Raw genomic sequence first — 57,671 nt, 5'->3', positions numbered from 1 at the left:
TATTCGGCTCAAAGCCGGCGTCGTGGGCGGATCGTTGAAGTACCTCAACCACAGGGTGCGCCTCTGCACGGACTATCCACGACTCCTTTCGGAGGTCTTTCATGGACACTTCATCACGATCCGCCAAGGGGTGCCCCTTGGCCACAAGGACCACCGTGCTCTCCTGGAACACCTCCGTGATCCGAATGGATTCGTCGTTGAAGCGGTTCCAAGGGTAATCCCAGAGCAGGCACAGTCCAGTCACTCCGGACTCCAGGTCCGAAACCAGTTCATCGAAGCGGGCGCTGCGCACAGACAGGCCAATTGCCGGGTAGCGCTTCTTGAATGCGCGGATCACCAGCGGCAAAAATGAACCGGCCAACGTGGGAAACGTACCCACGGTCAACGAGCCCCGGCCCAACCCGGCAATCTGACCCAAGTCGGACCGGGCCGCACGCATCTGTCCTACGATCCTCCGTGCGTGTCCAGCCAGCACCTGACCGGCCTCCGTGGGAACCACCCCGCGGGATCGGCGATTGAGGAGGGGCTGCCCTACTTCCTGCTCCAACTTCCGCAACTGCTGGGAGACGGCAGACGGTGAGTACATCATGATGTCAGCCGCCGCCGTGATGGATCCTTGCTCAACCACCTCCACCAGGAGGGCGAGCCGCCGAATATCAAATAAATCCATGTTCTCATCGTTAAGCATTGCTTCAGCCTTCCCCGTATTTTGTTCATTCTACGCAGGACTGCGATTCCCGGTGCCTGCCGGAGGGTGATAATCCGGGACCAGGCAATTCTTCAGCTCCGCCTCGTCCTGCCGCAGCAATGAGTGAAGCATCCCTACACTCCCCTTCATATATCCAACATTGTCTTCATATGTGATTCGCATCATCCTCGTAACAGGCCGCAAAATTTGCAGGATGCCACGAGAGGCAGGGAAGCACAATGAAGATCGAAGCCGAATGGATGCGCGGAGGCACCAGCAAGTGCTGGGTCTTTGAAACCGAAGACCTGGACAGGGCCAACGCCAATCTGGACGATCTCCTGCCCCGACTCTTCGGAAGCCCGGATTCCCGGCAGATCGACGGCGTAGGCGGGGCCACTTCAACCACCAGCAAGGCAATGCTCCTAAGCCGCCCGGCGGACAAGGAAGTGGATGTCGAATTCACTTTCGCCCAAGTGGGCATCGAAGAAGCATCTGTTGACTGGGGCAGCAACTGCGGAAACTGCTCGGCGGTTGTGGGTCTTTATGCCATCGAGAAAGGGTGGGTAGTTCCTTCCGGCGACTCCACGCGGATCGTCACGCGGAACACCAACACGGGACAGATCATCATTCAGCGGGTTTCAACACCCGCCGGCGCCCTGCCGATCGTCCCGGACGCACAGATGCCCGGCGTTGTGTTTCCCGGCTACAGAGTGGGGCTCGGCTTCCAGAATCCGGCCGGCAAGACCACCGGACAACTGCTGCCCACGGGCTCGGCATCTGACACGATCGTTGCCGGCGGAACCCGCTGGACGGTTTCCATGGTGGACGCCGGCGCACCCGTAGTCATGGTGCGGGCTGAGGAACTTGGCCTGGATACTGCCCGCTACGACACATGGAAAGCCGAAGTTGAACTTCAACTCGACACACTGGACGTAATACGCCGCCAGGCTGCGGTCCGGATGGGAATGGCAGCAACTCCCGCCCAGGCCGCGCGGGCTGTTCCCAAACTTGCAATCGTCGGCCCGCCCGAAGGGCCTGACGCCGCAGGTGACGTAAACGTCATGATGCTCTCCATGGGGAAACCGCATCCCGCACTGGCGATCACCGGCAGCATCGCGCTGACGCTCGCTGCCCGTACGCCGGGCACCGTGCTGAACACCATCACCGGCAACACATCCATAGCAGTTCTGAAGCTCAGGACGCCCGCGGGCGTCATCGAAACCTGGAGCGAGGAACAAGACGGATCCCTGCTGGTCGGCGTCGACCGGACGGCGCGCACCATCGCCTCCAGCATCATCCACCTTCCGGAGACTCTCGGCAACGCCGTCGAAGCCTCACTAGCAACAGCCACTCGATGAGGAGAAAACACCATGGCTAAGACTATTTTCAAACCAGCTCCCGAGACTGAGAGCGACATCCGGGAAGAACGTTCCCAGCAGCCCAACAACCGCCGCCGTATCCTGCTGGTAACGGTTGCCGCTTCTGCCATTCTGGGCCTGGTCGCCATCCTGTTCGGGGGTGCCCTATTCAACCCGGCGGCCACCCCGGAATCGGAGCCGACCATGACCGCCACCCAGATCATCCCGCTGGTAATCCTCGTGGTGATGTTCGTTGTCGCCACCAAGTGGCCCTTGAACATCGGCGTCATGGGACTCGTGGCCTCCTTCGGCGTCGGCTACTTCATGCTCGGCATGACCGACAAGGAAATCCTTGCCGACTTCCCCGCCAATATCGTGATCACGATCATCGGAGTCACGTACTTCTTCAGCATGGCCCAGAGGAACGGGACCATCGACATCATCGTCCAGAACTGTGTGCGGCTGGTGCGGGGCAAGACAATGCTTCTGCCGTGGGTATTCTTCCTTCTGGCAGCATCGCTCACCGCGCTCGGAACCTTCTCCCCTGCCGCCGTCGCACTCCTGGCCCCCGCCGCCATCGGACTGGCCTACGAATCGCGCATCCACCCCGTGCTCATGGGCGCTTTCATCATCAACGGAGCTCACGCCGGCGGCTTCTCGCCGCTGTCCGTGGCAGGCGTCCTGGTCCATGACATTGCGGTGAAGAACGGCTTTCCGATCTCCCAAGGCGCGCTTTTCGGAGCGAGCTTTGCCCTGAATCTGATCCTGTCCGTGCTGACGGTAGTGGTGTTCGCCCTCCTGGGTAGGCTTCGCGACGGCGCTGCCGGCCAGCACGCCGACCTTGAGACCCGCACCACCCGGCCACGCGGCCAGCAAATCCTCACCTTGGGACTCATCGTGGCCATGCTCGTCTGCGCTTTGGGCTTCCACATGCCGATCGGCTTTGTCGCCCTCTCAGCAGGACTCCTGCTGGCACTGGTCAACATCAAGGAACACCAGACCTTCATCGGCGGAGTCTCCTGGTCAACTGTGCTGCTCGTCGCAGGGATGATCACCTACGTCTCCCTGCTCCAGCACGTCGGGGTCATCGATACCCTCGCCGAGCAGGCCCTGGCCCTTGGAGCACCGCTCCTCATCGCCCTCGTGCTCTGCTACGTCATCGGTGTCGGCTCAGCCTTCGCATCATCCACCGCACTGCTGACGGCCTTCATCCCCTTGGCTGGTCCCCTCCTGGCAACCAGCTCACTGAGCGCGTCGGGGACAGTGGCTGCCCTCGCCATCGCCGCGACTGTCGTGGATGTATCGCCCTTCTCCACCGACGGTGCCCTGGTGGTCGCCAACGCCCGCGAAGACGACCGCCAGCGCGTTTACAAGCAGCTGATGATGTACGCCGGCGGAGTAGTCCTGGTAGCACCCGCACTTGCCTGGGCCTTGCTGGTACCAACCGGCATCATGTAGGCCGCAAGGCCATGAAGACTGCCGGCATCAACGATCGGCCGGCGTGGGGATTGCGCCTTGCACACCATCGCAACAGGTAGCCCGAGAGACGGGCGCAAAAGCGCAAACCCCGTGCACCTGAGGCAGGGCCGCCACACCGGCGGGCCCTGCCTTAGGTTTTACAGTCCGGCCTTGTGCACTCCAGGCAGGAGCGGGCTACGGTGAGACCGCGATCTCACGGATGGTCAGGTCGCGGAACAGGGCCGCTCCTTCATGGGCGTACAGCCGGATACCGTCATCGCCTTCAAGGGGGAAGACCCGGTGCGAGTGCACCACGCGTCCATCTCCGACGAACATCTCCACGCTGGTGCGATCCACGAGGATACGAAGAGCGAGGCGGCCTGCGGAGGGGTCCACCGCGGTTTGGGTTTCGCCGGCAGTGGGGTTGATCGTGGGGCCGCGGTTGACGTACGTGAACGGGCCACGCAGGTAGGCGCCTGCGGCGACATGCCGGCCGCCACCCGGGGCGCGGCACACCTCAAGACCGAGATTGGCCGGTGGTGCGGCTGGGTCCCACACCACCTCGCACGACAGGTCATATGCCAGCGACCGGACCTTCAGATCCTTTGTACCCGTAACCGCCAGATCGCCCAGACGATGCGTGCGCTTCACGTGGTTACCCAGCGCAGACGTGGGCGCGGAGGTGAGGTAATAGGCACCGGTCCCACGCTTGAGCCGGACATCGCGCACGATCATGTCATCGCCGTTGTAACCGTCAGTTGCCAGGGTTGGCGTGTTGTGAGGGTAGTCCCAGAAGTTCGCCCATCCGATGGCCCGTCGGAGGCCAGGGTCTACAGCTCCCGATGCATCGTGATGTGGGTAGGTCACCGCGCCGTAGAAGTCGAAGCCGTAATCGAGCCATTCCGGTTCGGGATGGTCGGGCGTGAAGGAACTGCCGTCAAAAACCCCCGTCCAGTAGGCATACGTCGCGGGCAGTCCGCGGCCTTTGCCGTTCGCACTGGTGCCCAGGACCCAATGCGGGGTGCCGTCGTCGGCGGTCATCAGAAAGAGGTCAGGGCATTCCAGAAGCCCCAGGTCGCTCCGGACAAATTCGCCAACACGCTGCCAGGACCGCAGGTCAGGGGAGGCGTAGAAACCCAGCTTCTGCCCCTCCGCGTTGGCCATGAACCACCGCTGCCGGTCCTCATCCCAGATCACCTTGGGATCGCGGAAATCGTGCACACCAGGGTTGGGCAGCACCGGCTCCGTGCCGCCCGGCTGAAATGAGCGTCCCCGGTCCGTTGAGTACCAAAGATACTGGGCCTGGCGCCCTTCCGGCGCTTGGGTAACCAAGGCGATGACCGCACCCGCTCCGTATCCGGAGGTGTTTCGCTCATCCACCACCAGACATCCGGACCAGCAGTCGCCGTTGTTGTTGCTGAATTTCGGTATCGAGACACCGCGGTCCCGGAAGGCAACGTGATCGGTGGTGGTGGCACGGCGCCATGACGTGCCGCCGCCGCCAGTGATGTAGTCGGCGTTGTACAAGTAGTAGTAGTGGTACTCGCCATCCAGGTAGATGGGCCGTTGGGGATCGTTCTTCCAGTTGTCGGCCACGCTGAAGTGATAGACGGGGCGCATTCTGGATGGTCCTTTCGACGGGCTGCCTGCCGCGGACGCGGGATTGGACAGCGCGATGGACCCACCCAACGCAACCGCACCGGCGCCCGTCAGAAGTCCGCGGCGAGAGACTGAAGAGTTTTCCATGGGTTTCACTTCCGTTCCGGCAGGAGGCTACGGGTCTCCGTAAACACCTCAGCCATGGTCCAGGCGTCCAGGGAAAGGAGCCGCACCGAGCCTTCACTGGCGGCCAGTCTCACGCGCTCGCCGCCCAGGGTGGGATAGACACGGGCCGTGAGCGGCTTGCCGTTGGCGAAAATTTCGACGGCGGACCGGTCCACCAGGACGCGCAGGCGGACCCGACCGTCGGTCATCGGAATGGCGCCGGACTTTTCCACCAGATCGACGGCGGGGTCGAGGCTGCTGCGGGTACGGTCGAGATGCAGCATGCCGGTGGGGGTGCCGTCAGCGGACCGGCTAAGAACGATCACCGTCTCCTCAGCACCCTCCGCGGTTCCAAGCAGTCCGAGCCGCAGCTCTGCACCGGCAGCAAGCTGCACGTCCAGCTCAAGGTCCAGCTGGTTGCCCGACACACCGGTATCCATTGATGTCCCGGCCACCAGCACCTGGGCAGGCACACCGGCATGTTTCCGGCGCAGCTTCTCAATTTCGGGAACGGGTTCGAACTCGAGGGTTCCGTCGTTCGCCAACGTGGTGACCCTCGGCAGGCTCATGACCCCGGACCAGCCGGCTTCCACCATCGCTGCGTCACTGCGGCCTTCCTGCATCCAGCCAAACATGACACGCCGGCCGGACTCATCCTGGAAGGACTGCGGTGCATAGAAGAAGCGGCCTCCGTAGTCCAAACGGTGCAGCGAATCCGGTTCAAAGGCGTCGCCGGCATACCGCCCGGTCCAATACAGCGGGTGCCGGGTTTCGCCGTCATTCCACGCGGAGAAGACCAGCACATCTGGTGAGTCGTCGGCAGGTGCAGACCCCAGCGAGCCCTGCCCTGCACGGAACAGGTCAACGCATTCCCACATGGTTCCGGTCCAGTCAGAGTCCGCGGGATCTCCTTGGGAGGCATCCCCGATGAACAGGGGTCCGAGGTAGTCCCAGGACCGCAGGTCCGAAGATTCATACAGGAAGGCCGTGCCGCCGGCGTGCCGGATTCCTGAACCCACCAGCTGCCGCCATTTGCTTCCCTCTTGCCAGACGCAATGATCCCGAAACGCGGTGGTGTTTACGCCAGCGGGCGGGGCGCCAATGACCGGATTCCCGGGATCTTTGGTCCAGTCCAGCAGGTCAGGGGTTCCAACGGCGACGCAGGGCAACTCCTTGTCCGCGAACCGGCCGGAGTACACCAAGGTGGGAGTGCCGCCGTCGTTAACCAGCACCCCGGACCAACAGCCCTCGGCGTCCGGTCCTGCGGAAGGTTCCAAGGCGACGGGCTGGTCACTCCAGGTGACCAGGTCGGTGCTGGTGGCGTGACCCCATTGGATGCGGTGGTGGAAAGCGCCCTCGGGGTTGTACTGATAGAAGAGGTGGTAGGTGCCGTTCCATTGGCTGACCCCGTTGGGATCATTGAGCCAACCGGCCGGTGAGACAAAGTGGAAGCGCGGCCGCAGCGGATCGGCTTCCGCGCGGGCCACCAACTCATCCTGCGGAGTGGTGGCGAGCGGGTGGGTCAGTTCAGTCATGCGGAGGCCTCTTCTTGAGCGTTCGACGCCGGGTGGCCGGGTTGGATCGGTTCACTCGCCAGGGCATGGCCGCCGGCAGCAGCCCACGGGCGATAGAGGTGGCAGCGCACCCAGTGGCGGTTTTCGGGGTTGCCCACCCGGTGGCGGACTGGTTCTTCGGCCGAGCAGGCCTGGTTCGGGTCACCGTCGAACGCGCAGTGCGTCGAGGCCATAACAGCCTGCCGCAGTTCAGCCCGGCGGACGGGATCGTACGAGCCTGCCCGGGAGGGATCCGGCACGGCCGAAACAAGGAGCTGCGTGTACGGGTGCGCCGGGGTGGCCAGGAGGTCCAAAGACTCGCCTTCCTCAACCAGTTCACCGGCAAACATCACCGCTGTACGGTCCGCCAGGTACCGTGCGGATGCGAGGTCGTGGGTGATGTAGAGCATGGAGATACCTTGCTCATCGCGGAGCTTGCGCATCAGGTTCAGCACGCCGATCCGAACGGAAACGTCCAGCATGGACGTCGGCTCATCGGCCAGGATGACCTGCGGTTCAACGGCTAGTGCCCGGGCAATCGCAATGCGTTGGCGCTGGCCGCCGGAGAGCTCGTGCGGGTACGAGTTCAGCATGTCGGCATCCAGGCCAACAGTGGTCATAAGCCTTTCGAGCCGCTGCCGAGTCTCCTTCTCCGTACCGCCGGTCTTGCCGTGGATCGCCAAGGAACGCCGGAGGAAGTGCTCGACCCTGTGCGCCGGGTTCAATGAGCCGAAGGGGTCCTGGAAAACCATCTGCAGCTGGGACCGGAAGGCCCGGGATGCTTGGAAACGATCCCGCCTCAGCACATCGACGCCGTCAATGAGGATCTCCCCGGAGCTCGGCTTTTCGAGTCTGGCGACACAGCGGGCCAGGGTGCTTTTGCCGGAACCGGACTCCCCCACGAGGGCTACGATTTCGCCCCGGCCAATGGACAGATCGACGCCGTGCAAGGCGCGGACAGAATCGCGGGAGAAGAGCCCCCCAACGGCGAACGACTTGCCCAGGCCCCGGATTTCCAAGGCCGGACCGCCGGAAGTGGTTCCCGGCTGCCGGGTCGTGACGGAGTGGCTCATGGCGTGGCTCCTTCCAGGTTTGCGGACTCAATAACCGGAGCATCGGCACCGAACGGTGCCACGAAGTGGCCGGGTGACACCTCGCTGAGGTCCGGGATGTTGCGGAATTTCACGCCGTCGGGCAGGCCCGTCAGCGGAACCCGGGGACCGGTGAGGGGCGGAAAAGCGCCCATCAGCGCCTGGGTGTAGGGGTGTCGGGGGGTGGCGTAAACGTCCTGGGCCTTCGCGGTTTCCACGATCCGCCCGCCGTACATCACTGCCATGCGGTGCGAGAGTTCCACCATGAGGGACATGTCGTGCGTGATGAAGAGGACGGAGAAGCCGAGCTCGCGCTGGAGCTCCTTGATTTGCGCCATGATCTCCTGCTGCACCACCACGTCCAGCGCGGTGGTGGGTTCATCCAGGATCAACAGTGAGGGCTTGAGTGCCACTGCCATGGCAATCACGGCACGTTGACGCATACCGCCCGAGAGTTGGTGCGGATACGACCTGAGGCGTGCGGGGTCGATCCTGACGAGTTCCAGCAGTTCACCGGCACGCCGCAGCGATTCCTTGCGGGAGTAGGCGGCGTGGGTGGTGAAGATGTCCACGATCTGCTCGCCGATGGTCAGCACCGGATTGAGCGAGTTCATGGCTGACTGGAAGACCATCGCCACGTCCTGCCAGCGGAAGCGCCGCAACTCCTCAGGGCTCATGGCCAGGACATCCTTGCCGCCGAAGGAAATGCTGCCGCCTGCGATCTTCGCTGGATCCTTCAGGAGCCTCATGATCGAGTTGGCGATAGTGGACTTCCCACAGCCGGACTCTCCCGCGAGCCCGAACACCTCGCCGGTGCCGATGCTGAAGGAAACGCGGTCGACGGCGGTGGTGGAGCGGGTGTCGCCGACGTATTTGACGGTGAGGTCCTTGACGTCCAGGACGGGTTCGTGGGAGCCGAAGGAAACTTGGGAGATTGTCACTTGGCAGCGCTCCTTTCGGTATCTTTCGGAGTTTTGATCTTCCGGAGCCGCGGGTTGGTGACCTCGTCCACGGCGTAGTTGATGAGGGCAAGAGCAAAGGCAACCAGCGCGATGCACAGGCCTGAGGGGACGAAGACCCACCAACTGCCCGTCAGCAGTGCACCTTCGTTGCCGGCCCAGAACAGGTTGTTGCCCCAAGAGACGGTGCTGACATCGCCCAGGCCCAGGAACTCGAGGCCCGCTTGGGCGCCGATACCGTAAATCACACAGGCCAGCAGGGTGCCCATGACGATTGAGGCCATGTTGGGCAAGATCTCGCGGAACATGATCCGGCCGGCCCGTTCGCCGGAGACCACGGCAGCGGCGACAAAGTCCTTGGAGCGGATGGACAAGGCTTGTGAGCGCAGGACGCGTGCTGAGCCGGCCCACCCTGTGACCACCAGGACCAGGATCACGGTGCCCAGGCCAGGCGGAAGGAAGGCAGCCAGGATGACCAGCAGCGGCAATCCGGGCAGTAGCAGGAACACGTTGGTGACCAGGGACAGCGCTTCGTCAATGAACTTGCCGAAGTACGCCGAGGCAAGTCCCACCAGGATTCCGATGAAGGTGGACAGCAAGCCCACGGTCAGCCCCACGAACAACGAACTGCGTGAGCCGTGGACAGTCAGCGCGAGGACGTCCTGTCCTTTGGCCGTGGTGCCAAGCCAGTGCTCAGCCGATGGTTCCAGGGACGCCAATGCGGTGATCCTGGACGGGTCGCCCGGAAACAGCACCGGCGCCAGCAAGGCCAGGGCAATGAAGATGACCATCACGGCCATCCCCGTCAGCGCTTTTTTGTTGCTGGTGAGGCCGTGGATGAAGCTACGGTTTGGTTTGCGGGCAGCTGGTGTTGGCGTGGGCTGCTTCAGGAGTGCGGTTGTCATGATCGGTCCTCTAGTTGCTGCGCACGCGCGGGTCGAGGCGGACGTACAGGATGTCCACCAGGAAGTTGGCCAGCAGAACAGCGGCAGTGATGGTCAGGAACAGGCCCTGCATCAGTGGATAGTCGAGCCCTTGGACGGCGTTAAGGAGCTGGTAACCGACTCCGGGGTAGGCGAACACCACTTCAGTGAGCAGCGCACCACCCACAACGAATCCAAGGCCCATGCCGAAGCTCGTTACGGAGGGAAGCATGGCGTTGCGGGCGGCGTAGCGGAGCATGATGCGGCCCGGGCGGAGGCCCTTGGCTTCAGCCATGGTGATGTAATCCTCGGAGTTGGTGGCGATCATGGTGTTACGCATACCGAGCATCCAGCCGCCGATCGAGACCAAGACAATCGTCAGCGCAGGCAGCACCAGGTGCGCACCGACGTCGCCGATGAATTCCCAGGTGAAGGCAGGCTCCAGACCGTCCGTGAATGCATGCCGGATCGGGAACCAGTCCAACACCACGCCGAACAGGTACAGCGCACCCATCGCAAGCCAGAAGTATGGAAATGAGCCAATAAAAACCAGCAGCGGCGGGAGCGCGGAGTCGATCGTTCCGCCGCGCCGCCAGGCGGCCAGGATTCCCAGCAGGTTACCCACGACGGCGGCAATCACCAGCGCGGTTCCCCCCAGCAGGAGTGTCCAGCCAATTTGGGATGAGATGACCTCGGTGACCGGGGTGGGGAAACGGGAGATGGAAACACCCATCTGCCCGGTGAAAACGTTGTGCAGGTAGTCGATGTATTGCTCCCAGATGGGCCGATCGTCAACACCCAGCAACTTGCGCAGGGCCTCGATCTGTTCGGGCTGCATCCGGTCCTGGGAACGGGCGAACATGCGGGACACGGGGTCCCCCGGCATGAACCGCGGGAGCATAAAATTCAAGGTGATGGATGCCATGAAGGCGATCAGGTAGAAACCCAGGCGGCGCAGGATGAAGCGCACGGTTTCCCTCCATTCGGGAATTGCGTAAAGGTGGGGCACGCCCGGCAGTATGGGCCAGGATCAACGGGTGTTCTGCCGGGCGTGCGGTAAGGGGGCGGCGGTGGTTGGGCCCACGCCGCCCGGGTTCCCTGGCCGAAGCGCAGCGAGGTTAGGGCGGCGGTGGGGACTACTTGCGCGGTTCCAGGGTGGTCAGGACGAGCACCGTTGTAGGTGACCGGACGGAGAGGGTGGCGTACGGGTTGTCCTCGGTGGGCCATCCGGTGAATCGGGTGTCGTTGAAGGCGCCCCATTCCGGGCCTGAGAACAGCGGCACGAGCGGTGCGGCGTCGTTGTACTCTTCCTGGAGCTTGTTGGCGATGTCCTTTTGTTTGGCTTCGTCAGCTTCAGCTGCGAAGTCGGCCAACAGCGCATCGGCTTTCGTGTCGCCGAAGCGGTGGTAGTTATCAAACGTTTTGGTGCCTACCGGCTTGACCGTGGCGCTGCCCATGGAGGTGTTGAAGTACTTGTAGGGGCTGGGATCGTTGGCGCTCCAGACGATGCCGGAGTCGAAGTCGCCGGTCTCGTACCCGGCCACCACTGCAGCCCAGTCAGGGGACTCCACCTTGGCAGTGACGCCCACCTCGGCCAGGTTCTGCGCGATCACGTTGGCCACGGACAGCCAATCAGAGGACGTCGCACCCACTGAGATCTTGAATTCGAAGGGTTTGCCGTCCTTGAGCGTGCGCTTCCCGTCGGCACCCTTGGGGTAGCCTGCCTTGTCCAGCAGGTCGTTGGCTTTTTGCACCTCGTGGTTGGTCCACGTGCAGTTGTCCTTGACCTGGCTGTTCTTCCAGGTTTCATAGTTGCCGGAGAGGCCGGTGCAGTCCGCCGGCTTGGCGTAGCCGCTCATGCCGATTTTGGTGACCTGGTCGCGGTCCACGGCCATGCTCAGTGCCTTGCGGACGTCAACATCATTGAACGGTGCTTTGGTGGTGTTGAGCTGCCAGTTGATCATGGCGCCGGTGGCAGGGAACCAGTACTGGCGGTGCTCCTTGTCCTTGGAAACAAACGTCTTCTCAATGTTGGGGATGTACTGCGGAGCCCAGTCAACGTCCCCGTTGGCGGCGGCGAGGTTGGCGCCGTCGTTCCCTGCGAATGCGAGCATCTTGATGCCGGCGATCTTCTGCTTGCCAGGCTGCCAGTAGTTGGGGTTCTTCTTCAGGACGAAGGATTGGGCCTGGAACGTATCCACCTCGGTGTAGGGTCCGGTACCCACCGGCTTGGCGTTTGCGTCCTTTTCCGGGTCCGGCAAAGCAGACCAGATGTGCTTGGGCAGGATGATCAGTTGGCCAACGTCATGGAGGGCCGGCGACCAGGGCTTGTTGAAGTTGAACGTGACGTTATTCCCCTCGGCGGTCACGGTGTCCAGGTACTCAAAACCGCCCTTGATTTTTTTCTGAAGTTCGAAAGTGAACGCAACGTCGTCAGCCACGAGAGGCTGCCCGTCGGACCACTTGACCCCGTCACGAAGGGTGAACGTTACTGATTTGCCGTCCTCTGCTGCCTTCCACTCGGTGGCCAGCCACGGCACTGTTTCTCCCTTTGCCGGGTTGAAGATCAGGAGCGATTCGTAGATGGACTGCTGAACCATCGGGTTGACCGTGGGGGCGAACGGGTTGAAGTTCTGCACGAACGTACCCATGTCCTCGCGTGGAATGGTGAGGAACGCGCTGGCGTTCGCTTCGGCGTCGGAGGTGCCTGTTTTGCCAACGTTGGCGGTGCAGCCGGTGAGCAGCATCGCACCCATAGCAAGGCTTGCTGCCGTCATCCGGGCAGCCCGGAAGTATCGGGGTTGTGTCATGATGGTTGTCTCTTTCCTATCTTCATCAGCAAAGTGAAGGGGTGGGTAAGGGTTTGCTCTTCGACGTTGATTTCGCGGTCAGACCGAAGAGCGTTCTAGCAGCGGACAGCCGACCAATTGCTGGTTGGCAAGAATCGGCTGTCCGGCTGTAAGGGCAGCGAGCGTTTGGACGCCCAGGGCCCCCATTTTTTCGAAGGGCAACGCAACCGTGGTCAGTTTTGGCCGCAGGTAGGCCGAAATGAGTTCCTGGTTGTCGAAGCCGATCACGGCGATGTCGCCGGGGATGGTCAAGCCCCGTTCCTTGATGGCGTCGTAAGCACCCATCGCCATTCGGTCGTTGAGACAGAACAGTGCGGTGGGCCGGTCAGCCGGTGGGTACCGGTCCAGGATCCGGCACGCGGCTTCGTAGCCACCATCGGCCGTTGCGTATCCGGACACCACCAGTTCCGGGTCCAACTCCAGTCCGGCAAGTGCGAGTGCTTCGCGGGCACCCTCCAATCGCCCCACTGCGGCGGGAATGTCCGGGTCGAGGTTGATCACTCCAATCCGGGTGTGGCCGGCCTGGAGCAGGTGTTCGACGGCGACGCGGCCACCGGCACGCTCGTCGGGGACGATCGACGGCAACTTTCCGTCCGCGTCAAAGCAATTGATCAGGACGGTGGGTACTTCCTTGGCGCTTTCCGGGACGTGGACACCCCGGTGAAAGGTGGCTGCGTAGAGAAGTCCCTCCACTCGTTGTTCCAGCAGCTTTTCAGTTGCAGCATCTTCCAGTCCGTCGTTGGGTCCTACGGCATCGGCCTGGTCGGAGGGCGCGATGAGCAGGAACCTGCGGTCAAGCCAGGCCTGGTCCTGGGCGCCTTTAATGATGTCGACGGCGAAGGGTGCCGTGACGATCTCCGTCACGATTCCGTACCAGTCGCTGCGCCGTGCTGCCAGCGCACGGGCGCCGGCATTAGGGCGGTAGCCCAGTTCCTGCACGGCGTCGCTGATGCGGGCGCGGGTTTCTTCGGAAATACTGGCGTTTTCGCGGTTACTCAGGACAAATGAGACTGCAGTCCGGGAAACGCCGGCGTGGTTGGCGACGTCCTTCATGGTGACTCCCCGCTGCCGCACAGGAACGGACTCGTCGGGGGTGGTTTTCGCCATTGAATACTCCGGGTGCTCTTGGTTGATGCAGGGATGTTGCCAGCGCCTCATTGTCTGGCAGCCCGGAGGAAACGCTGTTGGTAACGCGCGTTACCTGCCGGGCATGTGACTTAGGTTACCCGCGTTACTTCCCGTCTGTCAACAGCTCGGAACGGGCCGCCCGTCACCTTGCGGGGACGCGCGGCAGCGGGCTGCCTCGCCGGGCCCCGGGGGACGCAACGGTGCCAGGACTCCCCCGCCGTTGGAAGCCGGCGTTGTGGTTCGAATGACCGTGGACGGTATCGGGAGCATTTGAAATGCCCGGGTCCACGCCACGAGGCTGTAACCCGGATCCCCGCCCGGAACAGGCCACGCAAGCATTCCGTCCCTAGGGAGATCCAGGCCTCGGACTGATCCAAGAGCCTGCCGGTAGGTTCTGCAGGCAAACGCTTCCGGCCGGAGCCTGCCAGCACGTAGACTTCACCAATCGCGAGCGTCCCAATCTTTGGAATGCTGCTGTAGAAAGGCCTGCCATGAAAGAAAACCTGCGGATCACTCCTGCCGACGTTTTTCCTGAGGACCTGGGAAAAATGAAAGACAAAAATTTGCAGGTTCTCGATAGCCAGGTTCAACGGCAACTGGACCATGAAATCGTCACTGATGGCGAAACAAACCCGGAAACCGACTCGCGCCACGAAGAGCTTGACCTGGAATTCGAACAGCGCGGCAACTAAGCCTGGCAGTGCCCAGGGCCTGCACTCACCGTGCAGGCCCTGGGCAGGCGGTTGAACTCCGCGGGCACTAGAGCAAAGGCCCCGCTCAGTCCTTAAACGCTCGGTAGGTGAAGTTCCGGAACCGCACTTCCCCTGTTCCGGCTGCAAACAGTGCCGGGCGCAGGCTGAGGAGTTCGTCAGCCGTATTTGTGTTGTAGCCCGCCACGTTGAAACGCAATCCATGTCTGGTCCAGTCGGTCCCGTTCAGGCTGTAGTACTGGGTGACTATGTGGTTGTCGTTGACAATGCGCAAATGCATTGTCCGGGCCGCAGGCGCAGCTTCACGCCAGTACGGGATGGCCCTGCCGGCGCGGTAGCTGGTCATGCGGTCGCCGTCGTGGCCCATGCCGCAGAACAAGCGGTCGCTGTAGTACAGCAGCAGCCCGCCTTGGGCACCGTCGCGGACCTCCATCTCCACGGTGATCTCATATCGCCGGTCGCCAACGATGCACGTCAACGGTGAGCTGTCCGACGGGCCCGATCCCCGGGCCTGCAGGACCAGCCCGGCGTCAAAGGACGCCCGAAGATACTCGTTTCGGGACGGGGCGTGGAACGACCATTGGGTTCCAAAGCGCTCAGTTGAAAAATGGTCTGACAACGGCAAGCCATGGACCTGATTGGCTGCCTGGGACGCAGCGGGCAGGGGTGCCGGCAGCGGCGCCGAAAGGTCCTGCCCGACTGCCCTTGGCCAGCCGTCCCCGTCCCATTCGATGGGTTCCAGGAGCGTTTGCCGGCCCAGCGTGGCGAACCCGTTTTCGTAGCCGTGATAGATGCTCCACCATTGGCCGTTGGGGCCCTCAAACAAGGTGGCATGGCCCTTGCTCCACCATGGTTCGTCCGCGTTCCATGTCCTGATGATGGGATTGCGGGGACAGTCCTCCCACGGTCCGTCAATGGAGCGGGACCGGGCGACAACGACCATGTGCCCGGTGGGCGGACCGGAGGTGCCGCCAACCGCCGTCGTGAGATAAAACCATTCGCCGCGGCGGGTGAGCTTGGGCCCCTCCAGTGCGTAGGCCTCAACCACCCAGTCATCGGGGTAGCGCCAGCCGTCGTAGACGTGCTCCACTGGTCCGTCCGTAGCCAGTCCGTCGTCGGTGAGCCGGACGCGGCTGACTCCGCTGAGGAACAGATAGCGGCTGCCGTCCTCTCCCACCGCGTGCCCTGGATCGATATGCCCTTCGATGCCCAGATTGATGGGCTCACTCCAAGGTCCCGCCATGTTCTCGGCATGGATGACATAGGTCAGCACAGGCGCAGTTGGGTCCGGTGAGATGGCGGTGGGGATGATCGGTATGTAAATAAAGTACCGGCCGTCCACTTTGCACATGTCGACGGCAAACACGCAGCCGATGGGCGTGGAGAGGGCGGGCCCGAGCGGTTGCCAGTTCAAAAGATCCCGTGAGTGCCAGATGATGAGTCCGGGCGTGGACTCAAACGACGAGAAGGTCAAGTAGTAATCATCCCCGTCACGTAGGATGGCCGGGTCCGGGTGGTCCCCCGCAAACACCGGGTTCAGGTATGTTCCATCGCCGAGGTCGGACCGTCGCTGGCCCTCCTGGTTCACAGCGGCGGGCGTCAGTTGGGTATTCATACATCCAGTCCTTTCAATGGTGGAGTAGACGGGCGGCGGTGGTGGACCAGGCTCAGTGGCCCCAGCAATCCTGCAGGCAGGATTTCGGCTGCGTCGGTGAAGACGCCCGTCATAGGTGGGTAGAGCGAGCCGGTGGTGCTGTGGGCTTCACCAATCAGCCGGTTGCGCCACGGATTGGTGACACTGACTTCGATCCGGTTCCGCCCTGGCCTCAATGCGCTGGTGGACACCCGGTAAGGCGCAGTCCAGAGGATTCCCGCCTCCACACCGTTGACGCTGATCCTTGCGACATCAGCAATATCGGCGAATTGTATTGCGTGAGGCAGCTCGGGGCCGTCGAGCTGGATCTCCGCCACGTAGGTCGCCGTTCCGGAGAAGTGCTCGGCCCCGATTTCCGGGTCGGTCCAATGGGTGGCGTGGGTTAGCTGTAGAGGATCGGCGCCCGGGATGGTGAGTGTCCATTCACCGGCAACTTCGGTTAACCACTCCTTGTCGGGAAGTCGATCCGCCTCGCCCCTGAGAATAAAGAGCGAACCGTAAGGGGGAAGTCGCACGTCCAAGCCGTCGCCACCCTCCGCGGGTACCAGGGCATGCCGTTGCAGTGTCACCGGGTCCCAGGCAACGAATCCGCCGTGCATGGTCGGCAGCGTCACGGTGGTGCGCAGCGTTTCGTTGACAGGGTTGGCGATAAAAAGCAGGGGCTGTTCGCCGTCCACCCACCGGGCGATCCGCCGGACCCGTGAGTCCCCCACGATGATTCGTGGTGGGAAATGTTCCCGAAGCACGGCTGCCAGGTCGGAGGTGGCGAAAACGGTGCCCGTTGGTCGATTGCCCCAGATCAAGTCGCAGAGACGTTGATGTTGCTGGTTGTCGTCAGCCTGTGAACGCCGAGCCGTTGGACGTTTGCCGACGACGGTTGCGCCCTGCTCCACCAATCGCAGAATGGCTTCGAGGGCTGCCGTGCTCATCCTCTGGCTGGCACCGCCCAGATAGAGCAGCCTGTATCGGGATGTGCCGGCCTGCAGCTCGCCGGCCTGAACGTTCAAGACGGTACCAAGTGCATCCGGGCCGATGTAGTCGTAGTCGTAGTCAGCGGGAACGTCGTCGTTGCATGCGTTGCCGAAAAGCGCGGTGACCGGCGCTTCCTCGCCGATGAAGTAGGCGATATCCACTGCTGGACGGCCAAGGGAAAGAAGATGAGAGCACCGGGCCAGATAGTCCACCCATGGCTTGGCAGTGGACGCCCAGGTCTCATTGCGGCTGAAGGATTGGCCGAGCGAGGGTGCCAGGGCCATTCCGGGCAGCGGAACCTGCGTGGGTTGGTGCGGGGAAGTATGGATGCAGAAACGCGTCACACCGAGTGCCAGCTGGAGGTCCGCGACGTGTTTCAGGGACTTCGGCGAATCAGACCAAGGGTTGCGCCCCGAAGTAAAGGCTTCAGAGCCGGTGTGGCTGCGCCCGTAGGCATGTGCCACGGACGAGGCACCTTTGAGGTCAGCGACGTAGGTGGGTGCGGGCCCCGCCCCAGGGCTGAACGTCCACATGGCCCCCATGGGGACGTCTGCATGCGAGCGCATGGCCAGATCGTCGCCAAGCTGCGGCCTGCGGTCCTCCAAGGCCTCCGCGTAGTAGGTCGCGCCGCGCTTATGTGCTTCTTCGGACAAGGTGCCGTAGTAGGACTCTGCGAAGACTTCAGCGAGCGTGCGCCGGAAATCGGCGAGGAAGAGGTCGCTGGAGGAAGCGTCCTCCACCAGGAAACCGGCTGTGGTGAGCATCCACGGGATCATGTCGTAACCCCGAAGACGGAAGAAGGCGTCGCTGAGGCGATCTGTGATGTTCTGCAGTCCGGCCTCAATGCTGTCGCTGAGCAGGCCGTCGATCGGTGCGTCACCGAACTGGGCCAGGTGGGTTGCAATGTAGCGGCGGACTCTTTCGCTATCGAGTTTGTCCACCTCGAGTCCTGTTGCTTCGGGGAGGGCCGGGCCGTTGGTCTGTCCGGTAAGTGAGGCCCCAAAGCGGACGACTCGCCATTTGCCGTCAGGAAGGGGACTGATCAGCCTTCCTTTCGACAGCTGACTGCTGATGTCAAGGATGCTGGTCAGCGGCACAGCCGCGAATGCTGCGCGCGGGTCTGTATCAAGCTGGTCGTAGTCGAGTGCGGTGGCGAAGCCGCTCTTGGCCTCCCTGTGCGCGGGCATGCCGGCTTCATAGAGGGCGAATCCACTGACGGCATATTCGCTGAGCGGCCGAAATACCGGCGGGGGCACCACTCCTTTCTCGAACGCCGCCAGGATGGACGATATCCCGTCGGCCTCCAGCCGTAACCTGAAGTGCGTGCCGCTGACCGGGGCAAAAGACATGCTCCGCGAAGGGCATTGTGTCGCCGGCAGGGAGCAGACGGTGACGTAATCGCCGTCGTCGCCTTGGACCTGCAGCGTAGCCGCAGCTGGCGGCGCCGCGCCGAAACCATGCGGGCCGGGCAGCTCGATGACGCAGGAACGCATGGTCACAGGACTGGCAAAGGACTGTTCAATCCAGGCCACCGAGTGGTTGTCCGGGTCACGGGTCAACCGGAAGTGTTCGACGGCGGCCGCACGGTTAACGGCCACCGCTTCAGTGGGCGAGTCGGAGGTGCGGACAAACGCCGGCTCCACAGCATCGTGGGTGTCGTGGAACGGGATGGCAAGGGCGAAGAGGTCTTTGGCATCACCTGAACCTTCACGCGCCCCGGCTCCCCACTTGGGGATGTCCTGATACGGTCCCGCCACGTCGGGAAGCTTGTCGAGTCTTGCCAGCACACCGCCTTCGACCACAGTCTGCGACCACACCAACTTGCGCATGGCATCAGCCTTTTGCACCCACGGAGCTCCCGATGCGCTCCACCCCGCAGAAGTGGCAACAGTGAAGTCCAAGCCGAGGCCGTGGGCCGTCTCCACGGCAACGGCAATGGCTTCCCGCCACGGCTCGTTCCCGGGGATCACAGCCTCTTCCACAACAAGCGGATTACCCAGCGCACCGTCGAAGGCCTGAACGCCCCGGACGCCCACTGAATGGAGCCAGCGAAGGTCAGCGCGGATGCCTTCGAGGTCCACATTTCCGTCCATCCAGTGCCACCAGGCACGTGGCCGCGCCGAATCCGGAGGACTAACGAACTCGTTCCAGAGAACTTCGCTCACTTGATGCGTTCCGGTGGTCCCCTTCACGTCAGCATCCCGGATTCGCTCCGGGAAGTTGAGGAAAGGCTGAGGCCGGCACCATAGGGGTAGAGCGGATCTTCGGTGTTGTTGGGGACGTCTGGATGGGAGGCTTCGACGGCGGGCATGGAGCGAGGCAGCTCGATTGGCAGCCGGCCCAGCGGAGGGATGGCACCAGTCAACGCATCGAACAGTGCAGCGTCAGATGCACCGAAATTCGCGGTGATCGCCGATGCGATGTCATCGAACGGGGTAAGGATTGCGGCCCGCTCAAGGTAGACGTCCAGGATCACGGGAAGTTCTGCAGCGATGGCCTGCACCCGTTCGATCTCCTCGTCCGGGAAGTCAAGGCTTCCCTGATGCGTCATGGCGTCGAGGAAGTACTCATTGCGTGGCTCGTAAGGGGTGGCCAGGCGCACCAGCGCTACATCGGCGTCCGCCGGATCCGCAACGAGGATCACCTTATCGCTAACACCGGCTGGATCCACACCTTCGACGTATACGCGGGTACCTGCCGCCAGTGGCAGCAACCCTTCGTTCTTGAGGACGGTGACGGATTCTGCCTGGGCGCGGTGTCCGGCTGTGCGGAACGGTTCCGATCCTACGACGTTGTTGACGGCGTCCGCGTCAACGTAGGGATTGTCGAAGAGTCCCAGCTCGAATTTAACCCGGAGGATTCTCAGCACTGATGCATCCACCCTCTTTTGGGACAACCTGCCGCTGGCCAGCAGCTCGAGCACCAAGTCCGTGCAGGATTCGCCCCCAAGCTGATCCACGCCGGCTTCGAAGAGCTTCTCCACCCGATCAAGTGGACTGAGGTGCTCCACACCCCATGCCTTGGCGGGGAAGGGCAGACCAAAGACCTCCAGGTCAGTCACAAGCTGCCAGTCCGTCAGGACAACACCCTCGAAGCCGAGCTGTTCGCGGAGAAGTGACGTGATCAGGTACTTGTTGTACGAAAAGCCCACTTCTTCCACTGCGACGCCATCAACAACGAGGTCTTTCGCAAGTGAGTAGTAGGGCATGATTGCGCTTGTGCCGGCCGCGATGGCCGCACGGAACGGTGCCAGGTGTTCGTCAAAGTTGCCGCCGGGATAGATCTGGGCTTTGCCTTTGGGGAAGTGGGGATCCTCTCCGTCCTCCTGTGCCCCGCCTCCGGGAAAATGCTTCGCGGTGCAGGCAACGCCCGTGGACGACAGCCTCCCGCCCTGCAGGCCTTCGATGAGGAGCGCGCCGTATTCTGCGGTGACCGCCGAGTCTGAACTGAAGCTCTGCAGTTGACGCGCCCAGCGTGGATCAGATGCCAGGTCAATCTGCGGGTGGAGTGCTGCGCGAAGCCCGACGGCGACATACTCCCGCCGGGTCGTCTCCGCGAAGTCGCTGACGACGGCAGGATCGCCGAGGGCGGCCAAGCCCATAGGTTCGGGCCACTGCGAAAACGAGCCGGTGGCAAAGGCCATGCCGTCATTTTGTGCAAAGCCGTGGCGGGGATCGGTGGCAAAGGTGATGGGGATCCCGTGTGGAGTGAGCTCCGCGAGTTCCTGCATGGCGTTCTGCCAACGGGCCATGTGCTCGGCCGACGGGAACCGGCCAATGTTGAAATGGTTGATGGACCTGCCCACCACAAAATCGCGAGGAGTCTCCGGTCCGAACGGACCCGAAGCATCGTGGTCACCCGGTTCACCCACAACCATCACCGTGTTGAACAGCAGCCCGGCTTTCTCGTCAATGCTCAAGCGCCCCAGAAGATCCGCGGCACGGGTGGCGGCATCCAGCCGTGGATCCTCATACGGATCCAACACTCCGTTTCCGTTCAAGTCGCGGTATTGGACACCGTCTTCAGTGGTCCTGACAGATCGCCGCATGCGGCCTCCTTGTGTGATGGGTTTCATAAAGTTTATCCGATTACCGGAAAAAGTTATAGACTGGGACCTGGTCAGCGCAAGCTAAAGTTGCGGACAGTGCCCCAGGGAGCGCCCCTACCGTCAGCCAGGCGGTAGCGTGATGGGGCCGTCGTCGCGGGTCGCATCAAGGTGCTGAAGGCGCTTGGAGGGAAAATTAATGGCCATAGAGCGGTACACCGGACTGGCATCAGTGCTGGAGACAATCCGTTGGCAGGACGGCATCACGCAGGCAAGCCTGACCGATCAGGTAGGGCTTGGGCGCAGTGTTGTTGCCGAGCGGGTTGCCGAACTGGAGCACATAGGACTCATTCACTCCCCCGGCCGCGCGCCCTCTACAGGAGGACGGACCGCCAAGCTGTTATCACTCAACGCCCAGGCCGGCTACGTCGTTGGTGTGGACATCGCCTCCAATGAGATGGTCGTCAGCGCTTCCGATCTTGCCGGCGCCCTGCTGGGCACCCGCCACCGGGAACTCTGTGACGTCGGCGAAGGGCCCGAACGGATTCTGGCCCAGGCCAACGCGATCATCAAAGAGGTAGTCAGGGAGCAAAGCAGCAACAACCTGCTCGGCATAGGCGTAGGACTCTCCGGTCCGGTCAATTTTGATACCGGCACTCCCGTAGGTGTGCCGGTCCTGCCCGGGTGGGGTGACTACCCGGTACGGGAGGAGTTCGCTGCGCGCTGGCCGGTTCCGGCCTGGGTGGACAATCGCGTCAACCTTCTGGCCCTTGCTGAAATAGAGGGCAATCCGCGGGCCGCAAAGGCCAAGCACCTGCTCTATTTCGGGGCCGGCGCCGGGGTGGGGGCCGCCCTCATCACCCACGGCAGGCTCTACCGGGGATCCCATGGATTGGCCGGCTCCATTGGGCACGTGGCCGTTCCAGAGGCGGGGGTGGTTGCCTGCAGGTGCGGGCGCACAGGCTGCCTTGAGGCAGTCACCAGCGGCTGGGCGATTGAGCGGGACGGCTTGATGCTGGCCGAAACGGGACGCAGCCCCTACCTCGCGCAAGTCCTCGCCGAGACCGGCCGGATCCGGGCCTATGACGTGACGCTGGCCGCTGAGCACGAGGATACGGCCGCGAGGGAGCTACTCAACCGGACAGCGGCACTCCTCGGCAGCAGCCTCGCAACGCTGGTGAGCTTCTTCGCTCCTCACATGCTGGTTGTTGGCGGTGGCATTGCCCGGGCAAAAGATATCGTCCTGAAGCCCATCCAGCAGGCCGTCCTGGAACGGTTGCCCTCAACGGGCGCGCCGGACCTGCTCGTGGAGCTGTCCACCATTGACGAACAGGTAGGTGGCGTCGTGGGAGCCGCGCAGCTCGTTCTTGGGGAGCTCTTTTCCAAGGACAACCTCCCCGGACTCCTCGAGCGCCTGAACCAACCCGGGAACCAGATCAACGAAGGGGCACTTGCCTAATTTTCCGAAGACCGGAAGAAGTTGTTGACTTATTCCGGTCACCGGATTATCTTGGTAACAGACGCCACAAAGCGCTCTACCCGCAAGATCAACCTCGACGGCGAGGGAGGCCACATGGAGCACACCCTCTGCATCCAGCGGCCCTGCGCCGGTAACGCATCCATCGAATCCGCGGACTTCCGGGTGAGGCCCTACGCCTCCCCAAGGCATTCCAGCCACCATTCACCGCCATACCTATCGATCTCCGTAGCGATGTCGCCGGAGAAAAGTCGGATCACTCGAAGCTGAGCTTTCGACACCTTGCCTAGGAGAAACATGCGCAAATTAGTCGGCATTGCCGCCGTCACAGCCGTCATGGCGCTTACTGCCTGCACCGGTTCTTCCCCCGGTGATTCAACCGCCCCCACTGAGTTGGACCTGGCAGCCATTGCACCACCTGAGTCCTTCTCGCCAGGAAACTTCGGCACTGGACCCACCACCATGTTCCTGCAGCCCGTCTACGACTCCCTCTTCCGGAACACCAATGAGGGAGAACCGGCCGAAAACATCGTGACCAAATGGTCTTACGATGACACCCGGACCACGCTGTCCCTTACCATCAGGGAAGGCGTTAGATTCACCGATGGCACGCCTCTGGATGCCGCCGCGGTCAAAGCCAACCTGGATTCTGCCCGCAAGGGTACGGGCGAAGCCGGCGGACAACTGCGCTTCATCCAGGAGGTCGCCGTCACCGACGCCACCAACCTCACGGTCACCCTCTCAGCCCCGGACCCCTCGCTCGTACCCAACTTGGGCGGCACCGCCGGTGTCCTTGCCAGCCCGAAGGCCTTGGGAACACCGGAACTGGACACCACTCCCATAGGTTCCGGCCCATACATCCTGGATGCCGCAAAGTCCCAGACCGGCATCAAGTACACCTACACCCGGAATCCGGACTACTGGAACGCCAAAGACTTCCCATTCGACACCCTCGAAGTCACCGTCTTCAACGACAACAACGCAATCCTCAACGCTCTGCGGGCCGGTGAAACAGACTTCGCAGTGGTGACCGACAAAGATTCGAACAGTCTCAAGTCCGCCGGCCTGAATATCCAGACAAGCCCTGCCTACACCACCAGCGGCCTCTACCTGTTCGACCGCAAGGGCTCCCTGGTTCCTGCGCTCGCCGAGCCGAAGGTCCGCCAGGCAATCAACATGGCCTTGGACCGCGACGCCATCCACGCGAAAGTCTTTGGCGGTAAGGGCAAGGCCACCAGCCAGGTCTTCAGCTCCACAAGTGACGCCTACCTCCCGGAGCTGGACAAGAAGTACCCCTTCGATGTTGCCGCCGCCAAGAAGCTTCTGGCCGACGCCGGTTACTCAAACGGCTTCACCTTGCCCATGCCGGATGTATCACCCGTCTATCCGGACCAGCAAGCAGCTGTGACTGAAGCGTTGACGGCCATCGGCGTCACACCGCAGTACCAGCCTGTGAACGGCCAGACCTTCATCTCGGATCTGTTGGCAGGAAAGTATCCCGCAGCGATTTTCGGGCTCAACAGCCCGCGTCCGTGGGATTTCGCCCAGATTGCGCTCACTCCCGAATCCCTCTGGAACCCGTTCCGCGTCTCCGATCCCACTGTGGTGGACCTGATCAACAAGGCCCAAGGCGAAACCGGTGACGCCCAAACCGAGACGTTCCGTCAACTGAACACCTACCTGGTGGACCAGGCCTGGTTTGCGCCGTACATCCAGTCTGACAACGTCTTCGCAAGCAACGCCGAAATCACTGTCACACCGCAGCGCTATTCCACTCTGCCGCCACTTTGGGGCTTCACTGCCTCGAAGAAGTAGCAGGTGGGCGGCCGGCCCATCCAGGGCCGGCCGCCCCTACCCATCCCTCATCTTCCCGAAGCCCAAGGAGCTGCCGTGCTGATGTTTATCCTTCGCCGCCTGGCCTCAGGACTGGTGCTCATGTTCGTTATTTCCACTGCGACGTTCTTCCTCCTGAACCTCACGGGGCAAGACCCTGTCCGTCAGGTCCTGGGGCCAGTGGCTTCGGCCGAACAAGTGGAGGCAAAGCGCCAGCAGCTAGGCCTCGATGAACCGCTGATCACCCAATACTTCCAGTGGCTCGGATCAGCCGTACGTGGAGATTTGGGCCGGTCATGGTTTACGAACCAGCCCGTAGGAGAACTGCTCTCCCAAACCCTCCCGCCCACGCTTTCCATGGTGATCGGGTCACTGATCCTTGCCGCCTGTTTCGGAACGTTGATAGGGGTTACTGCCGCTTTGCGGCGAGGACGACTCGATCGCGGTCTGCAGGTGGCGTCCACCCTGGTTCAGGCAATTCCCGGCTTCCTGGTGGCCCTGGTCCTCGCTTTGGTTTTCGCTGTCCAACTCCGCATGCTCCCGGCTACCGGGTTCACTGCTTTCACCGATTCTCCCAGTAAGTGGCTCGCCTCCATCACGCTCCCCGTCGTTGCGCTGGCGTTGGGTTCTTTGGCTTCCATTGCCCTCCAGGTCCGGGGGTCAATGATCGATGTGATGCAGCAGGACTTTGTTCGAACCCTGCGCAGCCGGGGCCTACCGGAGCGAAGCGTTGTGGTGAAGCATGCCTTGCGGAGCGCAGCGGGGCCGAGCCTCACCACGGTATCCCTGATGTTCATCGTGGCCATCTCCAGTTCGGTGATCATTGAAAAAGTTTTCAACATTCCCGGTATCGGCACCCAGGCCAACAACTCAGCCGGCCGTGGCGACTTGCCCGTTGTGCTCGGGATCGTCCTGGTCACCGTGGTGCTCGTCGTTGTCGTCAATCTCCTCGTCGATCTGGCGCAAGGCTGGATCAATCCGAAAGTTCGTGTCTCATGACCGATAACCTTGTCACCGGTACCCGCAAGTCACTTGAAGTGGTTGCCTCTGCGCCCCAGGGCAACAGGCTGATCAAGAAGTTCCTTCGCGAACCGGCCGCAGTGATTTCGCTGGCGTTCCTCGCCTTGCTCGTTGTGGTGGCGATCCTTGCACCCTTCATCTCCTCTTATGACCCCACCGCCACCCGTCTCGCCGATGTCCTGGCGCCGCCATTCACCCCTGAGCATCCACTGGGCGCTGACGGCGTGGGCCGCGACGTGCTGGCAAACCTCGTTTACGGCGCCCAGACCAGCCTTTCCAGTGCCGCGATCGTCATTGCTGTCAGTTTGCTGGTCGGCGTACCCACCGGTCTGCTGGCGGGTTACCGCCAGGGCTGGATCGACGGTGTCAGCATGTGGATCAGCGGCGCCCTGCTGTCGCTGCCGGCAATCGTTGTGCTCCTTGTAGTGCTGGCCCGGGTAGGACGCAGCACCTCACTTGCGCTGGTGGTGTTCGGCATCCTGATCGCCCCGTCGGTTTTCCTACTCATCCGCGGCTCGGTCCGGGCCGTGCGGGAAGAGCTGTACGTGGACGCAGCCCGGGTCTCCGGCTTGAGCGATATCCGCATCATGGCTCGCCATATCCTTCCGGTGGTAATTACCCCCACCATCATCCAGGCAGCACTCCTGGCAGGGGCCGGCATCGGAATCGAAGCAGGCATCGCCTTCCTTGGTCTTGGCTCGTCCGACAAGGCCAGCTGGGGCCTGATGCTCAACGACGCATCGCAAAACATCTTCAACGCACCCGGACTGCTCATCTGGCCAAGCGCGGCACTGGTCTTGACGGTCATGGCCTGCACCTTGGTTGGTAACGGCGTCCGGGACGCGCTGGCGAACTACGGATCAACTGCCGGCCCCGCCCGGAAAGTAAAAGCTGCAAAGCACGCCAGTACAACTCCTGAACCTGCACGGCCAATGCAGAAAGTGCTTGTGGATCCCAGCGACGCACTCCTGGTCATCGACGACCTCAGGGTTTCCTACCCCCGCCCCAACGGTGAGAAGTCCGACGTCGTCAAAGGCATTTCCCTGAAAGTGGAACGGGGGCAGATCCTTGGCCTGGTAGGGGAATCCGGTTCGGGCAAATCGCAAACCGCGTTCTCGGTGCTGGGCCTCCTGCCCGGGCAAGCCGAAATGACAGCCGGAGCCCTCAGTTTCGCGGGCGTGGATCTGCTCGGCATGAGTCCAAAGCAGCGCAATCGACTGCGTGGCGCCCGGATCGGCTACATCCCCCAGGAGCCCATGAGCAACCTCGATCCCGCGTTCCGCATCGGGTCCCAGCTCACCGAACCCATGCGGCACCATCTGGGAATCCCGGCGAAGGCTGCAAAGGATGAAGCCCTCAAGCTCCTCGCCCGTGTGGGCATCCCTGATCCTGAGAGAGTGTTCAATTCCTACCCGCACCAGGTCTCAGGCGGCATGGCGCAGCGCGTGCTGATTGCCGGGGCAGTCTCCTGTAACCCGGAGCTTCTTATCGCCGACGAACCCACCACCGCCCTGGACGTCACTGTTCAGGCCGACGTGCTGGACCTCATCCGCAGCCTCCAGGCCGAACGCGGCATGGGTGTCGTCCTGGTGACCCACAACTTCGGCGTCGTTGCCGATCTTTGCGACCAAGTGGCCGTGATGCGCGACGGAGAAATTGTGGAGGTAGCTGCCGTGAATGACCTGTTCACGAACCCCCGGGACGAATACACACGGCTCCTCCTGGACTCTGCGCTGGATTCAACCGCGAAAACACCGGCCAACCGCGTCGGCTCTGACATGGACACTGAGACAGAAGGTGCACAATGACTTCCGTCAACCAGACCCCCTCGCCCGAATCAGAGCCCCTGCTGCGGATCTCTGACCTGACGGTCGACTACCGGATCGGCGGCGGCTTGGGTCGTAAACGGTCGTTCCGGGCCTTGCAGGGTGTCAGCCTCGAGATCAAGGCTGGCGAAACCCTGGGACTCGTGGGCGAGTCCGGTTCTGGAAAATCAACCATCGGCCGTGCCGTGCTTGGTCTCGCCCCGGTGACCGGCGGCGATATCCGGTTCCATGGCAGGTCGATCACCAAGCTCAGCAAGAAGGAGCGCAGGGCGCTGAGCAGCGACCTTCAGGTGGTTTTTCAGGACCCTTACACTTCCTTGAATCCGTCCATGACCATCAGCGACATTTTGTCTGAGCCGATGCAGGTATCGGGCACATCCCGGTCTGATGCCCAACGCCGGGTCCGGGAGCTCCTCGATGTAGTCAAGCTGCCCGCCAACGCCAGCACCCGCTACCCTCGCGAGTTCTCCGGAGGCCAGCGGCAACGCATCGCCATTGCCCGTTCCCTCTGCAGGAATCCCAAGCTCATTGTGTGTGACGAGCCGGTCAGTGCCTTGGACTTGTCCACCCAGGCGCGGGTCCTCCAACTGTTCTCCGACATACAGGAGCAAACCGGCGTTTCGCTCCTGTTCGTCACCCACGATCTGGATGTGGTGCGGCACATCAGCCAGCGCGTGGCAGTCATGCGACGCGGAGAAATCGTGGAAACAGGCATCACGGAACAGGTTATTGCCAAGCCGCACCATGCCTACACCAAGGCGCTTCTCCTGGCCTCCCCTATCGCCAACCCGGCGCTGCAGGCCGAACGGCGCCGGGAACGACGACTTTTTCTTGACGCTCAACCCGCACTGTCCACAGCCGCCAGCTGAGCAAACCACCAGGGCATTAGGCCCTCCCTTCCACAGACTCCCGGAGAACAGCATGACCACCACAGCAGTACCTTCAGCGCGCCCTTATCCAGCTGCCGTTGACGTCGCCATCATCGGCAGCGGCCCCGCCGGCGCCACCTATGCACGGATACTTTCCGAACTCAGCCCCCAGGCGAACATTGCCATCTTCGAGGCCGGACCGACCATCAGTGATCCGCCCGGATCCCACGTGAAAAACATCGCTGGTGCGCAGGACCGCGAAGTTGCCCAGCGCCGTTCGGAGGGAAAAGTGAGCGCCCTGCCAACCGGCGGGAACCTCGCAGAGTACGCACGCGACGTCGCCCGCCCGGTCCGGCCCGGCACCTTCCTGCTCGATGACGGTTGGCAGCAGCCCGGCGAGGCTGGACTGCCAGGTCTTGCCTTCTCCAGCAATGTTGGGGGGATGGCGGCCCACTGGACCGGAGCCTGCCCGCGCCCAGGTGGCAGCGAGCGCATCGCGTTCCTTCCGGACATGGATGAGCTTCTGAGCGAGGCCGAACGCCTCCTCTCCGTCAGCGCGGAGGCCCTGGCTGACGCTCCCCTGGCCGACCTGGTCCGCTCACGCCTGGCGACGGCGCTCGACGGCGGCCGCGCACCTGACCGCCGTGTCCAGCCCATGCCGCTGGCAGTCCGCCGCACTGACGACGGCCGCTTCATTTGGTCCGGAGCTGACGTGGTGTTCGGTGACGAGACGCGGAACAACCCCCGGGCCCGCCTGTTCGACGAAAGCGTGGTGGTGCGGGTGCTGACCGACGGAGATCGGGTCAGCGGTGTGCGGGTGCGGGACGACAGGACCGGTGACGAGCACAAAATTGCGGCCCGGTACGTCGTCGTTGCCGCCGACGCCCTCCGCGGTCCGCAGCTGCTCTTCGCGTCCGGTATCCGCCCCGAAGCACTCGGCCGGTACCTGAACGACCAGCCTCAGATCGTCCACGCCGTCCGGTTGACCGGCGTCGCGGATGATGTTCCCGCTGCCTCGTCACACGACACCACCATCACCGCCCAAAGCGGTGTGAGCTGGGTGCCCTTCACCGACGAGCAGCCCTTTCATGGACAGGTCATGCAACTCGACGCGTCGCCGGTACCCATTTCAGGGGACGTCATCCCTGGCTCGATCGTGGGGCTGGGGTGGTTCTGCGCCAAGGACCTCCAAGCGTCGGACCGCGTTGTCTTCTCCGAAGACACCACGGATGCCTATGGGCTGCCGGCAATGAACATCCACTACACCTTCACCGAACGTGACGAGCAGACACTGTCCGCAGCGCGCCAATCAGTGGTTGCCGCTGCCCGGTCCTTGGGCGAGCCACTGGGCGATGAACCGCTCACCTTCCCTGCTGGCGCCTCACTGCACTACCAAGGCACCCTGCGGATGGGGACATCCAACGACGGCACCGCTGTGTGCGATCCCACCGGACAGGTGTGGGACGTCAGCGGGTTGTTCGTTGCCGGAAACGGTGTTATTCCCACCCCTACAGCCTGCAACCCCACGTTGACCGGGGTGGCCCTGGCCGTCGCCGGTGCACGCCACATCGCAGAATCAATCAACTCCACGTCCACAGAGAAGTGAGGAAAAAATGGTCCTCGAACGAGAACTGATCCAAAGCCGGGGCTTTCGCAACGTCCAGGAAGGAGCCGACACTGTCGGTTTCGAAATAGCCCTGCGCATGCCCAACTACCGAGGCGTCTGGGGAAGCCTCATCGATGGGGTGGCTGTCACCGTGGACGGTCAGGAATGGACCCGGGAAGTACCCCGCTGGACACTCCAGGGACGCACTTTCAGCATCCAGGAACTGCGCCAATCCACCAATGTTCGCTGGCAGCTCGATGAAGTGGCCACCGTCATGGTGCCGCTTGCCGGCGGCCTGGCCGCAGGTGTCCATGATGTCCGCGTTGATATTGCGCTGCACGCACCCTACATTCCGGCTGAATTCCAACCGTCCATTTTCACGTCCCAGCGAAAGGTCACGGTCCTCGCATGAGCAACCTCAAGTACGGCGTCTCCCTCTACAGCTACACCGGTGATATCAACACCGTCCTCACCCTCGAAGACGCCATGGCACAAATCGCTGACATCGGCGCCACCGGGATTGAGATCCTGGGTGAAGGTCATGTGCCCAACTATCCGGAACCGTCCACGGCATGGATCGACCAATGGTACGGGCTGCTCGAAAAATACCAGCTGGAGCCCACCAACTACGGGTCGTGGATCGACTCGAGCATGTGGCGAGACCGCGACCTCACCGCCGATGAGGGCACCGGGATGCTGGCCCGTGACCTTCGCCTGGCCCATCGCCTTGGATTCACCTCAATCCGCCCCAAGATCGGTGTGGTGTCCATGGACCTGCGCCCCCACCCGATCTGGGAGGAAGTGATCGAGCGCAACCTCGATCTCGCAGCCGAGCTGGATCTCATCATTTGCCCGGAAATCCATGCGCCCACTCCCATCAAGCACCCGGTGGTGGACGAGTACATCGCTTTCATCGAGCGAACCGGATCAAAGAACTTCCGCCTGCTCATCGACACCGGTATCTTCCAAAGGGCAATCACCACCGCCAAGCACGACGGCCTCAGCGAAGAAGCCCAGGAAGAAGGCTGGCGTAAACCCCTCGCCGTTCCCATGTCGGACCTGGTGGATGTCCTCCCCTACGTGTCCTTCATTCAGGCCAAGTTCTTCGACATCGACGATGACCTTGTTGACGGCCAGATACCCTGGCGCGAGATCCTTCAAACCCTGAAGCAGAACGAATGGTCGGGTTATCTTTCCAGCGAATACGAGGGCGATCGGCTGCCTTACCGATCCATCGAACAGGTGCGCCGGCAGCATGCTCTCCTGCATCGCCTGGAGGCCGAGATCGCCGGGACGCTGTGACCCAAGCCCTCCGCAGCGGAACGGTCCCGGTTTCTCCCGCCCGCCTCCGGCTCCTCATGGCAGCGCTCCTGGCGGTCTCGTTCCTTGGCGCACTCGATCACACCATCGTTTCGACATCACTGGCCACTGTCGCCGGCGAACTGGGAGCCCTCCAGTACATGAGCTGGGTGGTGGTCGGGTACACACTCGCCAGTACCGTCCTGCTCCCGGTCCTTGGAGGGCTGGGCGACCGGGTCGGTCCGCGCATGGTCTTTCTTATTGCGCTCGTCGGATTTGTTGCAGCTTCGTTCGGGTGTGGGCTCGCGCAGGACATGACCCAGCTCGTTGTTGCGCGGGTCGTCCAGGGGATGAGCGCGGCGGGTCTGCAACTGATGTCGCAGACGATCGTTGCCGAGGTCACCACGCCGCGGCAGCGTCCGCAGTACCTGTCACTCATCGGGGCCGCCTTTCCGGTCGCGATTCTGATCGGGCCGCTCCTGGGGGGCCTGATCACAGACCACTGGGGGTGGCCCTGGGTCTTTTGGATCAACGTCCCGGTGGGGCTGGCCGCGCTTCTCCTCGCAGTCATCGCCGTTCCGCACATCGAACCAGCGGGCCGAAAACGGTTCGACGTCGTTGGAGCACTGCTGCTCACCGCTGTCCTTGTGGCGGTGGTGCTGGCAGTTGCGTGGTTCAGTTCAGCAAGCTCAACAGCGTGGATCGCCGTGGGAGCCGGCGCAGCGGCGCTGGGCGGACTTGTCGCCGTCGAGCGGGGGCAACAGAACCCCATCATCCCGGTTCAGCTGTTCCGCAACCGGACCTTCAGTGCAGGCGTGGGACTTTCAGCAGTCATGGGTGCGGGGCTCATCTCAGCTACGGCGTACCTGCCAACGTACTTCCAAATGGCATTTGGCGTCAGTGCCACCATCTCAGGACTGGTACCCATCGCAACCGTGCTGGGAATGTTGGTGGGCAACCTCGTGACGGGCTGGCTCGCTTCGCGGACAGGCCGCTACCGTGTGTTTCCGATCGTCGGCACGATGATGGGAGCACTCGGGCTCGGAGCCATGTCTTTGCTCCCGGAGGGTGTGCCGCTGTGGCTCCCGGCGCTGATCATGGCGGTCGTCGGCCTCGGCACGGGAGCGTTCATGAGCCTCGCCATTGCCATCGTGCAAAGCGCTGCACCCCGCAGTGAACTCGGCACCGCCACCGCAACCGCCGGGCTGAGCGGCCAGGTCGGATCCACCATCGGCTCAGCCGTAGTGGGCGGCGTGGTGGGGTTCGGCGTCGCGTCCCTGTTGCCAGCCGGACTCGATTCCCGCACCCTCACACCTGCTGTGGTCCACGCCGCCGGCCCGGCCTTGCAGGCAGAAATCGCGTCGATCTACCACAACGTGTTTTCTCCTGTTTTCCTGGCACTGGCGGGGGTCTATCTTCTGGGTTTCATTGCAGCTTTGCTGCTGCCCGATGGACGCCTTTCAGATGAACCAACAGCGGCCGTGGACCACTCCGACGATCTGGCACTGCAAGCAAAGGACTAACATGCCAAACGACATTACCGGGGCGTTCCTGCCGGCGTTCCTCCCACCGGGAGCACTGGCTGATCCACCTCACAACGCGGTAGCCCACAGAGGGCTGATCTATGCCTCTATCGACGGCTACCGGGCCCTGGAACTCGACCTCTACGTGCCAGCGGACGCCTCCGCCCCTGCGCCGCTGGTCGTCTGGATCCACGGCGGCGCATGGATTTTCGGTGCGCGGAGCCAACCCCCCGGCGACTGGGACCCCAACCTCGTCTTCCAATCGGCAATCGACGCTGGCATGGCCGTAGCAACCATCGACTACCGGCATTCGCGCGAAGCGCCCTTCCCAGCGCAACTGCACGACTCGAAAGCCGCCGTCCGCTACCTGCGGACGTTCGCACCCCAACTCGGCATCGATCCCGACCGCATCGCGGTCTGGGGCGAATCGGCCGGCGGGCACCTCGCGGCGCTCGTGGCCCTCGTCAACGACCCTGAACTTGAGGGGAATGTCGGAGCCACCGATGTGCCGAGCCATGTCAGCGCCGCTGTGTGCTTCTATCCCATAACGGATGCTGTCGCGATGCCGTCGTTCTCTGAGTCCCTGGCCGAAGGTGTCCGGCTTCCATCTCCGATCGAAATGATTCTCAAAGGATCACCCTGGCCGTATGAGGAAGGGCTCCGGCAGATGTCCCCGGTGTCCTACGTCCGTTTCGACGCACCACCGATGCTCCTCATCCACGGGGAGGCGGACCGGCTGGTACCAGTCAGCCAAAGTCAGCAGCTGGCTCGGGCCCTCGAACAAGTGAACGCAGACGTACACCTGATTACTGTTCCTGGACTTCACCATGTCTTCTACGCGGGCGATCCTGAAGTCCACGTTGGTAAGGGAATCGAATTCCTGGCCCGGATGCCCAAGGTACCGTCTCCGGCTTTGGGGACGAAATGACTGCACCAACCGTCAGGTGGGGGCTTGCAGGCACGGGAACAATCGCCAGGGAATTCGCACGTGCCATAGGTGAAGTACCCGGTGCCTCGCTCGCCGCTGCCGTGTCCCGTACCGTCGCATCCTCAGGCAAGTTCTGTTCCGACTTCGACATACCCCAACAACTCCTGTCGTTTCAGGATCTTGCCCGTGACGACGGGATAGACGCCGTCTACCTTTCCACGCCGGCAGGACTGCACCACGAGCACGCAAAGCTCTTCCTGGAGGCGGGCATACACGTCCTGGTCGAAAAACCCTTTACTTCCAACCACGCCGAGGCCCTCGACCTGGCTCGAACCGCCCAAAGCAAGGGCGCGGTCCTGATGGAGGCCATGTGGTCCAGGTTCCTTCCCGCCTACGTTGAGCTGAAGCGTCTGGTGGATGACGGTGCCATCGGCGAGGTGCGGAAAGTCGAAGCGTCCTTCGGTTTCCCGATACCGGAGTCAGGTCCGGGCGCACGGCCAGCACTCTATGACCCCGCGCTGGGCGGGGGAAGCGTCCTGGAGCTTGGCGTGTATCCCGTTCAGCTCTCGCACTGGCTCCTCGGCAGCGAGCCAACCGTCGCCGCGTTCGGCAGCATCAGTTCCAGCGGTGTGGACCTGGACACAACGGCGCTCCTGCTTTTCGGTGACGGGGGCACCGGAACCATCAGCTCCTCCATACGAACAGTTCTGCCCAACGACGCACGGATACTGGGAACGGAAGGCTACATCCAGTTGCAGGCCCCGCACCATTGTCCAAACGGGCTGACCGTTTCACGCTACAACCCGTCGGGGCCCGGAACGATGGAGCCCCACATCATCCGGGCGCCCATCATCGGCGGCGGGCTCAAATACGAAATTCTCGAGTTTCACCGCCTTATTGAAACCGGCAGGTTGCAGAGCTCCGTGATGCCACTGAGCGACACCCTCGCCATCATGCGAACGCTTGACCTGATACGAGGCGAAGTCCGCGTCAACCAGGCCCGGACAGCAACCCTGGAAGGAATACTCAGTTGAAACCACTGTCAACTCCGGAGCAGATCCTGGCAGCCATGACCTATGCAGAGAAGCTGGCTCAGCTCCAGATCGTCTGGCGGCCGGACTCCACCGAAGCGGGCGCCCTTGCCCGTAACGGTGCCGGTGCCCTTTTCTGGCCTGCAACGGCGAAGGCCACCAATGCACTTCAGCGGACCGCAGTTGAGGAAAGCCCACACGGCATCCCCCTCCTGATCGGCCTCGACGTAGTCCACGGCCAATTCACCATCTTCCCCACTCCCCTGGCACAAGCCGCCAGCTTCGACACGGAGGTGGCGGCGGCCGATGCCCGCCTCTCAGCCAGGGAAGCCCGGTCCACCGGAGTCAACTGGACCTTCTCGCCCATGATCGATGTGTCCCGGGACCCGCGCTGGGGACGCGTGGTGGAAGGGTTCGGTGAGGACCCATACCTCAACGCCGTCTTCGGGGAGGCCAAGATCCGCGGCTACCAAGGCGATGACCTCTCCTCGAGTACGTCTATCGCCGCCTGCGCCAAGCACTTTGTTGGCTACAGTGCCGCTGAGGGAGGCCGCGATTACAACAGCACAGACATTTCTGTCCAACGGCTTCGCAACATCTACCTGGAGCCCTTCAAGGTGGCGGTCACAGCAGGGGTCGCCAGCGTCATGGCAAGCTTCAACGCAGTCTCCGGCGTGCCCATGCACGCCAACCGGGAGATGCTCACCGATGTCCTCAAGAATGAGTGGGGACATAACGGCATCGTCGTCGCAGATGCCGGTGGTGTGGGAGAACTTGTGGAGCATGGCGTCGCCGCCAACGCGTCCGACGCCGGGCGGTTGGCTCTGTCAGCAGGGCTCGACGTCGAAATGGGCGGCTCTTTGCTCAGCGGAAATGAACCCATCATCCGTGAGGGCGTGCTGGACCCTGCACGCCTGGACGACGCCGTACTTCGTGTGCTCCGTCTTAAGCAGGCACTGGGCCTGTTCGAAAACCCTTATGTGGACGAGTCGGCAGCCGCTACCGGCCCTGATGAAGCCTCGCTGTCAGCGGCAAGGGCCACTGCCGCACGCTGCACTGTCCTGCTGAAGAACCACGCAGCCGTCCTGCCGCTGAAGCCACGGGGACAACGCGTTCTGGTGGTGGGCCCCTACGCTGAAAGCAAGGACCACCTCGGCGCCTGGGTACAGTATTTCGCCTCGCCCACCACCACCTCAATTGTCGAATCCCTCACCGCGGCCCTGCCTGGCTCTGTGGTGACGGCACTTCCCAGCGCCACCTTTTTTGACTCCGATCCTGGCCTCCAGGCTGAAGCCGCTGCCGCCGCGGCGGAAGCGGATCTTGTGATTGTGGCCGTAGGGGAACCCAGTACCCTCTCCGGGGAGGCAAGCTCACGAAGTTCATTGAACCTCCCCGGAGACCAGGAAGAACTGATCAGGGCCATTGCTGGTTCAGGCACCCCTTTTGCCGTAGTGCTCCTGACAGGCCGGCCGCTGGTGGTCAGCGAATGGATTGATCAATGTCCTGCCCTCCTGGTGGCATGGCACCTGGGCACTGAGGCGGGAAAAGCGATCTCTGACGTCCTCACCGGCACTGTCAACCCCGGCGGCAAGCTGCCCATGTCCTTTCCGCGTTCGGTGGGTCAGGTACCCATCTACTACAACCACGAGTCAACCGGGAGGCCCGCCCGCACAGGAGGATCCCTTGCCCACCAGCGGCCGGACGTTGGCCTGACCGGCCCCACCAACACCGATGATTACTTCAAGTCGAAGTATCTGGACTTGGAGCTCGGGCCGCAGTTCGGTTTCGGATACGGGCTCAGCTACACCTCGTTTGAGCTGGAATCATCGCCGGACCAGGCACTGTCGGTCGCCTTGGACGGGCTCAGAGCTGGAACAAGGCTTTGTTTCACCACGATCGTTCGCAACACCGGAACAAGGGACGGGGATGAAGTTGTCCAGCTATACGTCTCTGACCTTCTGGCAAGTGTTACCCGGCCTGTCAGGCAGTTGCGGGGCTTCCACCGCGTGTTCGTGCCGGCTGGCGAAGAACGGCGGGTAACACTGACCGTCGGCTTCGATGACCTGGGATTCTGGACCAACGATGCCCACGCCGGTTACATCGTGGAGCCAGGCGAATTCCGGATCCGGGTCGGCGACGGTCTGTCCTTCCAGGAATTCAGACTGACCGTCACTCCCCCTTCCTCCTAAGACACCGAAACCACGCCCAACAAGCAATAAGGACCACTACCATGCCACACCAGAACTTCCCGCGGCTCGAGCGGACAGGCAACCACACCCGGCTCATCGTTGAAGACAAGCCATTCCTCTGCGTTGGAGGCGAGCTGCACAATTCGAGTGCTTCGAACCGGAATTACATGTCGCCCATCTGGGACAAGCTGGCAAAGGCGGGGATCAACACTGTGATCGCCCCTGTGTCATGGGAACAAGTGGAACCGGTCGAGGGGCACCTCGACTTTTCGATCGTGGACGCATTGGTGGACGACGCCCGGTCCGTAGGAGTCCGCCTGGTGATGATCTGGTTTGGCGCATTCAAGAACGCTTCCTCCACCTATGCCCCCAGCTGGGTCCGCGCCGATCGCCAACGGTTTCCCCGCGCGGACAGGGGCACCAAACCTCTGAAAACCCCCTTCTCCTACCCCGGATCCATGCCGCGGCCAAGCCTGTCCGTCTTCTCGGACAATCTTTTCGAAGCGGACCGGACTGCCTACACTGCCCTGTTGAAGCACGTGGCCCTGATCGATCCAGACCATACCGTCATCATGGTCCAGGTTGAGAATGAAGTGGGACTGCTGGGCGCAGGAAGGGACCACAGCGCAGTGGCGGACGCCGCCTGGAATGCGCCCCTCCCACAGCAGTTGATTACTGCGGTTTCCGAGGACCCGGATTCCTTCGCCCGTGGGTTTGTGCAGGCTCTCGGCACGAATCCGGACCGCACCATGAGCTGGGGGGACCACTTCGGCGATGACAACCCCCTTGCTGAGGAAACATTTATGGCGTGGGGGTTCGCATCCTTTGTGGGCGGTTTGGCGGCTGCGGGAAAAGAGGTACTGCCGCTCCCCGCTTACGCCAACGCCTGGATCGGCCCACAACGTGGGCAGGACCTCCCCGGCCAATACCCCAGTGGCGGGCCGACGGCCGGCATGATCCCGGTATGGAGGGCCGCGGCGCCGGCCATCGACTTCCTGGCGCCGGACATCTATGTTCCCAACACGGCAGAAGTCATGCGCCAGTACGCCTCGGATTCGAACCCCTTGTTCATACCCGAAGCGCGTTTCCGCGCCGGGGATGCGTTTCTGGCAATTGGCGGCTTTGGAGGTTTCGGCTACAGCGTCTTCGGGGTGGAGGAGGGCAGGGAAGGCAACCAATTCAGCACAGCGTGCAACCTCATTACCTGCCTTACTCCCGAAATAGTGGACGCGCAGCGGGACGGTCGAATTTTCGGGTTCGCCCTTGAACAGGACCAGGAATCCATCAGCAACGACCTGGTGGGTACGACAATTACTGTTCGGAATTCCAGAAAGCTCCTCGAGGGTATGCTCCTGGACGCAGGCGTGCGGGTTCCGCCGGCCCCGGAACTCGCGGAAGAAACGGTTGCCGCCACCCACGGCCCTACACCAGGAGACGTCCGTCCTTTCGGGATGGTGCTGGCGATCAACCCCGCGGAGTTCATCGTTGTGGGCCAGGGGGCGCAAGTGGACTTCCACAAGCCCGGCTGTGACGTTGAGCTGGATTCGGTGAGGGAGCTGGTGGTGACCGATGCCGGGTTGCGGGAAGGACGATTCATCAATGGGGACGAACGACTTGAGATCCTTTCAGATAAGCACATCACTGCCGTGAGGGTCCGGCTCCTCATCACCACCAGCTGAAGGCCGTTAACCTCGAAAGGAACCCCTATGCCGTTTCACCCCGACATCGCCGTCCGGCTGCCCTTGCTGGCGGGCATTCCGTCCCTGGAAGCAGGCCTTAGCGAGCCGCTCATGAGGGCACAGATGGAAGCATTTGATGCCTACCCGGACGCTCCTCCCCCGCCGGCTGCCGCCACCCGTATGGTGTCAGTGCCCGGCCCGCACGGCCCGGTACCGCTGCGCATTTACACCCCCGTAGAACCGAACAAGGAAGCCGATTCCCCGCACGCTTTGGTGTGGATGCACGGCGGAGCCTTCCAGTTCGGAGATCTGGACACGAAAGAGGCCGACTGGACTGCCCGGCAGTTGGTTCAGCGGGCGTCGGCAACAATCGTGAGTGTGGACTACCGGCTGGCCGTCAACGGTGTGCAGTACCCGGTACCCCTTGACGATGTCGTTGCCGCTATCCGGTGGGTGCAGGCAAACATGCTGGAGTTGGGCATCACATCGGTTTCTGCGGGTGGCGCCAGCGCTGGTGCAAATCTGGCCGCTGCCGCCGCGCTGCGGCTCCGGGACGAGGACGGATGGGTGCCGGACCAGCTGGTGCTGGTCTATCCGATGATGCACGCCGAACCTCCTCATCCTTCGGAGTCACTCCGGCGCGCATTGACGGAACTGCCGGATGCCATGAGACTGACACCGCAGATGATCCGGTCGGCAACAGAGAACTACGTTGGATCTTCAAGCGGCGTTCCCATTCCTGGATACGCGATGCCCGCCAACGCCGAACTGGCCGGCCTCGGGCCAACACTGGTACTGAATGCCGAATACGACGAGTTGCGGGCCTCAGGCGAAGCATTCAGTACCTTGCTCGCAGCCCGCGGTGTTGATGTCAAGCAGGTCACTGTTCAGGGAATGCTTCACGGTTTCCTGAACCTGCCCGCAACGATGGCTCCCGTCAACAACGCACTGGAACGAATCGCAGCGAGGCTACGGCCCAAGAGTTCCTTTCCACCAAAGGCTGCGCTAATGATGCCCGTCAGGGCCGGCACCTGGGGTACTTCTGCCGGCACCCCACACCAATCTCCCCCGGCTGATACTCTGTAATTAATAAGTAGCCTTCCTTCTTGGCGGGTGCTGCCGGAATTGAGATGATCTCCCAAGCAGGCGCCAGTACCAACTGCCGCCACCGCCTAAGGCCAGTCCTCGTCCAACTCCTGTAACCAAACCCTGGAACACCACAACGCCCGGGCCTGCGCACGCCGGCTTTGTTATACGGAGATCCCTTGACAGGTGTGATGCCACCAACCGACAGCAGGCAGCTGCTGGGCAGTCGGTTCCGGTTGCACGAGCTGGTGGGCCGGGGGGCTGCCGCCGCGGTGTACAGGGGCGTGGACGAGTCGCTGGGGCGGGAGGTGGCCCTGAAAGTCTTCACCCGCGACGGCGGGGATCCTGAACTGCTCGCCCGTCAGGACGCTGAGATACGGATCCTCGCTTCCCTGGCCCACCCAGGGCTGGTGACGTTGTACGACGCCGGCAGCGACGCCGTCGCGAACCGCAGCTACGTGGTGATGGAGTATGTCTCCGGTCCCGACCTTCGCCGGCAGCTGCGCGAGGGCGCCCTGGAACCGGAGGATATTGCCCGCGTGGGCGCAGACCTGGCCTCGGCGTTGTCATATGTCCACCACCGCGGCGTGATCCATCGGGACATCAAACCCGGCAACATCCTGCTTTACCAGCCCGGCAATGGAGCGGTGGGCAAGTGCTGGCGGGCCAAGCTCGCGGATTTCGGCATCGCCCGCGTGATGGAGGAAAACCGGCTGACCGGCACCGGTCGGACCGTCGGGACCGCAGCGTATCTCAGCCCCGAGCAGGCCCTCGGCGGAGAACTGACGGGCGCTAGCGACGTCTACTCATTGGGCCTGGTCCTTCTTGAGTGCCTCACCGGCTATGTGGAGTTTCCCGGCACCCCGATCGAGTCCGGTGTTGCCCGCCTCAACCGCGACCCGGCCATCCCCACGGGCATCAGTCCGGATTGGGCGGCACTGCTGGCTGCGATGACTTCCCGGCATCCCCGGGACCGGCCGGACGCCGCCCAGGCCACCACTTCCCTGCGGCGCCTGGCCCTGGCGGGCGGAACCCCTACAGCTCCGCAAACCCCGCTACTGCCACCACGACCGGATCGTGCCCCCACGGGCTCACCGGAACCATTACCGGCACCGCGGACGAGGCGCCACAGGGCCATCGCTGCCGTATGCCTGGCAGCAGTTCTTGTTGCCGGAGCCACCGCAGCCACGCCGCAGGGCGGCAGCGGTACCGAGCAACAAACCACATCAGCAACACCCGCAGTGCAACCACAAAACAATCCCCTGGACTTCCATCTCGACCAACTCCAATCCGCCATCGAATCATCGGATAAGCTCCTGACAATCCTCGGGCACGTCCGGCAAGCGGTAGCCGCCAATGATCAGCAGGCGGCCCTGGCCTACGTGGAAGAACTCGAAAAGACCGCAGTTGACGAAGCACTTCGCAGCGGGATGACGCTTGAAAACTACCGGGCAATCACCGAAGCCGTCCGACTGGTCCGGACCGACCTGCAATCCCTGACACCCGCTGCGGCTGATTCAACGGCCGAAGCGCTCCCGGAAGGCAGCCCCGACCCGGCGCCGTTGCCCGCCGTCGAACCTTTAACACACGCGCCGGCTGCCGTGCCGCTCACCGTACCTGCAGCCGCGGAACTCGAGTCCAACGGCGCTGCACCGCAGCAACGGGACCGCATCCCGGCCACGCCGGGACGTGGCGCCGGAAATGATGCCGCCGGTAACAACGGCAAATCAGGTAGTGCGCCGGGGCATAACAAGCCCTGAAAGCACGACGGCGGCACTTGAGTCAGCCATGTCCCCTGGTGTTCACGGGCTTGGCATTCAGCGGCGGTTCGCCAACCTCTTCGATGGTGTGGCCAGTGCATGCGGTGGTGGTGACGCTGGCCCGCTCGATGCGCGAAACGGCGAACCACCGTATCGCGTCGCGAAGCCGGCACCACCCGACGAGGTACCACTGGCCGTTGGTGGAGGCGAACAATACCGGTTCCACGTCGCGGGTGGTTGTGCTGTGTTCCGCCGATGTGTAGCGGATGCGGATCACCCGCTGCTCGGCCATCCCTTGCTCCAGAGCCGACCTGGTTGCCCGCGAGGATGAGGGGACCGCGTTGACCCAGATGCGCCGGGCCAGCCTGTCCGCCCGCATCCGGGTGGCGGGATCAAGAACGTCCAGGATTTTTTGGTTACCTGCTGCTGCCAGATCTGCGTACGGGGCATCGCGTGCGGCGGAAACGGCCGCCATGAGCGCCACGGCCTGGGACGGGGAAAGAGTGACGGGCGGCAGGGTGACGCCTGCCGCCAATCCGTAGCCACCGCCCGGACCGGGGCGCGCCCAAATCGGCACGCCGCTGGTTTCCAGCGAGTCGAGGTCCCTTTTAATGGTGCGCACGGACACCTCGAGCTCCCTCGCCAGCCGTTCGCCCGAAATGCCGCGCTTGCCGCTGCGGCGCAGCATCTCGGACAAAGCAAGAAGGCGCTCCACACGCTTCACGGTTCAAACCTGGTCCAATTCATGACACAAATAGTGACATACCCTTGTCCGTACCGCCTGCGAGGGTTGTGCCATGACACCTACTGCAAACAGCACGAACATTGTTCTTATCGCCGGCCACTGGCTTGGTGCATGGGCGTGGGATGAAGTACTGAGGGAGCTCGAGGCTGACCAGTCCCGCGCGACGGCCGTGACACTGCCGGGCCTTGACGGCAACGATCCTGAACGCAAAACGAAGACCCTCGAGGATCAGGCGACGGCGATCCTGCAAGCCATCACCAATCTCGGCGCCGCCGCGGCTCAACCGGTTACGCTCGTTGCGCACAGCGGAGCGAATGCCCCCGTCAGCATGGTCCTTGACCGGCGCCCGGAGGTAATCCACGCAGTGGTGTGGGTTGACTCCGGCCCCGTGGCGGCGGGAAGTGCCTTTGCCTCGGATTTCCCGGCGAGCGTGGAGGAGTTTCCGCTGCCGCCCTTCGATGTGCTCGCGCAGCAGGCGAGCCTCGAAGGTCTGAGCTCGGAAGTCCTGGCGCGATTCCGGTCACGGGCTGTCCCTGAACCCGGGCCAGTGCTCCGCCAGCCAGTCGAGCTCACGAACGAGGCCCGCCGCAAGGTCCACACCACCCTGGTGTGCTGCTCGATTCCGGGTGCGAAGGTGCTCGATCTGGCACGGACCGGCCACCCCATGTTTGCAGAAGTCAAGAACATCGAACACTTGGACGTCATCGACCTTCCAACGGGGCATTGGCCCATGTGGAGCCGCCCGAAAGAGCTTGCCCGCATTATCCGCTCAGTGGCTTCCCGAACCAGGGCGCCGGAATTCCCACCGGCGATTCCGCCACTCGGATCCCGGCAGGTGGATCCACCTGCCGATCAGGCAGCGCCTGCTGAATGACCCATTCTTTGCTTGGCTGTGTGCGTTCCCTTACCGATCGGGACCTGTGCGGTGGCTTTCGCCAGCCCGAAGAGCGGCATTCCGCTGTAGATCGTCTCAATCCCGCTCGCCGGGACCTGGTACGTTTCGTGCCAGATTCCGATGTCCCCGCTTCCGGACAGTTCCTTCATAAAGTGCCGCCAGGGCTCCAGGTGCGGGGCGTCCCGGTCTGCGGCGAACTTCCGCAGGTGGTCGGGGCTCCGCCAATAGGTGACCATCATCGTGGTCCGCCCAAACCATTGTTCAACCCCGAGCATGCCGGCGTCAGGATTCCGGGCAAGGTGGCGCAGCATGCGTGGCATTGCCGCGGCAACGTGGGCAACCTTGCCGATTTTCCACCAGCGGTTGGCACGCATCCCAATCAGGAAAACCGTCACCGAGTCTTGCCCGGGGTCAGCCGTGTACCGGCCGGGATAGATGTGTTGCCCCATGATGCGCCTTCCAAAGTGACCATTTTTCGTTTTGTAACGTTGTTACGAAACAAGGTTATGGCAGAGTTGTGGGCATGGCAAGACCTGTGGTGCATACCAGTTCCCTTCGTAATGAGCTGCTGCTGGCCACTGCCGAGTTGGTGGACCGGAGTGGCCCGGCAAAAGTCACGTTGCGGGATGTGGCAGCGGCGGCAGGAACGTCAACGACGGCCGTCTACTCGTTGTTTGGCGGGAAATCCGAGTTGCTCACCGCAGTTGTGGATGAGGCGTTCCGCTCGTTCGGCAGTTCCCAGGCGGCGGCGCTTGAGGGCGGGCTGCGTGGGCTGGGTACCGCATACAGGCACTGGGCACTGAGTCATCCGGCAATGTACCGGCTGATGTTCGGCGGCGCATTGGCCTCCTTCGCCGAGTGCCTGCCCAGCCCGGACACCACCACCGATGCCATGGGACCCCTCAAGGAAGCTGTGACTGCCGCGCAACAGGCTGGCGGATGGCGCCAGGAACCTGCCGACATCGTTGCCGCGGCAATATGGGGCCAGGTTCATGGCCTGGTCAGTCTGGAACTTGCCCAGGTTGGACCGCCCGGCATGGACTGGGCCGCAGCCTACAACGCTGCCCTCGAAGCGATTGCCCGCAGTTGGGCAGTGCCGGCGACGTCCGGAGCGGCGTCAAGCTGACCGGAAATCCTGGTGCAGGACGCATGGAGTTGTACCGTTTTGCCGGGAGTTAAAAGACGAACCGGTAACTGGGGGCACCAGAGGTGCCTGTTGTCGCACCGGTAGCCACGCAGCCGGCCACCGCGTTATCCACACCGCGTCCGGTTATTTTGTTGCACCTGCCGCAGCGTCATGTGGTCTGCTGGAAGCACGTCCCGTCCCACTCCGAGAGGTCCACCATGCAACCGTTCCCGACCCCGCCACGGGAGATCCTCATCGGCGACGCCGCGGCATTCGTCGGCGTCACTCCCCGGACGATCCGCCACTACCACCAGGTTGACCTGTTGCCCGAGCGGGAGCGGGGCGGCGACGGCCGCCGGCGGTACGGCTACGCGGAAATCCTTCGGCTGCTCTGGATCCGCCGCATGGCAGACGCCGGGATCGCCCTCGATGACATCCGCGACGCCTTCGACGGCGGCCAACCGAGCGGCGCCGACGACGAGGACGGGATCGCAGGCGTCCTCGCGCGGCTGGAGGACACCCTCGCCGCGCAGGAAGCTCAGTTGCAGCGGAAGCGCGCCTCGGTGCAGCGCATGCGGACCCTTGGCAGCAGGCTGGGACTGCTCGATGATCTCGTCTCCGACCGCCTTGAGGGCGCACCCGAGGGCTCGCTGCGCCAGGATGACCTGGACGTACTGCTGGTCACTGAGCGGATCTTCGGTCCGCTCGGCGCGGCCGTCCAGGCCGGCCGCTTCCTCGCCCTGGCTGCCGATCCGTCGCTGCGTGCGGAGTCCGACCGCGTCGAGGCCGCCGAGGAGGCCCTGGACGATACGGTCGCCGTCGACGACCCCCGCGTTTCGGAGGTGGCGGCCGAGCGGCACGCCTTCGAGACCGCGCTGATGCGCGTTATCGAGGAGTCCGGTCAGCTGGCGGAGGATGACGCTCTCTTCGACGCTTGGGACGAGCTGCACCCGCCCGATGACGCTGGCCCGGCGCCCGACCCCGACCCGGCAGAGGGCTCCCGCGTCAAGAGCGCGGCGGAGACTATCTGGAACATGCCCTACGACTTCTCCCCGGCCCGTCTGCGCTGCATGGAGCTGGCGGTGCAACTCGGCGCTTCGGCGACGCCAGCGCCCTAAGCGGGGCCTGCAGCATCGGCATGATCCACGCGAGACGCATCGTTCTGCTGCATCGTGAACTCTACGCGCGCCTCCCCCACCAACTCGAGGTGTCCGCGGTTCAGTCGCGCCGCTGGCCGGCTCCGGCCGTCGCATCGCGTGGTGTGCCGCTTGGTAGGAGCAGGGCGGCTGTGTTCGCAGCGACGATGAGAGCTATTCCAACCCATTCGATAGTACCGAGTTCTTCGTGGAGGAGTATCGCTCCGATGAAAGCGGCCAGGACAGGGTTGATGCTCATGAGGATCCCGAACAGGTGTGCGGGGATCTTCCGGAGCGCAATCAGGTCAGCGACGAATGGGACCGTCGAGGCCAGGACGCCGGCACCGACAGCACAGAGCAGAGCGAACATGTCCGGGCGGGTGGTGATGAGTATCCAGACGCCGATGGGTAGGAACAGGACGGCGGAGATTCCGGTTGCCGTGGCTGTGCCCTCCACTCCGGGGATGCGGGAGCCGATGGTCCTGTTGAGCAGAATGTAGGCAGCCCAACTGCAGGCGGCGATCAGGCCGAGCCCGACACCCAGGTAATCAGTGGTTGGTTGGGGCCGGGTGATCGCCATGACGCCGGCTGCTGCGATGGCCGCGCAGATCGCACCGTTCCTGGTCCGGGTACTTAGGAGAGCGACCGCCAGAGGCCCGCAAAACTCCAGTGTCACCGCCAAACCGAGCCCGATGCGTTCGACGGCCAGGTACAGGGTGAGGTTCATGATCCCGAACACCAACGCCAGGAGCAGGACCGGCCACCATTGAGCCCTGGTCAGATCCCTGATCCGTGGCCTCACGACCGGTAGCAGGATCATGGCTGCGACGAGCTGGCGGACGGCGACGACACCGAGCGGGCCCATGCCAGGAAATGCCAAGGACCCACTGGCCGCCCCGAGCTGGTTCGAGAGCGCACCACCCAAAGCGGTCGCGATACCAGCGATTCGGCCACTTCCTGCCCGCTGCATGTTGATCATGCTGCAACTCTGCAAGCCGGTCACCCGCTGCTCATAATGCATGAATCTCCCCATTGATGCGGTATGCGCATGAGTACACTGCAGGAATGGAAGTCGAACTGCGTCACCTGCGATCCCTGGTAAGCGTCATCGACACGGGTACTTTCACTGACGCCGGCATCGAGCTCGGCATCTCCCAGACCGCTGTCTCACGAAATATCGCCGCCCTGGAATCAGCCCTTGGGGTGAGGCTCCTGCATCGGACGACCCGTAGTGTCTCCCCCACCCCAGCTGGTGAACGAGTACTCCGCCACGCCCGCCGTGCCCTCGCCGTGGTGGCTGATCTGCGCCAGGAAGCACTGGATGGAGCGAGTTCGATCCGGGTCGGGTACGCGTGGTCCGCCCTGGGCAAGCAAACCCTGGAATTCCAACGCCAATGGGCCGTAGCCCTTCCACACCATGAATTGCGCCTGACCCGAACGAATACACCCACCGCAGGACTGCTTGAGGGCACCAGTGACTTGGCGATACTGCGCCGCGTACCGGACACGACACGCCTCGAACTGGTTCTCATCGGTGTCGAGAAACGTTACTGCGCGATATCAGTCGATGACTCCCTGGCCACGAAACGCACGGTGACCCTCGCCCAAGTCGCCACGGCCCCGCTAGCCATCGATGACCGAACCGGAAGCACCCGACTCGACCTGTGGCCCGATGGCGGCCACCCGCACCACACCATTCCCACCAGCGACGTCGATGACTGGCTCACGCTTATCAGCAGCGGTAAAGCCCGCGGAGTAACTGCAGAATCAACAGCCCACCAATACCGACGCCAAGGCCTCACCTACCGGGCCGTCCGCGACGCACCCCCCGTACCCGTTTACGCTGCCTGGACGAAAAAGGACCCGCCCGCAAGACTGCAGGACATCATCGCCCTCCTCGCAGGCCTCTACCGCTAACCCCCCGAAACTCTGTGCCTTGGAGCATCCTCACCGTGCCGTTGGGGACCCGTTGTTAGCGCGGAGCGCGTGGCAGGTCACCGGTGATTCTGGCAATAACCCGCGAGGAGACGGCAAGCATCTTTGCATCAAGCACAGCTGTCGGCGCATAGGCCTCCGCGGCATCAGCCTCGAGATCTTCGGAAACGGTCGTTCGGCGTTTGGCTGACCCCGAAAATCTGATCGCGGACTTCTCCCGGCCCGGCCAAAACTATTGGCGTGGTGACCGCAAGGACCTCGACGTCGGGAACACGCCTGAGCCGGCCACTACCCGGTTGAGGTCCTGGCGTGCAGGCTCGGGTTCGGCATCGGCCGGCATATTCGCCTGGTCCCGTACCCCGTCAAGCAAGCCGGCTGGGTCCTGATCCAGGTCTGCGAAGACAGGTTCCAGGGTTTCTTGCGCCGGCCCGCGTTCCGCGACGAGTTCGAAAGTCTTGTGGTTGGCCGCGTCGGAGGCGAGGCTGTCGACGAGCACCCGGGCGATTTGGTGGCGGCCGATGACACCGTCGGCAGGGCTGCCGGCATGGCGCGTATCGCCTTGAAGCATCGTGATTTCCAGTTGGCCGTCGTCGTTATAGTCGAACCAACCGGGTCGGACAATCGTGTAGTCGTTGCCGCTGGCGCGGATCAGCCGTTCGCTTCGCCGCTTCCAATCGTGCGTGCTGCCACGCCGGGTGACGCCAATCGCCGTCATAAGGCCGATACGTACACGTCTGCCACCCAGCGCTTGAAGCACGTTCTTGACCGCCCCGTGATCCACGGCCTCCGCTGCGGCGGCGTCGCCGTACGAGGACCCGTGAGTGAAGATAACCGCATCAATATCGGCGACGGCTTCTTTGAGTGTCGAAGCGTCGGTCAACTCCCCCGTTACCCGCCGTGCGGCGGGGTCCAGACCACTAGTCCGTGAAGATTCGCGGACCAGGGCGTGCGTGTCGTAGCCCTGACGGACGGCCTCGGCCACCACGTGGCGACCAACACTGCCCGTTGCTCCTACGATCAACAGCGTTCGGGGTGTATTCGGGTTTTGCTCCATGATGCTCTTGATTTCCTATCTGTTGGCTTGTGCCTTGATGCGTTCCAGGGCGGCATTGAACCCTTGCGGTGTCCCGCTGGAGCCGGCGAGTCGGTCAACGTTGATCTCGTCGAGGTCGCGGCCGACGACAACACTAGGTACGGCGGCCGCGAAGCGTTTCTGCAGGTCAAGGGACGTCGGATCAGTTGCATGCGGTGTAACGCTCACATCGGTGACGATGTCCGCGGCGAGGGTTACGGTCACGCCGATTGAGGAGGGAAGGCCGCCGTATTGGCCTTCCGCGCTGTACTGTCCGTCACCATAATCAGGTCCGCCCGGTGAGGCAGGGGTGTCCGTGGCTTGATCAGGGACTTCGTTGGCCGTCAGCTGTCCTGCTGGTGAGGCGCAGGATGAAAGAGCAGCACTGGCTGCCATTCCAACAGCAACCGCGGGCATGAGTTGAGGGGTCCGGAAAGACATGCCTACCCAACGATCGTTCAAAGAGTGTTCCGGACTGCTGCTTGGGCGGTGTTCGGCTGGGTCGCTGCCCAGCTGGCGAGGACTTTCAGTGCGTCCTCGGAGGGCGACCCCGGCTCTGCCGTGTAGATGTTGATGCGGAGCCCCGGGTCCGCGGCCAGCTCGAGCGCTTCGAAGCTCAGGTCAAGGTCCCCCACAATCGAGTGGTGGAGCCGCTTCCGGCCGGTGCGGTGGTACTTCACGTCATGCCGGGCCCACCGGGTACGGAATTCCTCGCTCCGGGTTGAGAGTTCACCGATCAGGTCAGTGAGGTCCTTGTCATAAGGGTTTTTCCCAGCCGTGGAACGCAGCACCGCAACCATGTCATCTGCGGCGCGTTCCCAATCGGCGAAAAAATCCCGCGCCTTCGGATTCAGGAAGGTAAACCGCGCACTGTTCGGCGGCGCGGTTTGTTCGGCCATCAATTCCAGATAAAGCGCGCGGCCAAGGTCGTTGGCGGCGAGGACGTCACCACGATCGTTGCGGACCCAAGCCGGTGCCCCAGTGACGGCATCGAGGACGCGTTGGACGCTCGGCCGTACCGTCTTGGGACTGCGCTTACGTCGCACGCGCGGAGCTGCAGTGGAGGCACGGGCCAGATCGAAAAGGTGGGCCAATTCGGCGTCGTCGAGCTTCAGCGCGCGTCCGAGCGCTTCGAGGACGCTGTCCGAGGCGCCGGAAAGGTTTCCGCGTTCAAGGCGGATGTAGTAGTCGATACTCATTCCGGCGAGCATCGCCACTTCCTCGCGGCGCAGGCCCTTGACTCGCCGGTTGCCCCCATAGGCGGGCAGTCCGGCTTCATCGGGGGTGATTCTGGCGCGGCGGGAGGTCAGGAACTTCCGCACGTCCTCGCTGTGTGTCATGGCCTCCACGCTACGCCGACGCCTCAGACCGAGGGAGGCACTGGCTTTACCCGGAACACCCGTGACTCCCCACAGAGAAGGGATCACGGTTGCATGGAAAGCATGAAACCTGCACCCCAGCGCGGCGCTCACCACCGGCAGCGTCCTGCTGCCCCTGGCCCTGATTGTCACCATCGTCCTGGTACTCCCCGCCGACCTCGCCGCACGAGGCAGGACACCCGAACGACCGCGTCTGCACCAGAGGTCAAGCACGCCCGCTGATCGATGTCATGGGGGTACTGACGTGCACTCCCACGAGGTCCACCACCGGCGTTCACTGGAAACTGGCCACAATTTACGAAGGAACAAACCATGCGAGCAACACTGATCTACGGCGCCGGAGACGTGCGCGTCGAAACCGTCCCCAACCCCACCATCCAGGAGCCCACCGACGCAATCGTCCGTATCGTCGCCGGCTGCATATGCGGCAGCGACCTCTGGCCCTACGCCTCCAAACCCGAAACCTCTGAAGGCTCCCGCATGGGCCACGAATTCGTCGGCATCGTCGAAGAACTCGGCTCCGAGGTTACAGGCCTGACAGTTGGTGACTTTGTCATCGCACCTTTCGTTGCCTCCGACGGCACCTGCGACTTCTGCAAGGAAGGCCTGCAGACTTCCTGCCGCCATGGCGCCCATTGGGGCGGGCACGACGACGGCGGGCAGGGAGAAATTGCCCGTGTACCGCAGGCTTCGGGAACCCTCGTTGTGGTCCCCTCAGGCTTCGACGAGGAGCTGATCCCGTCATTGCTGAGTCTCTCCGACGTCATGTCCACCGGCTACCACGCCGCCAAGAAGGCCAACATCCAACCCGGTCAGACAGTCACCGTGATCGGCGACGGCGCAGTAGGCCTCTCAGCGGTTATCGCCGCCAAACTCATGGGCGCCTCGCGCATCATCCTCATGGGACGCCACGAATCCCGCACCGACCTCGGACGCGAATTCGGAGCCACCGACATCGTCGCCGAACGCGGCGATGAAGGAATCGCCAAGGTCAAGGAACTCACCAACGGCGACGGAACGCACGTGGTCCTCGAAGCCGTCGGACTCAAGCCGGCCATCGAGATGGCCATCGGCGTCGTCCGCGACGGCGGTGTCATCAGCCGCGTCGGGGCACCGCAATTCACTGAGGTTCCGCTCGGATTCCCCGAGTTCATGCGCAACATCACCATCACCGGCGGGGTCGCACCGGCCAGGGCCTACATCGACGAACTGCTGCCCCTGGTACTCAACGGCAGCATCAATCCGGGCAAGGTCTTCGACCGCACCATCGGCCTGGACGACGTCCCCGCCGGATACCAGGCCATGGCAGACCGCGAAGCACTCAAAGTACTCGTCCGCCCATAACCACCATCAGGAGAACCATGAACATCACATTGAACAACGGAGTCACCATGCCCGCACTCGGGCTCGGCGTCTTCCAAACCGCTCCTGAAGAGACGACGGCGGCTGTCGAGGCGGCATTGGCCGCCGGCTACCGGCATATCGACACCGCCGCGGCATACGGCAATGAGTGGGAAGTCGGGCACGGCATCCGCAATTCGGGCCTGAACCGTTCCGACGTTTTCATTGAGACCAAGGTATGGGTCATTGACTACGGATACGACCAGACCCTGCACGCCTGGGACAAAGCAGCCGGCAAGCTCGGTGTGGAGTATCTGGACCTGTTCATCCTGCACCAGCCCGCTCCCGACCGGTTCGAAAAGACCCTCGAAGCGTACAAAGCACTTGAGGCATTGCTCGCCGACGGGCGGGTACGGGCGATCGGTGTCAGCAACTTCATGCCGCACCATCTGAAGCAACTCCTCGACTCCACGGAAATCATCCCGGCCGTGAACCAGGTGGAACTCCACCCGTACTTCACCCAGCCGGAGGTACAGGTTGCCGACGCCGAGCACGGGATCGTCACGCAGGCATGGTCTCCGATCGGGGGAATCACCTTCTACCCCGGGTGGGGCGAGGAGCGCCGGAACGTCATGGAAGACCCAGCTATCGCCGCTATCGGTCAAGCCCACGGTAAGAGCCCTGCCCAGGTCATGCTTCGCTGGCACCTGCAGCAAGGCCGCTCTGCTATCCCAAAATCGACGAACCCGAGCCGCATCGCCGAGAACTTCAACGTATTCGACTTCGAACTTTCCGAAGCCGAACTAGCCGGCATCAACGCGCTCGACACCGGGGTGCGGAACGGACCCGACCCGGACGAGGCCCGCGAAGAGCGCTTCGCCATGGTCATTCCCGAAGCCTGAACAGAGGAGAAACCCCACGATGGAATACCGTTCGCTTGGCCGCACAGGTGTGCAGGTCAGCCCTTTGTGCCTTGGCGCCATGATGTTTGGCCCCTGGGGCAATAACGACGTCGCCGACTCAACCCGTATCATCCACCATGCACTGGACGCGGGCATCAACTTCATTGACACCGCAGATGTGTACTCGGGCGGAGCATCCGAAGAAATCGTCGGGCAGGTAATCGCCGGGCGCCGCGACGACGTCTTCCTCGCCACGAAATTCTTTATGCCCATGAACGAGGACGATCCCAACCAGCGCGGCGGATCGCGGCGCTGGATCATGCGGGCCGTCGAAGTCTCCCTCCGCCGGCTCAACACGGACCACATCGATCTCTACCAAGTCCACCGGCCCAGCCCCGACACCGATGTGGAAGAAACCCTCGGTGCCCTTACCGACCTCGTCCGCCAAGGCAAAGTCCGGTACATTGGCTCCTCCTCGTATTCCGGATCCCAAATCGTCGAAGCACAGTGGGCGTCCCGGGAACGGAATTTCGAACGGTTCGTCACCGAACAGCCGCCCTACTCGATCCTGGTCCGAGGCATCGAGGAAGACATCCTTCCCACGGTGCAGCGCCACGGCATGGGCACCCTGACCTACAGCCCACTCAGCGGCGGCTGGCTCTCGGGACGCTGGCGCAAGGACTCGGCCTCAGCACCTACCTCCGCGGCGCGACCGAACGCCCGGTTCGACATGACGAGCCCGGCGAACCAACGCAAACTCGACATCGTCGAAGGACTGGCCCAGCTCGCAGAGCAGACCGGGCTGACGCTCATCGAACTGGCCATCGCCTTCGTCATCAACCACCCGGGCGTCACGTCCGCCATCGTCGGACCCCGCACCATGGAACAGCTCGAGTCCTACCTGCCCGCCGCCGACATCACCTTGACCACCGACGTGCTGGACCGCATTGACCAGCTCGTCGCACCCGGGGTCACACTGAATCCCCAGGACAACAGCTACGGAGCCCACGAACTCACGCCCCAGGCCCGGCGCCGGACACGACCATGACCTCAGTGAATCGCCGCATCCAAACCAGGCAACTAGGCGGCGGCCGGAAAATGTTCGGAGAGTTCGCACCGAAGCTCGCCGAAGTTACCGACGACGTGCTCTTCGAGGACGTCTGGAACCGCGTCGAACTAGGCGCCCGCGACCGCAGCCTCATCACGGTAGCGGTGTTGACGGCCGGCGGGAACACAGACCAGCTAAGGTTCCACCTCAGCCGCGCCATCGAAAATGGTGTTTCTCAGGAAGAGCTGATCGAAGCAATCACCCACGTCACGTTCTACGCTGGCTGGCCCCGGGGCATGTCCGCGATGTGCGTCGCCAAGGAACTTTTAGTGGGGCCATTGTGCTGCTTGGCCGAGGAGCTGAGTACTAGATGGTGCCGGGACGAGCGGGCAGCTCGCCCACTTCGTTGCGTTCCCTGCGCATCGTTGCAGCCCATGTGGCGAGGAGGTTGAGTGTGTCGTGTCCGGTGCTGCCCGGTGCCGCGCTGTAGGCGATGAGGGTGAGGCCTTCATCGCCGGGGAGTTGCATGGCTTGGAAAGTGAGCTCAAAGTCGCCGACTACGGGGTGGTGGAAGGACTTGGTGCCGGAGCGGTGGAGGCGGACGTTCTGGGCGGCCCACATGCTCCGGAAGTCCTCGCTTTGGGTGGAGAGCTCTCCGATGAGGTCGGTCAGGTCCCGGTTATGGGGGTCCCGTGCAGCCTCCTGCCTCAGGATGGCAACAATGTCCTGGGCCATGGGCTCCCAGTCCACCACCTGGCCGGGCGCCGCAGGATCGAGGAAGAGGAAGCGGGCGAAGTTCTGTGGCTGCTCCGGCTCGTCCCCGTTGGGGTGGTAGAGCGCGCGGGCCAGGGATCCCAGGATGCTGTCGGAAACGCCAGTGAGGTTCCCCCGTTCGAGCCGGTTGTAGTAGTCAACGCTCATTCCTGCGAGCATGGCGAGTTCCTCACGGCTGAGTCCCGGTACGCGGCGCAAACCCACAGTAGACCGTAACCCCGCCATATCAGGTGCAACAAACACATCCAATCACCGAAAGGGTAAAGTCCCGCCCGCTCATGCAGTCAGTCAAGTAGCGCGACGCCAAACTCGGCGACGACGGCCCGCAATTCCCTGAGGTAGAGCTGTGCCTGGTCGGTCAGCGGGATCGCTGCGTGGCCGATCCAGCCGATCTCTATGCGTTCGTCAACGTCGAGCGGGATGGCGACAATCTCCGGGTCGAGCTGCCCGCTGATGATGCCGGTCGAGATCGTGTAGCCGTGGAGCCCGATCATGAGGTTGAAGATCGTGGCCCGGTCAGAGACCCGGATCTCTTGCTTACTGGACATGGTGGAGAGAATCTCCTCGGCGAAGTAAAAGGAGTTGTTCGCACCTTGATCGAAGGTTAGCCGCGGCAAGCCGGCGAGATCGGCGAGAGTCGCACGCTCTTTTGAGGCGAGCGGATTGTTCCGCGAAATGAAAATGTGCGGATCGGCGAGGAAAAGCGGAGTGAACGCGAGCCCGGATTCCCGGAGCAGTTTGTCGATGATCTTCCGGTTGAAATCGTTCCGGTAGAGGATGCCTATTTCGCTGCGGAGCGTCCGGACATCCTCGATGATGTCCCAGGTACGGGACTCACGGAGCGAGAACTCGTACTCCGCCACATCAGTGGCCTTGACCATCCGGACGAAGGCGTCCACCGCGAACGAGTAGTGCTGCGTTGACACCCCGAGCAGGCGTCGCCGCGGTGGCCTGCCAAGGTAGCGCTGCTCGAGGAGAGCAAACTGCTCAACGACCTGCCTCGCGTAGCCGAGGAACTCCACCCCGTCGGCGGTGAGGGTGACCCCGCGGGCGGAGCGAGCCAGGAGCCCACGGCCCACCCGGGCCTCAAGGTCCTTCATCGCTGCGGACATTGTCGGCTGCGCCACGTAGAGAAGATCGGCCGCCGCGGAGATCGACCCCTCCGCTGCAACTTCTATGAAATAGCGGAGCTGCTGCAGGGTCAATCCGCTCGAAATCTGGGCCATAGGAAAATTCTATATGAATGCATAGTAGCCACGAGTTACTTGATACCTCTCGGAAGGCTGCACTATGGATGCACCCCCTTCGGAAAGGCCGTCTCCGGCCCATCAACGGATTGGCAGCACATGGCAGACGACTTCACCTTCAGCATCACCACCACCCCCTTCAACGAGGAATACGCCCCGTCGGAAGGCTCCCGGATCACCACAAATTTTGCCAACCTGGCACGGGGCGAGCACCGCCAGGAGAACCTCCGCAACGCCTTGACCATGATTCGGCGACGCTTCAACGATCTCGCAAGCTGGGACAACCCGGACCGGGACCGTTACACGCTCGAACTTGAGATCGTTTCCGTGCAAATAGAGTTCACGGCGGAGGGTACAGATCAGAAGTTCCCCCTGTTCGAGGTTCTCGACATCCAGATCGTCGACCAGCTAAACGGGGTCCGCCACCAAGGGATCGTGGGGAACAATTTCTCCTCCTACGTCCGTGACTTCGACTTCAGCGTCGTACTGCCAGCGGCAGCAACGGAGTCAGGCAAGCCCACCATCCCCGGGGACTTCGGCGATCTGCACGGAAAACTGTTCCAGCAGTTCCTCGATTCCCCGGCATGCCAGGAACGCTTCCCGCAGCCGCCAGTGGTGTGCATCAGCGTCTCCACGACCAAGACCTACCGGCGAACGGAGAACCGCCACCCGGTCCTGGGCGTCGAATACCAGCAGGACGAGTTCTCACTGACGGACGCCTACTTCGCAAAGATGGGGCTGCAGGTACGCTACTTCATGCCGCGCGGCAGCGTTGCGCCACTCGCCTTCTATTTCCGCGGCGACCTGCTCAACGATTACTCCAACCTGCAGCTCATCGGCACGATCAGCACCATGGAGACGTTCCAGAAGATCTACCGCCCGGAGGTCTACAACGCGAACTCCGCCGCCGCCGTCGTCTACCAGCCGAGCCTGGGAGAGCAGGATTACTCGCGGACCCAGATCGATTACGACCGCGTCGAGCGCAGTCAGCTCGCGGTAACCCAGGCGAAGTACACCGAGGAACACTTCATCACGCCCCACAAAGATCTACTGGACCAGTGGACCGCCAAATACCCCGCTCTCGTCAACTGACCCACGGAGAATCGTCAATCATGAACACACTTTTGCCCACCACCGTTGTCGGAAGCCTGCCGAAACCATCGTGGCTCGCACAACCGGAGACTCTGTGGTCCCCGTGGAAGCTGGACGGGGATGCGCTGCTCGAGGGCAAGCAGGATGCACTGCGCATCGCCATCCACGAGCAGAGCCGGCGCGGTATCGACATCGTCAGCGACGGCGAACAAACCCGCCAGCACTTCGTCACCACCTTCATCGAGCATCTCAGCGGGGTCGACTTTGAACAGCGCAAGACAGTGCGCATCCGCGATCGCTACGACGCGAGCGTACCGACCGTAGTCGGAGCCGTGCGCCGCGAGCGGCCGGTATTCGTCGAGGACGCTAAGTTCCTCCGCGCAACCACCGACCGGCCGATCAAATGGACTCTTCCTGGTCCAATGACCATGGTGGACACACTTTACGATGACCACTACAAGAGCCGCGAGAAGCTGGCCTGGGAGTTCGCTGCGATCCTGAACCAGGAGGCGAAAGAACTGGAGGCGGCCGGCGTGGACATCATCCAGTTCGACGAGCCAGCGTTCAATGTCTTCCTCGATGAGGTCAAGGACTGGGGCGTGGCTGCGCTTGAAAGAGCGGCAGAGGGGCTGCGTGCGGAGACCGCCGTGCATATCTGCTACGGCTACGGGATCAAGGCCAATAATGACTGGAAGGCGACGCTCGGCTCGCAGTGGCGGCAGTACGAGGAAACGTTCCCGCTGCTTCAGGGCTCCAGCATCGACATCATCTCGCTGGAATCCCAGAACTCCCACGTGCCCATGGACCTCATCGAGCTCCTCCGCGGAAAGAAGGTCATGCTCGGGGCAATCGACGTCGCAAGCGAGACCATCGAGACCCCGGAGGACGTCGCCAACACCCTCCGCAAGGCCCTGCAGTTCGTCGATGCGGACAAGCTCATCCCCAGCTCCAACTGCGGCATGGCACCGTTCCCCCGGGACATCGCACTGGCCAAGCTGAGTGCTCTCAGCGCAGGGACGAACATCATTCGCGAGGAACTCGCCAGCTCCACCCCCGGGGCGTCATAACGATGTTCCACGCCTACCCCGCAGAAACTTGGCTCGAGGCTCCGAAGCAACGCTTCCCGCCCACCCTCTCGGCCGAGGAATTCAAGTCACTGTTCCGTGGCCACCCGGGAGGTGTCGCCGTCGTCACGGCGGATGCCGGCGAGGGACCGGTGGCGCTGACGGTATCGTCGGTCGTGTCAGTGAGTGCGGAACCTCCGTTGCTGATTTTCTCGGTCTCGGCACTGTCCTCGGCGTCCGAAGTGCTTTCGCGCTCCGAAACCGTCGTCGTGCACCTGCTTGACGCGCACGACGTCGACTTGGCGAAATTTGGAGCGACGCCCGGCGTCGACCGCTTTGACCAGACGCACCGCTGGTCGTCCCTCGCAACCGGCGAAGCGGTGTATGACGATGTCCGCGCCTGGGTGCGCTGCGCCGTCATCAATCGCATGGAGGTGGGGACCGCCACCATCATTGCCGTTCACGCCCTGGAGTCCCGTGTGATGCGTGACGTCCAAGCGGGTGAACCCGGCGACGCGCTGGTCCACCACAACCGTTCGTGGCACCGTCTGGGCGAGCATTCCAAGCTGGAAGGCTGAGCGACGCGCCACCAATGCGAGGCGCCAAGGCGATCGGCGCGCGACGGCGGGAGGTAACT

49 protein-coding genes (1 of these 49 running past the window's edge) are annotated in these 57,671 nt (G+C 62.9%); 29 read left to right on the top strand and 20 right to left on the bottom strand.

Features of this window, described 5'->3' with window-relative positions:
* On the bottom strand, positions 1–688 hold the 5' portion of the coding sequence (locus ACU18_RS04395; RefSeq protein ID WP_050684324.1) for a LysR family transcriptional regulator. 251 nt of this gene lie to the left of the window's left edge; 688 of the gene's 939 nt are visible here — the first part of the coding sequence; the start codon lies at positions 686–688; the stop codon falls past the left edge of the window.
* Positions 689–927: 239 nt separating this feature from the next.
* Between ACU18_RS04395 and ACU18_RS04390 the strand changes: the two genes are divergently transcribed.
* Together ACU18_RS04390 and ACU18_RS04385 are read left to right on the top strand one after the other, a co-directional pair.
* On the top strand, positions 928–2,046 hold the full coding sequence (locus ACU18_RS04390; RefSeq protein ID WP_050684323.1) for a PrpF domain-containing protein: 1,119 nt from the start codon (positions 928–930) through the stop codon (positions 2,044–2,046).
* Between the two features lie 12 nt (positions 2,047–2,058).
* Positions 2,059–3,504, top strand: a complete 1,446-nt coding sequence (locus ACU18_RS04385) for an SLC13 family permease (RefSeq protein WP_050684322.1) — start codon at positions 2,059–2,061, stop codon at positions 3,502–3,504.
* 195 nt (positions 3,505–3,699) lie between these two features.
* Here ACU18_RS04385 and ACU18_RS04380 read toward each other — a convergent pair whose 3' ends face one another.
* The 8 genes from ACU18_RS04380 to ACU18_RS04345 form a co-directional block, all read right to left on the bottom strand.
* Complete coding sequence (locus ACU18_RS04380; protein ID WP_050684321.1) at positions 3,700–5,124, bottom strand: glycoside hydrolase family 32 protein; 1,425 nt, start codon at positions 5,122–5,124, stop codon at positions 3,700–3,702.
* A gap of 131 nt (positions 5,125–5,255) precedes the next feature.
* Complete coding sequence (locus tag ACU18_RS04375; protein ID WP_050684320.1) at positions 5,256–6,803, bottom strand: glycoside hydrolase family 32 protein; 1,548 nt, start codon at positions 6,801–6,803, stop codon at positions 5,256–5,258.
* Positions 6,800–7,894, bottom strand: a complete 1,095-nt coding sequence (locus ACU18_RS04370) for an ATP-binding cassette domain-containing protein (RefSeq protein ID WP_050684319.1) — start codon at positions 7,892–7,894, stop codon at positions 6,800–6,802. The genes ACU18_RS04375 and ACU18_RS04370 overlap by 4 nt, the downstream gene beginning before the upstream one ends.
* On the bottom strand, positions 7,891–8,853 hold the full coding sequence (locus ACU18_RS04365; protein ID WP_050684318.1) for an ABC transporter ATP-binding protein: 963 nt from the start codon (positions 8,851–8,853) through the stop codon (positions 7,891–7,893). Before ACU18_RS04365 ends, ACU18_RS04370 begins: the two co-directional genes overlap by 4 nt.
* Positions 8,850–9,776, bottom strand: coding sequence for an ABC transporter permease (locus tag ACU18_RS04360; RefSeq protein WP_050684317.1), 927 nt, complete (start codon positions 9,774–9,776; stop codon positions 8,850–8,852). The genes ACU18_RS04365 and ACU18_RS04360 overlap by 4 nt, the downstream gene beginning before the upstream one ends.
* A 10-nt stretch (positions 9,777–9,786) precedes the next feature.
* Positions 9,787–10,764, bottom strand: a complete 978-nt coding sequence (locus ACU18_RS04355; RefSeq protein WP_050684316.1) for an ABC transporter permease — start codon at positions 10,762–10,764, stop codon at positions 9,787–9,789.
* A 166-nt stretch (positions 10,765–10,930) separates the two neighbouring features.
* Complete coding sequence (locus tag ACU18_RS04350; protein ID WP_050684315.1) at positions 10,931–12,604, bottom strand: ABC transporter substrate-binding protein; 1,674 nt, start codon at positions 12,602–12,604, stop codon at positions 10,931–10,933.
* 78 nt (positions 12,605–12,682) lie between these two features.
* On the bottom strand, positions 12,683–13,750 hold the full coding sequence (locus ACU18_RS04345; protein WP_050684314.1) for a LacI family DNA-binding transcriptional regulator: 1,068 nt from the start codon (positions 13,748–13,750) through the stop codon (positions 12,683–12,685).
* 512 nt (positions 13,751–14,262) lie between these two features.
* Here ACU18_RS04345 and ACU18_RS04340 point away from each other — a divergent pair.
* Positions 14,263–14,463 carry a hypothetical protein gene (locus ACU18_RS04340; RefSeq protein ID WP_050684313.1) on the top strand — a complete coding sequence of 67 codons (201 nt, stop codon included), beginning with the start codon at positions 14,263–14,265 and terminating at the stop codon, positions 14,461–14,463.
* Between the two features lie 85 nt (positions 14,464–14,548).
* On the opposite strand, the gene ACU18_RS04335 is transcribed toward ACU18_RS04340, so the two are convergent.
* Genes ACU18_RS04335 through ACU18_RS04325 form a run of 3 tightly spaced genes read right to left on the bottom strand, consistent with a single transcriptional unit; the run spans position 14,549 to position 21,155 of the window.
* The gene (locus tag ACU18_RS04335) at positions 14,549–16,096 is read right to left on the bottom strand and encodes a family 43 glycosylhydrolase (RefSeq protein ID WP_231685998.1); all 1,548 of its coding nucleotides are present in this window, start codon (positions 16,094–16,096) and stop codon (positions 14,549–14,551) included.
* Entirely contained in the window at positions 16,093–19,272 is a 3,180-nt protein-coding gene (locus ACU18_RS04330) for a glycosyl hydrolase (RefSeq protein WP_050684312.1), read from the bottom strand. Before ACU18_RS04330 ends, ACU18_RS04335 begins: the two co-directional genes overlap by 4 nt.
* A 23-nt stretch (positions 19,273–19,295) precedes the next feature.
* Positions 19,296–21,155: a glycoside hydrolase family 3 protein gene (locus tag ACU18_RS04325; protein WP_050684311.1), complete on the bottom strand. Its 1,860-nt coding sequence runs from the start codon at positions 21,153–21,155 to the stop codon at positions 19,296–19,298.
* Between the two features lie 196 nt (positions 21,156–21,351).
* Here ACU18_RS04325 and ACU18_RS04320 point away from each other — a divergent pair, with 196 nt between their 5' ends.
* From ACU18_RS04320 to ACU18_RS04250, 15 genes are all read left to right on the top strand, one after another.
* Positions 21,352–22,611, top strand: a complete 1,260-nt coding sequence (locus ACU18_RS04320) for an ROK family transcriptional regulator (RefSeq protein ID WP_050684310.1) — start codon at positions 21,352–21,354, stop codon at positions 22,609–22,611.
* A gap of 315 nt (positions 22,612–22,926) precedes the next feature.
* Entirely contained in the window at positions 22,927–24,444 is a 1,518-nt protein-coding gene (locus tag ACU18_RS04315; protein ID WP_050684309.1) for an ABC transporter substrate-binding protein, read from the top strand.
* An 81-nt stretch (positions 24,445–24,525) separates the two neighbouring features.
* Positions 24,526–25,461, top strand: coding sequence for an ABC transporter permease (locus ACU18_RS04310; RefSeq protein WP_231686000.1), 936 nt, complete (start codon positions 24,526–24,528; stop codon positions 25,459–25,461).
* Positions 25,458–27,290 (top strand): ATP-binding cassette domain-containing protein, encoded by a 1,833-nt coding sequence (locus tag ACU18_RS04305; protein ID WP_050684307.1) that lies wholly within the window; start codon positions 25,458–25,460, stop codon positions 27,288–27,290. Before ACU18_RS04310 ends, ACU18_RS04305 begins: the two co-directional genes overlap by 4 nt.
* A complete protein-coding gene (locus ACU18_RS04300) occupies positions 27,287–28,177 on the top strand; it encodes an ATP-binding cassette domain-containing protein (protein ID WP_050684306.1) in 891 nt (296 codons plus the stop codon). The genes ACU18_RS04305 and ACU18_RS04300 overlap by 4 nt, the downstream gene beginning before the upstream one ends.
* A 52-nt stretch (positions 28,178–28,229) precedes the next feature.
* Entirely contained in the window at positions 28,230–29,783 is a 1,554-nt protein-coding gene (locus tag ACU18_RS04295; RefSeq protein ID WP_050684305.1) for a GMC oxidoreductase, read from the top strand.
* A 7-nt stretch (positions 29,784–29,790) separates the two neighbouring features.
* The gene (locus ACU18_RS20155) at positions 29,791–30,195 is read left to right on the top strand and encodes a C-glycoside deglycosidase beta subunit domain-containing protein (RefSeq protein ID WP_050684304.1); all 405 of its coding nucleotides are present in this window, start codon (positions 29,791–29,793) and stop codon (positions 30,193–30,195) included.
* A complete protein-coding gene (locus ACU18_RS04285) occupies positions 30,192–31,085 on the top strand; it encodes a sugar phosphate isomerase/epimerase family protein (protein ID WP_050684303.1) in 894 nt (297 codons plus the stop codon). The genes ACU18_RS20155 and ACU18_RS04285 overlap by 4 nt, the downstream gene beginning before the upstream one ends.
* Positions 31,086–31,141: 56 nt before the next feature.
* On the top strand, positions 31,142–32,605 hold the full coding sequence (locus ACU18_RS04280; protein ID WP_050684333.1) for an MDR family MFS transporter: 1,464 nt from the start codon (positions 31,142–31,144) through the stop codon (positions 32,603–32,605).
* A gap of 1 nt (position 32,606) precedes the next feature.
* Positions 32,607–33,533: an alpha/beta hydrolase gene (locus ACU18_RS04275; protein ID WP_050684302.1), complete on the top strand. Its 927-nt coding sequence runs from the start codon at positions 32,607–32,609 to the stop codon at positions 33,531–33,533.
* Positions 33,530–34,567 carry a Gfo/Idh/MocA family protein gene (locus ACU18_RS04270; protein ID WP_050684301.1) on the top strand — a complete coding sequence of 346 codons (1,038 nt, stop codon included), beginning with the start codon at positions 33,530–33,532 and terminating at the stop codon, positions 34,565–34,567. The genes ACU18_RS04275 and ACU18_RS04270 overlap by 4 nt, the downstream gene beginning before the upstream one ends.
* Positions 34,564–36,753: a glycoside hydrolase family 3 N-terminal domain-containing protein gene (locus ACU18_RS04265; RefSeq protein ID WP_231685997.1), complete on the top strand. Its 2,190-nt coding sequence runs from the start codon at positions 34,564–34,566 to the stop codon at positions 36,751–36,753. Before ACU18_RS04270 ends, ACU18_RS04265 begins: the two co-directional genes overlap by 4 nt.
* 41 nt (positions 36,754–36,794) lie before the next feature.
* The gene (locus ACU18_RS04260) at positions 36,795–38,432 is read left to right on the top strand and encodes a DUF5597 domain-containing protein (protein WP_050684300.1); all 1,638 of its coding nucleotides are present in this window, start codon (positions 36,795–36,797) and stop codon (positions 38,430–38,432) included.
* 27 nt (positions 38,433–38,459) lie between these two features.
* Complete coding sequence (locus tag ACU18_RS04255; protein ID WP_050684299.1) at positions 38,460–39,518, top strand: alpha/beta hydrolase; 1,059 nt, start codon at positions 38,460–38,462, stop codon at positions 39,516–39,518.
* Positions 39,519–39,709: 191 nt separating this feature from the next.
* Positions 39,710–41,278 carry a serine/threonine-protein kinase gene (locus tag ACU18_RS04250; protein ID WP_050684298.1) on the top strand — a complete coding sequence of 523 codons (1,569 nt, stop codon included), beginning with the start codon at positions 39,710–39,712 and terminating at the stop codon, positions 41,276–41,278.
* Positions 41,279–41,300: 22 nt separating this feature from the next.
* Here ACU18_RS04250 and ACU18_RS04245 read toward each other — a convergent pair whose 3' ends face one another.
* Positions 41,301–42,002, bottom strand: coding sequence for a helix-turn-helix transcriptional regulator (locus ACU18_RS04245; protein WP_082178183.1), 702 nt, complete (start codon positions 42,000–42,002; stop codon positions 41,301–41,303).
* Positions 42,003–42,075: 73 nt separating this feature from the next.
* Here ACU18_RS04245 and ACU18_RS04240 point away from each other — a divergent pair, with 73 nt between their 5' ends.
* Positions 42,076–42,897 (top strand): alpha/beta fold hydrolase, encoded by an 822-nt coding sequence (locus ACU18_RS04240; protein ID WP_082178182.1) that lies wholly within the window; start codon positions 42,076–42,078, stop codon positions 42,895–42,897.
* On the opposite strand, the gene ACU18_RS04235 is transcribed toward ACU18_RS04240, so the two are convergent.
* Positions 42,876–43,367 carry a DUF4188 domain-containing protein gene (locus tag ACU18_RS04235; RefSeq protein ID WP_050684296.1) on the bottom strand — a complete coding sequence of 164 codons (492 nt, stop codon included), beginning with the start codon at positions 43,365–43,367 and terminating at the stop codon, positions 42,876–42,878. The two genes, ACU18_RS04240 and ACU18_RS04235, sit on opposite strands and share 22 nt — an antisense overlap.
* Before the next feature lie 74 nt (positions 43,368–43,441).
* Here ACU18_RS04235 and ACU18_RS04230 point away from each other — a divergent pair, with 74 nt between their 5' ends.
* Complete coding sequence (locus ACU18_RS04230; RefSeq protein ID WP_050684331.1) at positions 43,442–44,044, top strand: TetR-like C-terminal domain-containing protein; 603 nt, start codon at positions 43,442–43,444, stop codon at positions 44,042–44,044.
* A gap of 218 nt (positions 44,045–44,262) precedes the next feature.
* A complete protein-coding gene (locus ACU18_RS04225) occupies positions 44,263–45,162 on the top strand; it encodes a MerR family transcriptional regulator (RefSeq protein WP_050684295.1) in 900 nt (299 codons plus the stop codon).
* Between the two features lie 100 nt (positions 45,163–45,262).
* Here ACU18_RS04225 and ACU18_RS04220 read toward each other — a convergent pair whose 3' ends face one another.
* Complete coding sequence (locus ACU18_RS04220; RefSeq protein WP_050684330.1) at positions 45,263–46,159, bottom strand: EamA family transporter; 897 nt, start codon at positions 46,157–46,159, stop codon at positions 45,263–45,265.
* A gap of 86 nt (positions 46,160–46,245) precedes the next feature.
* Between ACU18_RS04220 and ACU18_RS04215 the strand changes: the two genes are divergently transcribed.
* Entirely contained in the window at positions 46,246–47,097 is an 852-nt protein-coding gene (locus tag ACU18_RS04215; protein WP_050684294.1) for a LysR family transcriptional regulator, read from the top strand.
* 250 nt (positions 47,098–47,347) lie between these two features.
* Here the strand turns inward: ACU18_RS04215 and ACU18_RS04210 are convergent, their stop codons facing one another.
* The 3 genes from ACU18_RS04210 to ACU18_RS04200 form a co-directional block, all read right to left on the bottom strand.
* The gene (locus tag ACU18_RS04210; RefSeq protein WP_050684293.1) at positions 47,348–48,169 is read right to left on the bottom strand and encodes an SDR family oxidoreductase; all 822 of its coding nucleotides are present in this window, start codon (positions 48,167–48,169) and stop codon (positions 47,348–47,350) included.
* A 15-nt stretch (positions 48,170–48,184) separates the two neighbouring features.
* Positions 48,185–48,583, bottom strand: coding sequence for a hypothetical protein (locus ACU18_RS19845; protein WP_197273512.1), 399 nt, complete (start codon positions 48,581–48,583; stop codon positions 48,185–48,187).
* A 62-nt stretch (positions 48,584–48,645) separates the two neighbouring features.
* The gene (locus ACU18_RS04200; RefSeq protein ID WP_050684292.1) at positions 48,646–49,527 is read right to left on the bottom strand and encodes a helix-turn-helix transcriptional regulator; all 882 of its coding nucleotides are present in this window, start codon (positions 49,525–49,527) and stop codon (positions 48,646–48,648) included.
* Between the two features lie 351 nt (positions 49,528–49,878).
* Here ACU18_RS04200 and ACU18_RS04195 point away from each other — a divergent pair, with 351 nt between their 5' ends.
* The 4 genes from ACU18_RS04195 to ACU18_RS19235 are packed head-to-tail and all read left to right on the top strand — an operon-like array spanning position 49,879 to position 53,309.
* Entirely contained in the window at positions 49,879–50,910 is a 1,032-nt protein-coding gene (locus tag ACU18_RS04195; RefSeq protein ID WP_050684291.1) for a zinc-dependent alcohol dehydrogenase family protein, read from the top strand.
* A gap of 17 nt (positions 50,911–50,927) precedes the next feature.
* Complete coding sequence (locus ACU18_RS04190; protein WP_050684290.1) at positions 50,928–51,809, top strand: aldo/keto reductase; 882 nt, start codon at positions 50,928–50,930, stop codon at positions 51,807–51,809.
* Positions 51,810–51,828: 19 nt separating this feature from the next.
* Complete coding sequence (locus tag ACU18_RS04185; protein ID WP_050684289.1) at positions 51,829–52,857, top strand: aldo/keto reductase; 1,029 nt, start codon at positions 51,829–51,831, stop codon at positions 52,855–52,857.
* Positions 52,854–53,309 carry a carboxymuconolactone decarboxylase family protein gene (locus ACU18_RS19235; RefSeq protein ID WP_082178181.1) on the top strand — a complete coding sequence of 152 codons (456 nt, stop codon included), beginning with the start codon at positions 52,854–52,856 and terminating at the stop codon, positions 53,307–53,309. The genes ACU18_RS04185 and ACU18_RS19235 overlap by 4 nt, the downstream gene beginning before the upstream one ends.
* Here the strand turns inward: ACU18_RS19235 and ACU18_RS04180 are convergent.
* On the bottom strand, positions 53,224–53,874 hold the full coding sequence (locus ACU18_RS04180) for a helix-turn-helix domain-containing protein (protein WP_331456816.1): 651 nt from the start codon (positions 53,872–53,874) through the stop codon (positions 53,224–53,226). The two genes, ACU18_RS19235 and ACU18_RS04180, sit on opposite strands and share 86 nt — an antisense overlap.
* Before the next feature lie 41 nt (positions 53,875–53,915).
* Positions 53,916–54,857, bottom strand: coding sequence for a LysR family transcriptional regulator (locus ACU18_RS04175; RefSeq protein WP_050684287.1), 942 nt, complete (start codon positions 54,855–54,857; stop codon positions 53,916–53,918).
* Between the two features lie 120 nt (positions 54,858–54,977).
* Between ACU18_RS04175 and ACU18_RS04170 the strand changes: the two genes are divergently transcribed.
* The 3 genes from ACU18_RS04170 to ACU18_RS04160 are packed head-to-tail and all read left to right on the top strand — an operon-like array spanning position 54,978 to position 57,612.
* A complete protein-coding gene (locus ACU18_RS04170; RefSeq protein WP_050684286.1) occupies positions 54,978–55,970 on the top strand; it encodes a DUF1852 domain-containing protein in 993 nt (330 codons plus the stop codon).
* Positions 55,971–55,990: 20 nt separating this feature from the next.
* Positions 55,991–57,037 (top strand): methionine synthase, encoded by a 1,047-nt coding sequence (locus ACU18_RS04165; protein ID WP_050684285.1) that lies wholly within the window; start codon positions 55,991–55,993, stop codon positions 57,035–57,037.
* A gap of 2 nt (positions 57,038–57,039) precedes the next feature.
* A complete protein-coding gene (locus tag ACU18_RS04160) occupies positions 57,040–57,612 on the top strand; it encodes a flavin reductase family protein (RefSeq protein WP_050684284.1) in 573 nt (190 codons plus the stop codon).
* The last annotated feature ends 59 nt before the right edge of the window (positions 57,613–57,671 follow it).

Origin of the sequence: Arthrobacter sp. ZBG10, assembly GCF_001238605.1 — a bacterium.
Taxonomy (GTDB): domain Bacteria; phylum Actinomycetota; class Actinomycetes; order Actinomycetales; family Micrococcaceae; genus Arthrobacter.
Note: the sequence above shows the minus strand (reverse complement) of the source record. Positions and strands in the feature narration are given on the sequence as shown.

What these genes read in the sequence shown, in the direction of transcription:
- ACU18_RS04390 (WP_050684323.1), top strand. Translation starts at nt 928, where the DNA reads ATGAAGATCGAAGCCGAATGGATGCGCGGAGGCACCAGCAAGTGCTGG.
- ACU18_RS04385 (WP_050684322.1), top strand. Translation starts at nt 2,059, where the DNA reads ATGGCTAAGACTATTTTCAAACCAGCTCCCGAGACTGAGAGCGACATC.
- ACU18_RS04380 (WP_050684321.1), bottom strand. Translation starts at nt 5,124, where the DNA reads ATGCGCCCCGTCTATCACTTCAGCGTGGCCGACAACTGGAAGAACGAT.
- ACU18_RS04375 (WP_050684320.1), bottom strand. Translation starts at nt 6,803, where the DNA reads ATGACTGAACTGACCCACCCGCTCGCCACCACTCCGCAGGATGAGTTG.
- ACU18_RS04370 (WP_050684319.1), bottom strand. Translation starts at nt 7,894, where the DNA reads ATGAGCCACTCCGTCACGACCCGGCAGCCGGGAACCACTTCCGGCGGT.
- ACU18_RS04360 (WP_050684317.1), bottom strand. Translation starts at nt 9,776, where the DNA reads ATGACAACCGCACTCCTGAAGCAGCCCACGCCAACACCAGCTGCCCGC.
- ACU18_RS04350 (WP_050684315.1), bottom strand. Translation starts at nt 12,604, where the DNA reads ATGACACAACCCCGATACTTCCGGGCTGCCCGGATGACGGCAGCAAGC.
- ACU18_RS04345 (WP_050684314.1), bottom strand. Translation starts at nt 13,750, where the DNA reads ATGGCGAAAACCACCCCCGACGAGTCCGTTCCTGTGCGGCAGCGGGGA.
- ACU18_RS04340 (WP_050684313.1), top strand. Translation starts at nt 14,263, where the DNA reads ATGAAAGAAAACCTGCGGATCACTCCTGCCGACGTTTTTCCTGAGGAC.
- ACU18_RS04335 (WP_231685998.1), bottom strand. Translation starts at nt 16,096, where the DNA reads ATGAATACCCAACTGACGCCCGCCGCTGTGAACCAGGAGGGCCAGCGA.
- ACU18_RS04325 (WP_050684311.1), bottom strand. Translation starts at nt 21,155, where the DNA reads ATGCGGCGATCTGTCAGGACCACTGAAGACGGTGTCCAATACCGCGAC.
- ACU18_RS04320 (WP_050684310.1), top strand. Translation starts at nt 21,352, where the DNA reads ATGGCCATAGAGCGGTACACCGGACTGGCATCAGTGCTGGAGACAATC.
- ACU18_RS04315 (WP_050684309.1), top strand. Translation starts at nt 22,927, where the DNA reads ATGCGCAAATTAGTCGGCATTGCCGCCGTCACAGCCGTCATGGCGCTT.
- ACU18_RS04310 (WP_231686000.1), top strand. Translation starts at nt 24,526, where the DNA reads ATGTTTATCCTTCGCCGCCTGGCCTCAGGACTGGTGCTCATGTTCGTT.
- ACU18_RS04305 (WP_050684307.1), top strand. Translation starts at nt 25,458, where the DNA reads ATGACCGATAACCTTGTCACCGGTACCCGCAAGTCACTTGAAGTGGTT.
- ACU18_RS04300 (WP_050684306.1), top strand. Translation starts at nt 27,287, where the DNA reads ATGACTTCCGTCAACCAGACCCCCTCGCCCGAATCAGAGCCCCTGCTG.
- ACU18_RS04295 (WP_050684305.1), top strand. Translation starts at nt 28,230, where the DNA reads ATGACCACCACAGCAGTACCTTCAGCGCGCCCTTATCCAGCTGCCGTT.
- ACU18_RS20155 (WP_050684304.1), top strand. Translation starts at nt 29,791, where the DNA reads ATGGTCCTCGAACGAGAACTGATCCAAAGCCGGGGCTTTCGCAACGTC.
- ACU18_RS04285 (WP_050684303.1), top strand. Translation starts at nt 30,192, where the DNA reads ATGAGCAACCTCAAGTACGGCGTCTCCCTCTACAGCTACACCGGTGAT.
- ACU18_RS04280 (WP_050684333.1), top strand. Translation starts at nt 31,142, where the DNA reads ATGGCAGCGCTCCTGGCGGTCTCGTTCCTTGGCGCACTCGATCACACC.
- ACU18_RS04275 (WP_050684302.1), top strand. Translation starts at nt 32,607, where the DNA reads ATGCCAAACGACATTACCGGGGCGTTCCTGCCGGCGTTCCTCCCACCG.
- ACU18_RS04270 (WP_050684301.1), top strand. Translation starts at nt 33,530, where the DNA reads ATGACTGCACCAACCGTCAGGTGGGGGCTTGCAGGCACGGGAACAATC.
- ACU18_RS04260 (WP_050684300.1), top strand. Translation starts at nt 36,795, where the DNA reads ATGCCACACCAGAACTTCCCGCGGCTCGAGCGGACAGGCAACCACACC.
- ACU18_RS04255 (WP_050684299.1), top strand. Translation starts at nt 38,460, where the DNA reads ATGCCGTTTCACCCCGACATCGCCGTCCGGCTGCCCTTGCTGGCGGGC.
- ACU18_RS04250 (WP_050684298.1), top strand. Translation starts at nt 39,710, where the DNA reads ATGCCACCAACCGACAGCAGGCAGCTGCTGGGCAGTCGGTTCCGGTTG.
- ACU18_RS04240 (WP_082178182.1), top strand. Translation starts at nt 42,076, where the DNA reads ATGACACCTACTGCAAACAGCACGAACATTGTTCTTATCGCCGGCCAC.
- ACU18_RS04235 (WP_050684296.1), bottom strand. Translation starts at nt 43,367, where the DNA reads ATGGGGCAACACATCTATCCCGGCCGGTACACGGCTGACCCCGGGCAA.
- ACU18_RS04230 (WP_050684331.1), top strand. Translation starts at nt 43,442, where the DNA reads ATGGCAAGACCTGTGGTGCATACCAGTTCCCTTCGTAATGAGCTGCTG.
- ACU18_RS04225 (WP_050684295.1), top strand. Translation starts at nt 44,263, where the DNA reads ATGCAACCGTTCCCGACCCCGCCACGGGAGATCCTCATCGGCGACGCC.
- ACU18_RS04220 (WP_050684330.1), bottom strand. Translation starts at nt 46,159, where the DNA reads ATGATCAACATGCAGCGGGCAGGAAGTGGCCGAATCGCTGGTATCGCG.
- ACU18_RS04215 (WP_050684294.1), top strand. Translation starts at nt 46,246, where the DNA reads ATGGAAGTCGAACTGCGTCACCTGCGATCCCTGGTAAGCGTCATCGAC.
- ACU18_RS04210 (WP_050684293.1), bottom strand. Translation starts at nt 48,169, where the DNA reads ATGGAGCAAAACCCGAATACACCCCGAACGCTGTTGATCGTAGGAGCA.
- ACU18_RS19845 (WP_197273512.1), bottom strand. Translation starts at nt 48,583, where the DNA reads ATGGCAGCCAGTGCTGCTCTTTCATCCTGCGCCTCACCAGCAGGACAG.
- ACU18_RS04200 (WP_050684292.1), bottom strand. Translation starts at nt 49,527, where the DNA reads ATGACACACAGCGAGGACGTGCGGAAGTTCCTGACCTCCCGCCGCGCC.
- ACU18_RS04195 (WP_050684291.1), top strand. Translation starts at nt 49,879, where the DNA reads ATGCGAGCAACACTGATCTACGGCGCCGGAGACGTGCGCGTCGAAACC.
- ACU18_RS04190 (WP_050684290.1), top strand. Translation starts at nt 50,928, where the DNA reads ATGAACATCACATTGAACAACGGAGTCACCATGCCCGCACTCGGGCTC.
- ACU18_RS04185 (WP_050684289.1), top strand. Translation starts at nt 51,829, where the DNA reads ATGGAATACCGTTCGCTTGGCCGCACAGGTGTGCAGGTCAGCCCTTTG.
- ACU18_RS19235 (WP_082178181.1), top strand. Translation starts at nt 52,854, where the DNA reads ATGACCTCAGTGAATCGCCGCATCCAAACCAGGCAACTAGGCGGCGGC.
- ACU18_RS04175 (WP_050684287.1), bottom strand. Translation starts at nt 54,857, where the DNA reads ATGGCCCAGATTTCGAGCGGATTGACCCTGCAGCAGCTCCGCTATTTC.
- ACU18_RS04170 (WP_050684286.1), top strand. Translation starts at nt 54,978, where the DNA reads ATGGCAGACGACTTCACCTTCAGCATCACCACCACCCCCTTCAACGAG.
- ACU18_RS04165 (WP_050684285.1), top strand. Translation starts at nt 55,991, where the DNA reads ATGAACACACTTTTGCCCACCACCGTTGTCGGAAGCCTGCCGAAACCA.
- ACU18_RS04160 (WP_050684284.1), top strand. Translation starts at nt 57,040, where the DNA reads ATGTTCCACGCCTACCCCGCAGAAACTTGGCTCGAGGCTCCGAAGCAA.